The following is a 57,671-nucleotide window of genomic DNA, read 5'->3' as shown; positions in this document are numbered from 1 at the left end:
CGCATGTGCGGACAGCTTCGCGTCGGCAAGCGCGTCGCGCCATTGCGCGTGCCACGCATCGTAGGCGGTCTGGGCCTGGTCGGCGCGCGAACGAGCCGTCGCGCATCCGCGTTCGGCTTCGCGCGCGCGGTCCTCCAGGCTGTCCTTTTGCGCGAGCGTCTTCTCCGCCGACTGCACGAACGTCCCGGCGATCGCGATGAGTACCGTCAGGCCGTCGGCGTCGCCGCCGCGCGATACCATGCGCAGCGCCGAACGCAACGCGGCTTCCGCGCCGGCGCGTGCATCGCGGATCGTCGCCAATTCGCGGCGCAGGCGGTCGAGCTCGAGCTGCGCGGCAAACACCGTGTCGCGCTTCGCGAGCCAGTCGCCCATCGCCGCCAGCGGCATGCCGGGCACGCCGGCCGTCGTCGCCAGTTCGGCCCACGCGTCGCGATGTGCCGCCAGCTCGCGTTCGCGCTCGTCCACGGTCGCCTGCCGGCGCGTCAACACGACGTGCGCGGATTCGACCTGCTGACGCAGCGATTGCAGTGTCGCCGCCGCTTGCGTGGCGCCGAGCTGCGCATCGACGAGTTCGTCGGCAAGGCGAATCGCATCGTCGACGGCCGGCGCGCCGGTTGCGAGATCCACCGCGCCGCTGCGAACGTCGCCCCAGGCGCCATCGCGGCGAGAGCGCGCCGCCAGCACCTCGGCGGTCGTGACGACCTTGTGGGTCTGAGCGAAATGCTTCTCCTGCAGTTCGAGCCGCTCGTGTTCTTCCTGCGCGCCGTCCCGTGCATCGCGTGCGGCGGCGGCCGCGCTCGCGCGCTCGCTCGCTTCGGTCAGCAGCACACCGAGCCGCGCCGCCGACGGCACGTCGAGCGCACGCAGCGCGTCGACCGGCTTGCGCCACTGGCCGAGCGCATCGAGCGCGTCGGACAGCGTGCGCTCGGCAGCCGCGATGTCGCGTTCGAGTGCCTGTTCACGCTGCGCGCTATTGCGAAAGCCCTGCGCATCGGCGAGCGCCGCACGAAGCGCTTCAGGCACATCGACGGTCGACAGGCGCGCCAGTTGTTCCCGTGCCTGCGCGAGTTCCTGCGTGCGCTCGTCGAGCGACTCGCGCGCGCCGGCCAGCGCCTGATGCAGCGCGCCGTGGTCGCGCAGCAGGTTCGCGACCGTCTTCAGCGACAGCGCGGTCGGCAGGGCCGCGCGCAGCGACGTCTCGTCGGTCGGCCAGCCGAGCTGCGCGGCGGCCGAACCCGCGGCGGACAGATGCCGCTCGACGTCCGCGCCGAGCAACAGCAGATCCTGTGCATGATTCATGCATGCGCCGCGCAGCCGGTCGAGCGCTTCGATATCGGCTTCGAGCGCCAGCGCGTCGGCATCCGGATCGATTGCATCACGTGCCTGCCGTTTCGCGAGCAGGTCCGCACGCCGTTCCTCGAGCACCTTCTGTTCGGCCGCGAGATCGCCTTGCGCTTTCAGCAAGTCGGCATACGCGGTCGGCGGCAGCTCGACGACGGCCCCCAGTTCGGCCAGCGCCGCTTCCTTGATCGTCAGTTCCTTCAGGTACGGCGCTAGCCGCCGCACGCGCTCGAGCTTCGAGCGCAGCGCTTCGAGGCGACGCTGTTCCACGCGCGCCTGCTCGATCTCCTGCTCGACCGCGTCGCGCGCCTCCTTGCGATCGACCCAGTCGCGCGTGCGCACCTGGACCGCCTTCAGTTCGCCAACCGCTTCGTTGTACGAAGTCTCGGCCTGCGCGAATGCGCTGCCGCTGCGCCGCGGTGCCCACAGCTCGGCCGCGCGCGCGTCGAGTTCCTCGCGCACAGGGCCGAGCGTGCCGACACCCGCCGCCGATTCGAACAGCACCTGGCCGAGCTTGTCGGACGCATCGAGAATGCTCCGGCCGCCGTCGACGAGCCGCCCGTGGTCGAGCCCGAACATCTGCTCGAAGAACTCGCGCGTCGCGCCGTCGAGGATGGCGTCGAGATAGTCGTCCGGCAGCTTGTCGTCGGCGGGCGTGCGCAACGGACTGCGCCCGCGGGCGCGATGAAAGGCGAGCGCGCCGGCGCCGCCCTCCAGCACGCCGCCGATCCGCAGTTCCGGCGTCGCATGCAGGAAGTCGAGCGGCGTCTGCAGTTTCATCCCGAACAGCAGTTCCGACACGGCCGTCCGGATCGTCGACTTGCCGGCCTCGTTCGGCCCCACGATCACGTGGAAATCCTGGCCGGCCGACGGAAAGCGCAGCGTCTCGTCGGTGAACTTGCCGTACTTGATCAGGTCGAGCTGGCTGATGCGCATCGCTTATTCCCCCCTCGCCAGCCGCGCGAGCAACGCGGGACCGACCTGCTCGACCAGCGCCGTGAGTTCGCCGGCGCGCGCCATCGTCAGCAGCGGCACCTCTTCCTTCACGTCGCTGCGCACCTTGCCGACGAACGGCTTCAGGTCGCGTTCGAGCAGCGCGAGAAAATCCGGATCGTGTGCGGCGTCGGCCAGGATCTGTTTCAGATCCTCCAGCGCCTCGAGTTGCTCGCTCTCGCCGTGCGGCTGCTCGGGCGCGGACGTCGCGAGCCGGACCTTCTCCAGCCACAGCCGTTCGTTGCCGATGATGCCGATCTGGTTCAGCACCTCCGCACGCAATTGCGGCGCACGGCCGAAGAAGAGACCGTGCGCGGGCGTGCGGCCCGTGACCGTCACGCGCACCGCGCGCGGCACGTGGCCATCGACGCTCAACAGCGTCTCCAGCGACTGGCCGATCTTTCTCGACAGGTCGGCGACCGTCAGGCAATCGGACGCGTCGACCGACAACGCTTCCCAGCGCAGCACGTCGAGGTACAAGCGCTCGACGTGCGTGCGTCCCTGCTCGACCGTCACCACCACCGCGCCGCGGCGGCCCGTCTCGCGGATATGGCGCCCCTGCAGGTTGCCGGGAAATACGACGGTCGACGGCCCCGGCCAATGCTGGAATTCGTGCACGTGGCCGAGCGCCCAGTAGTCGTAGCCTTTCGCATGCAATTCCGCCAGCGAGCACGGCGCATAGTTCGCATGCGCCGCATAGCCTTCGAGCGCGGTGTGCAGCACGCCGATGTTGTAATGGCCCGGCACGGGATCCGGATAGCCGATCGCGAGATTGTCGACGACGGCCTTGTCCTTGAAGCTCTGCCCGTGCAGCGCCACGTCGAATTCCGGCAGCTTGAAGGTTTCCGGCTTGCGGTGGCCGAACACGGTGACGTTATCGGGCAAGGTCAGCTTCTTCGTCATCTCGCTTTCGGCATCGTGATTGCCGCCGAGCACGAATGCGCGAATGCCGGCCTTGCGCAGGCGGCCCATTTGCTGGCCGAAGAAAATGCCGGTGTTGTGGTCCTTCCAGTCGCCGTCGTACAGGTCGCCGGCGATCACGAGGAACGCGACTTCCTCTTCGATCGCACGATCCACGAGCTGCCGCAGCGCTTCGCGCGACGCGTTGCGCAACTGCGCGGCCGGCGCATCCGGATACGCGCTCAGGCCGTGCAGCGGGCTGTCAAGGTGAATGTCTGCGGCGTGGATGAACTTCACGAAGATTCCTCTGGTTCATGACGAAAGGGCGATGTCGACCGGCATTGTGCGCCGTCGAACGGCGCGCGGCCGCTGGTCGCAAGCCGGACCGCCGCCGGGTGCGCCGTCGCGAGTGGCGGCGCTCGTTCGCACCGATCGTGCCGCCCGTCGCCAGCGGGTCGGGATGGTACCTGAAAGCGGGCGCCGCGAATTCGTCCGGCCTCGCGCCCACCGTGCTCATCCCGCACGCGTCACTCGCAGCGCGGCATGGGTGGTGACGCGCAAGCCGCGAGCCGCGGCACGCAAGCAAGCGCGAGAAGACGGAACGGGATGGTCATGGCCGTGATGCCTCGGAATGTTATCGGACCACGCCGGGCGGGCCGGGGCGGCGCTTTGGAGTCGTCTGTCGTCACGCTGCCGATCGGACATGCTTGCCTGCATCGACCGGTGCCGCGCAAGCGCGACCGGCGACCGGGAGCCCCGCTATTTAAGCATGGCGGGCAGGCAATGGGCAGAGGGTGCGCGGCACGCCGGTTCCGGTTCGCGGCACACGGACGCAGCCACGATGCGCGGCTCGCGCCAACAAAAAAAGCCCGGCCCGCATCGAAGCGGGCCGGGCCTTGGCTGAAAGCGTATCGCTTACAGCGCGCCGCCTTGTGCCGACGCCGAACCCTTCACGCCGACCGATGCGCCGCCCTGCACCGAGTTCGCCGCACCCTCGAGCGCTTCGCCGGCCTTCGCCTTCGCGCCGCCTGCGACATCACCCGCCGTCGACACCGCGCCTTGCGCGTGGCTCTTTGCCGAGGATGCAACGTGCTTCACGTGCGACTTCGTCGTGTGCACGGCCGATGCCGCGGCATCCTTCGCCGCGCCTGCAGCCGAACCGACCGCCTGCGTCGCACCGCCAACCGCGTTGCCCGCTGCCGAGCCGACGCCGCCGACCGTCTTGCCCACGCCGTTCAGCGCACCGCCGACCAGGTTGCCTGCGCCCGAACCCGAGCCCGCGGCATTCGCGCCTGCACCCGCCTGCACGCCCACGCCGCCGCCGAGCAGCGGCGTCTGGACTTGTGCACCGACGCCGGCGGAGCCTTCTGCGCCCGTCTGGGCCGTTTGTGCGAAAGCGGCCGATGCGATTGCCGTCAGCGCGGCGCCAAGCAGAATCGTGCGAATCTTGTTCATGGTCATTCTCCCCAAAGACGTTGTTGCTGCGGGCCGCCTTCGTGCGGCTTGTCGCATGCCTCACCGCGACGTGCGGCAGGTGGAGCCAATGTAGCCGCACCCACGCCCGAAACCATCGAATTGCGGGGACTGTTACTTCCGTTGCAAATGCTGACGATTGACTCACACTGTTTGACAATCATTTCGGCAGGCACGTGATTGGCATCGTCCGATCGCATGCATCGGCGCATCCGGTACGCCGCATCGGCTAGCAGGGAAACCGGCCGTTCCTGTAGGCATCCCAAAGAACGCGTGACGGCCAGCCGTCGGTGCGGCCCGACAACCGGCTTCGCGCGATCAGCTCGATGTCGTCCGACACGCACGCCGCGATGTCGGCATTCCCCGATGCCCGGAACGCGAGCCTGAACGCCTTTTCCCTCAGGGCATCCACGGCCGGCTTGTCCAGCACGGCGCCCGGATTGCCGTCGATTGCGTCGAATGCCGCCATCCAGCCGGCGTCGAACGGCTCCGCCTCGCGGCTGGCCAGCGCGCGATCGCAATCGACGTTGCCGAGAAAATCGAAAAAACCCGGGCCCGACAGGATGGCGTCCATTTCGAGCAGATGCGCGTTCGTCACGGCGCCCCCTTGCCACGATGCGTGGCCGTTCTGTTCATCGATCGTTGCTGCCGTGTGCCGCGTTCATGTTCCGCATCGGTGACGTGCAGCGCCCTGCCCGCCGCGACCGGCAGACCGGAGCCGCAGGCGAGCGCTGATCGGCGCGGTGCCGCGCGACAATGCGCAATCAGCCCTAGTCGCTCTTGTGCGACTGGATCAGCCGCAGAATCCGGCTGTCGTACGGCGACTGCATGACTTCGGCGATGCGGATCCCGGATGCGGCAGGGTGCAGCGGATTCAACAGGAAGTTGTGCGCGTGCGGCACGACGACGCTCGGTACGCGCAACAAGGCGCTCGGCTGCGTGTGCAGCCACTCGGTGCCGGCGCTGCGGGTCCAGTCGACGTCCTCTCGCCAGTCGGCCGGCGCATCGCCCTCCGCGATCTCGGCAACATCCACCGATTCAGGCACCTCGACCCGAAGCAGCTGGTAGCCGCTCGGCAATTGCGCAACGGTGGCGATTTCGAAGTGAACGAGCGTCTCGAGCAGCGCGAGCGCCGGATGCTCGGCGAGATAGACGACAGGCTGCCCGGCAAAATGCCAGCGCCCGCCGGCCCGCAATCCGCCGATGCCTTTCAGGTCCGCGTAATTGCTGATGCGCCACAGCGTCGTCAAGCGAAGTACCCCTCGTCGATCTGCGTGAGGGCTTCCTCGACGAGCCGCGCGCCATGCTCGGTACTCGCCATGTCGAGCGACGTGCGTCCGCCGAAGCGCTGGAGCCCGTTGCGCAGCCACGCCATCGCCTTGTCCTGGTCGCCGAACGTGGCCGTCGCCTGCGCGACGATGCGCGCCAGCCGGATCGCCTTGTCGGACTCCTCCTGCGACAGCCGCTCGTGCGCCTGGCGGCGATGGCTCAGCGTGCGCCGCGGGATGATGAAGGCGAGTTCGTCCGACTTCAGGCCGCGCTCCGACAGCCGGTCGATCACCGCGACGTCGACGCGCGCGCTCGCCAGCTCCGCGAGATCGGCGCCCGAGCGCACGCGAATCGCGAGCAGTTGCTCGAGGATCGTGAACTCGGCCTGGCGCGGGTGCGCGACGCCCGAAGGGTGAAACGCGATCGTGCTCATGACTCTTCTCCGGCAATTTGCCCAACCATTATAGGCGTTTTGCCGAAGACGGGCGGATTCGGTCGTCAGGCGGTCGACGACCGGTCGACGGCGGGCAGTTGCGGGTGTCGGCGAAACGGGGCTTCCCGCTCGCCGCCCCGGCACGCGCGGCCGGAGATGCGCGTCTGGAGCGGGATCGTGAAATTCACGTATATGAAGTCGCTGACTGACGTCATGAAGTTGTCACGTAACAACTTTTCTAATGAATATTCCATCGACGAAACGGAGCCCGCCACGTCCGGCCACCGAATTCGACATGCGTCGCACCGGTTGCCTTCCCCCCGCCCCGCCCGCCACCGACACCGATCAACCGGCCCACGCCGACGCTCGGATCACACGGCAGAAATTGCCTGCATGGAAATGCGGATCCTTGTCGGCCAGCACATCGGCCTTCACGTTGCCGAACGTCGTGTCCGGCTTGTGCCGGATGCCGTCGTAGAATGCCTGGATGATGTCTTCCTTGAAACGCGGCGTGCGCGGATGCGCGCGGACGACGGCTTCTCGCTCGACGTCGCTGTACTCCGGATACGTGAGGCCCAGCACGTCCATCTCGACACCGGCTGTGACGAGCGCGACGACCGGATGCATGTGCTGCGGAATGCCGGGGGTGGTGTGCAGTGCAATCGCGGTCCACACGAGGTCGATGTCCTGCTGCGAAATGCCCCTGCTCTTCAGGAAATCGCGGGCGGCATTGGCGCCGTCCACTTCGAATCGCTCACACGCGCTGCTGTGTCGATGCGTGAGCCCCATGTCATGGAACATGCAGCCGCAATAGAGCAGTTCGGGATCGTAGCTCAGCCCGCGGCGCTGGCCCGCGAGCGCACCGAAGTAGTACACGCGGCTGGAGTGATGAAACAGCAGCTCGGACTCGGTATCCCGTACGAGTTCGGTGATCTCGCGCCCGAGTTGGCTATCGGGAAGGGTGATGCCGGCGACGTTCACAGTCATGATCGATCTCCTTGGAAGACAGCATTCATTCTGCGGAGACCGTCGTTTGGCATCAATCGGCGTATTACGCCAAATCCTGCCATTTTGCTCGATCGACGGCCGCCACTGCCGGAACCATCGAATCGCACCTGCGTAATGCGCCGATGCCCCGCCCGTCGCATCGCACCGCGCGTCTATACTGCTACGCGTCACATTCGACACATCGACACATCACGCAACCGAACATGCCGAAGGTCGTGGGTATTTTCGCGGTACCAGGCGTACAACTGCTCGACGTCTCCGCGCCGCTCGACGTATTCGCACAGGCAAACGCCGAAAGCGGCAAACCGTTCTATACGCTGCGGATCATTGCGAGCGAGTCCGGCCCGATCCGCACGTCATCGGGCGCGCAATTGCTGGCCGACTGGATCGCTCCCGACATTCCCGATCGCATCGATACGCTGCTCGTTGCCGGTGCACCAGGTGCCGGCCGGATCGCGCTGCGCACCGACGTGCTCGCGTGGCTTCGATCGGCCGCCGTGCAAAGCAAACGGTATGGCTCGATCTGCACCGGCGCATTCATCCTCGCGGCGACCGGCCTGCTGAAAGGACGACGCCTGACGACGCACTGGGCCGCGGCCGATGCGCTCGCCGCCGCCTATCCGTCGCTCACCGTCGAAGCGGACGCGCTGTACGTACACGACGGCAAGCTGCGCACCGGTGCCGGCGTCACGGCCGGCCTCGATCTCGCGCTCGCGCTGGTCGAGGAGGATCTCGGCCGGGAAATCGCGCGGCGCGTCGCCGCGCAACTCGTCATGTTCTTCAAGCGCCCGGGCGGGCAGCTCCAGTTCAGCCGCAGCGGCGCGGCGCGCCCGGCGGGGCGTTCGGTGCTGCAGGAAGTCCAGCGCTGGATCGCCAGCCATCCGGAACTCGAGCACTCGGTGGCGGAACTCGCGAAGCATGCGGGCATGAGCCCGCGCCACTTCGCACGGCTCTTTCGCGCGGAGGTCGGCATGACGCCGGCCGCGTGGGTCGAAGCGACCCGCGTCGCGGCGGCTCGCCAGTTGCTCGAAAACGGACACGACACGCCGAAGCAGGTCGCCGCGAAATGCGGCTTCGCGAATGTCGATACGCTCAGACGGTCGTTCGCGCGGCATGTCGGGATCACGCCTGCCGAATACCGGAAACGGCAGGCGATCGTGGACGCGTGATGTGGTACGCGCGACGAGACGGCACGGGCATTCCCCGTCGATGCGCGAAGGAAGGCTGGTCTCGATTTCAACGCGATGGGGCGTGCGGCTTTCCGTGTCCACCATCAATACTTCGTTATCCGATTCAATTGAGTTTTCTATCGGCCAAGGTCGGCGTTCGGTCGCCATACGCTCCTGTCCTGTAGCGCGCCGGCCCGTCGTTCTTGCGTCGACATGCCATGCTCGACTCACCGCCGCCGCGACGATCATGCCCCACCGCAACCCGTGACCGCCGTCAGGCACGCCAACAATCGTCCAACAAAACCCGTTTTTCCCGCGAATCGTTTACCCAGTTGCAATAATTATTCGCTGGAACGCCTATTTCCGACCGGTATCGCGATCGCTACGATGCAAATCAACCGCTCAACGCAACAAGCGAAGCGCGAAATCTACGAAAACCGGAGGTCATCATGAAGTCGTTCATCTACGCAGTCGCCGCGGCCAGCGCCCTGTCCGCATCGTTTGGCGCATTCGCTCAGTCGAACCCGTCGGACCAACTGACGCGTGCCCAGGTCCGCGCAGAGCTCGTCCAGCTCGAACAGGCCGGATACAAGCCGGAAGTCTCCGATGTCCACTACCCGAATGCGCTGCAGACCGCGCAGGCGCGCGTGACGAACGGCGACACGACGGGTTACGGCGCACAGGCCGCCGCCGGCGTGCGTGCCGGCCGCGCGATTGCGGTCAAGCAGAACGCTCGCGACTCGGTCTATTTCGGTCAGTAAGACTGCCGCACGCGACGCATTCCGCGATACGCCCGCTGCCGACGCAACACCCCGCTCCCGTCCATCGGGGCGGGGTGTTGTGTTTTCGGCGCACGCGACATGCGCGCCGCACGACGCCCGATCGATGCGCGAGCGCGGATCGGCCGCCGCATCGCGCCGTTCACGCAGACCGCCGGCGTTTGCGCATAGAATGGCCGCGTGGTCGGCGCCGGCCGAAGCGAACGCGAGCGGGGCCTCGACTCACCGGGCATACCGCACTCGCTGGCCGACCCGATGCCGCACTCATCGCATTTTTCGAAAAGGAGCGGTTTCATGTCTCAAACATCCGGTTCCATGATCACGTTTCGCCGTCCGGACGGCCAGGAACTGCAGGGCTACCTCGCCACGCCGGAAAAGACCGAAGGCGCACCCGCGGTCGTCGTCATCCAGGAGTGGTGGGGCCTGAATGACCAGATCCGCGGCGTCGCCGATCGCCTCGCGCGTTGCGGCTACTTCGCGCTCGTGCCCGACCTGTATCGCGGCAAGTCGACGGTCGAGGAGGAAGAAGCGCACCACCTGATGACGGGCCTCGATTTCGGCGACGCCGCGTCGCAGGACATTCCCGGCGCGGTGCAATACCTGAAGACGCACGCGTCGCGCGTGGCGGTCACCGGCTTCTGCATGGGTGGCGCGCTCACGCTGCTGTCGCTGCAGTTCGCCGAGGCGGACGCCGGCGTCACGTGGTACGGCTTCCCTCCGCTCGACTACCTCGACCCGTCGAAGATCAAGGTGCCGCTGATGGGTCACTGGAGTACGCAGGATGCGTTCTTCGCGATCGACCAGGTCGATGCGCTGGAGAAGAAGCTGACCGATGCAAAGGTCGACATCGAATTCCACCGCTATCTCGCGCATCACGCGTTCGCGAACGAAACGGCCGTCGGCCCCGGCCGCATCGGCGGCACGCAGTTCGATCCGGTGTGGTCGCAGATCGCGTGGGATCGCACGCTCACGTTCTTCGGGCGCACGCTCTGGGACAAGCAGCAGTAATACCGCAGCAGGCACCCGCCGCTGCCGTGCAGCGATGCACGTCAAGCAAAACGCCACGGACTTGCATCCGTGGCGTTGTCGTATGCGGCAAGGATTGCGTTACGCGAGCGGCGGTGGCGCCTGCCGCGATCACCAGACCGGCCTCGATCAGCTGGCGACGGGGTGTGGATAGTCGGTCAGCCATGGAAGCCTGTGCTCGACGGGGCGGAAACGGAGGAGCGGGTTGCGAGTCGCCGGTGCGCGACATGCAAACGGTCGCGTGAACGCGCGGGCACGGGTCGCATCGATGCCAGGCGGTCGACGCTTCACACCGAACCGACGATCTCCGATATCGAAAGCAGGGTTTCCATAACGGCGCGCATCGAGCGATGCAGCCGGTCGGTGAAGTCGTGCTGCGTCTTTCTCATCATCAATTTAGGTATGCAAAGTATCTTGCGCAGCCGAACCTGGATTCAAGGACGATGCGTGTGCCGCATCATGCGATCCGGCACACGTCGTCCGCCTTCGCTCAGGACTCGCAGGAACCGCGCAGCGCAGCCTCGTCGGCGGACAGCATTTCAGGCACGCATTCGCGCAGGAAATCGACGAAGGTACGGATCTTCGCGTCGAGGTACTGGCGCGACGCGTACAGCGCGTAGACCGTCAGTTTCTGCAGTCGGTACTCGGGCAACACGCGAACCAGCGCACCGCTCGCCAGTGCGGGCACCGCGGTCGACATCGGCAACGAACCGATCCCGAGGCCGGCGCGCAACGCGGCGCCGAGCGCGTCGGCAATGTTGACCTGGAAATCCGCCAGCGGCAGTTCGAACGTCTCGCGACCGTCGGGGCCATCGAGATGCCAGCGGTCGCGCGGAAAGATCGGCGTGACGATCTGCAGGCACGCATGCGCTTCGAGATCGCGCACGGTGCGCGGCGTCCCGCGTTCCTTCAGGTACGCCGGCGACGCGCACAGCACGCTGTGCACATCGCCAAGCCGCTGCGACACCAGCCCCGAGTCGGGCAACTCCGTCGCGCTCAGTTGCAGCGACACGTCGTAGCCTTCGTCGATGATGTCGGGCACGTGCTGCGACAGCGTGAGCTCGACGGCCACCGACGGATAGCGCTGCCGGTATCGCACCACTGCGGGCACCAGGTAGGCCTGGCCGAAACTGGTCGTCGCGTGCACATGCAGGCGCCCCGACGGCTTCGCCTGCGCATCGGCCGCCTCGGCTTCCGCTTCGTCGATATAGCCGAGGATGCGCTGGCATCGGTCGAGATAGCGCTGTCCGGCATCGGTCAACGCGATGCGGCGCGTGCTCCGGTTGAGCAGACGGGTGCGCAGGTGCGTTTCGAGTTGCGCGACCGAACGCGATGCGTAGGCGGTGGTGATGTCCAGGCGCTGGGCCGCACTCGTGAAGCTGCCCTCCTCCGCCACCCGGACGAAAATGCGCATCATCTGTAACGTGTCCATCGACATGTCCCCGGGATTGAAATCGCTTCGCTGCGGCGCCCGCCCCGGCACGGGCCGGTCTGGCGCGAATCGTGCGGAACAGTACCGCAGCGGTGCGGGCGTGTCCAGTTTGCCGCGCGCCGCGGCGGCAGGCCGTCGTTCACGCGACAACCCACGCCGCAGGACGACCGGCACCGGAGCGATGCAGGCCGCATGGCGGCGGCCTGCCGGGCACGCATTGCGCGTGCCGCGTCGCGCTCAGGCCGGGTCGAAAGGATTGCTCAGCACGATCGTGTCGTCGCGCTCGGCGCCGGTCGTGATCATCGATACAGGCGCGCCCGCGACCGCCTCGACGCGTGCGATGAAATCATGTGCGGCACGCGGCAGCGCCGCACGCTCGCGCACGCCCTTCACGGTTCCGTCCCACCCGGCGAACGTTTCATAGACGGGCGTTGCGCGCGCCTGCGCATCGAGGCTCGCGGGCAGATGGTCGACGCGTGCGCCGTCGAGTTCGTAGCCGACACACAGCTCGATCGACGCAAAGCCGTCGAGCACGTCGAGCTTGGTGAGCGCGAGCGAATCGATACCCGAGATCCGGACGGCCTGCCGCAACTGCGCGGCATCGAGCCATCCGCAGCGGCGCGGCCGGCCCGTGTTGACGCCGAATTCCTGTCCGCGTGCGCGCAGCGTTTCGCCGGTGGCGTCGTTCAGTTCGGTGAGGAAAGGGCCGCCGCCGACGCGCGTCGCGTACGCCTTGGTCACGCCCAGCACGTGACCGAGTTTCGACGCGCCGAGGCCGGTGCCGGCCGCCGCGGCCGATGCAACGGTGCCCGACGACGTCACGAACGGATACGTGCCCCAGTCGATGTCGAGCATCACGGCCTGCGAGCCCTCGAACAGGATGCGCTCGCCGCGCTCGTTCGCGTCGTTGAGGTCGGCCCACACGGGACGCACGAACGGCAGGATCTTCGGTGCGATGTCGACCAGCATTGCAACCATCGCGTCGCGCGAGCACGGCTCGAGCCCCAGGCCGCGGAACCATGCATTGTGGTGATCGACCAGCACGTCGAGCTTGCCGGCAAGCCGGTCCGGCTCCGCCAGATCGGCAACCCGCAGCCCGCGGCGCCCCACCTTGTCCTCGTAGGCCGGCCCGATCCCGCGCAGCGTGGTGCCGATGGGCTCGCGACGCAGACGCTCCTGCGCCTGGTCGATCGCACGGTGAATCGGCAGGACCAGCGTGGCGTTCTCCGCGATCGACAGATTGTCCGGCGTCACCGACAGCCCGAGCTCGGCCATCCGCCCGATCTCCGCCAGCAGCGCCTCCGGATCGAGCGCCACGCCGTTGCCGATCACGCCGCGCTTGCCGCGCACGATGCCGCTCGGCAACAGCGCGAGCTTGTACGTCTTGTCGCCGACGACCAGCGTATGGCCCGCGTTGTGGCCGCCGTTGTACCGTGCGACGAGATCGGCCTGCGCCGCCAGCCAGTCCACGACGCGCCCCTTGCCTTCGTCACCCCATTGGGCGCCCACCACCACCACGTTCGGCATGCTCCGCACTCCATGTGAGAAATTCAGACACATATTCCGGCCGCATCGGCCGTTTGTGTGCCATATTGGCGAAGCATGATCGCCCGATCAAACGATTAAATCTGAGCATTCGCGTGAGTAAAACTCATGCGAAACGATGAATGGCCCGACGACTCCCTCCGTTGAATTCGCTGCGCGCGTTCGAAGCCGCGGCCCGGCACGGCAGTTTCACGCTCGCCGCCGACGAGCTGTGCGTGACGCATGGCGCGATCAGCCGGCATGTCCAGCAACTGGAGGCATGGCTTGGCCGGCCGCTGTTCGAGCGGCACAACCGGCGGGTCGACCTGACCGATGCCGGTCGCGCGTACCTCGCCGAGGTCGGTGCATCGTTCGACCGGATTGCGCTGGCCACCGCGCAGCATTTCGGCCAGGGGCAGCAGCGCGTGCTGCGCGTCAGCGCGCCCGCGACGTTTTCGCTGCGCTGGCTCGTGCCGAAGCTGTCGTCATTCCAGGTCGCCCATCCGGCCGTCGAAGTGCGGCTGTCGACATCGAACGAGCCGATCGAGAAGTTGCGCGACAAGGTCGACCTGATCGTCCGCGGCGGCCCGCAGGCAATCGACGGCTATGTCGCCGAGGAATTCCTGTCCGAAGTCAGGCTGCCCGTATGCGCGCCGAAGCTGCTCGAGGGCAGGCCGTTGCGTACGCCGGCCGATCTCTCGGGCTTCACGCTGCTGCATGCGGCGACCTATCCCGGCATGTGGCCCGAGTGGCTCGCGGCAGCGGGGCACGCGAATCTGGTGCCGCGGCATTCGCTCACGCTCGAGCATTTCTATCTGACGCTGCAAGGCGCGCTCGACGGTCTCGGCGTCGCGATGGGGCCGATCGCGCTCGTCGCGGACGACATCGCCGAAGGCCGGCTGGTGCAGCCGTTCAGCGAACCGGCACTGCCGCCGTGGCGCTACTTCACTTATGTGGCGGCCGCGCGCGCGGAGGACGAAGCCGTGCGGGCGTTCAAGGACTGGCTGAAAGTGACGGGGAATGCGGCGGCAGCGAACGCGCGGCGCTGACCAGGTCCTGACGGCGACGATCGCTCGGTCGGTGCGGGTTTCGGGCGCCATTGCGACGCCGCGTATTGCTCGTGCATGAACGTCTTTCGCCTCGTCGTTCATCCAACGGTTTTTGCATTCCGTAGGATTACTACTAGTCTGAACAGGACGGACAGAGCAGGAAGAGTCACCGCATCGAGGTGGTTTCCACCTCATCGAAAAACAAAGGATACCGAATTATTTGATGCGGAGGTGATACCCGCATGGGTGCCCGGACGCGCATCGCGTTTCCACAGCACAAACGACAAACCCCGGCTCGAGCCGGGGCTTTTCTCGCGAGGGACGCTTATTGGCTGGCGCCCGCGGCTTCGCCCGCCTTCTTCTCAGCGTTCTGCAGGTTCTGCGGGTAGTTCGGATCGTTGGCCGCCGGTTTGTAACCCGCGTCTTCGAGCTTCTTCAGTTCGGCGTTGTTCTTCGCGCGCGCTGCCTTGTGTTCGGCTTTGCGTTTTGCCCGTGCTGCCTTGCGTGCTTCACGCTTCGCAGCTTTCGCATCCGAAGCGGCGGATGCGGCCGGTGCGCTGGCGTCGGTCTGCGCGAACACCGGAGCAGCCGAGCCGAAGAGGAACGCCGCTGCCGTAGCAGCCAGCGTCAGTTTTTTGATCTGGATTCGCATCGCTGAACTCTCTTTTCTGATTGGTCACGGAGTGAAAGTACATCGAGATACCGCCCCTGCCCCTGGCCGGTCTTCATCTCGCGATCAGGGCCTTTGCATCATAACCGCGTTGCAAAAAATGTGGCGCTATCGTGCGCACATTCTTGGGGATACACGTATGGGAAACGTCGCATCGTCACGTCTCCCGCGTTCCCGCCGGATCCTCGTTTCGCGGGGATCACGGCCATGCCTCGCGCTCGCGGATCACGCGACGTGCGCGACCGCTGCAAACATGTGACGAAGCGGATTGTTCCGTCGATACGATGCAAGTTGCCGATGAGGATGAGATCCGTTTCGGCGCATCGCGCACGCATACGACGCCGCCTGTTTCATCCGTGGAATTTGCTGCTCCCGCAACGCGATCGTCGCCTCATGAGCGGAACATGCGACGGAATCGCGGACCTGTGCGCCATGCTGCGATTTGCGGCCGCGCGAACGACGGCTCCTCCCATAAATGACCACGATTCATTCCGGGCCGAGTCTGGCCCGTTCCGCTACACGTCGGCCCGATACGGTGCGAACGATCGGGTAACCGGTGGCCGCTTGCATGGTTACCTGTTCGGCACGGTTGGTCGCCACTTCTGGGAGATGACATTTGCGGGCAGAGACGACATCTGCAGCACAAGGTGAGCACTTCGATCGGCATTCGTTCACGATCGCGCATCAGCATCATGCGATGCGGTCGCATGAGCGCATGGGCTGCGCGCGTCATCGTATCTGCGTCACGAAGAGTTTTGCACCTGTGCGACAGGCACGCCGGCGCGTCTGGTGCTGCGCTCATACGTCACAGCTTTTCCATCGGGTGCCCGTATCTCGTGCGGACGCGTCGCACGGACGGGTCCCATCAACCCAAGGGGCACCTCGTAGATGAGCTTTTACAGGACCCGACAATTTCCGACGGTGAGTATTTTCGGGATTCGGGTGTGTATCCGGCAAGGGTGAGCCTGGTTGACTGCGCTCGCCTCACGTTTCGGAACCATGCCGGATCGCCGCGACCGAGACGCGCTTGATTGTCGTCACGACCGGCACAGGGATGCAGTTCTTGTCCGGCCTGTCGAGATACTGTACCGATTTCGATACGGGCCCAAAGGTAGAAAACCATGAGGTCAAATGAACTGAGCGAGGCCTGGGGGTTTCGTCCGCGCACTAGTCGCTGACTGAAAAGTGTCGGACGAGCAGCCGCGCGATAGCCGAAGACTTATCCATGGAAGCGCGGGCACAGTCGCCAAAAAAACCGCTTGCGGATGAATTCCGGTCATTTCTCACTTCCCTGATGCGTACCCGCAATATTCCTGTGCGGGTGCGATGGCCCTCGCCTACGGGTAATCACGGACGGAGAAACTTCCCGCCGTGGGCATTTTCCGATCCCATAGATGGGAACCTATGTCCTGGAAACGCGGATTCCTTCCCATAAGTTTCTACGTTTGAGCGTTAGTTAGTGGGTACTCACCCCCGTGCGAAGCCTTGTCGGGCCTAGGAGGCTTGCAGAATGGGGCCAAATATCGCGGATCCACAGGCTGGGAGACCCGGATTGCTGTGCCCGTCGAGCCCGTTGGAGTCCCTTTGGTAGCGGTTTATGGGGGTTGCTTTTCTGCACAGGCACACGTGTGTTTACATCTTTGGTAAACAACGTTTACTTCTTTAACTACTTTTAGACGGCTCACAGCCTTGTCTGGTAAGGGTTTGACAGGTGTTCGGTACCCATTTATGGGAGCACAGGCGGAAGAGTATGGGGTTTCAGGTCTGTGGATTTGGGGAATCGGGTACCGGGTTGTGGGAAATCGGGGTTGTGGATATGGGGCACGCGTAGCCTGTTATGGGAATTCGGCCCAAAAACACTTCAGGTAGCCCTCTATGGGGGAATCCATTGGTAGCCATTTATGGTGCGTTTCAACTGATCCGTCCGTGCCTCCGGGCACAGCGTTTCGTGTAGGGTTGCCGGTTATGGGACGGACTTCAGGTAGTCGTTTATGGGTGCTTGTATTGACCGCGTGATCTCGTTTGGGTCGTCCCTTTGGTTGTGGCGTCCCATAAACAGGATCAGGCCGGTAGAAAGGTTACCTTCTGTGGGGGAATCTGAAGGTAGTCATCCATGGGGAGCATTTTCGCCTGTCGGGCACAGTTGAAGACAAAACGCCACGCCGTTGGATTTCGACAGGTACCCATTCATGGGGCGTGTTGAAGGTAGCGCGTTATGGGAGGAACGCAGATCGTGTTGCAGGGCACCACGAATCGGGTTCGCCAATCCAGTTGGAGCCGATTGTTTCCCATGAATGGGTACCTTTGATAGGGCAAGTCCCATGCCGGATCCTGGCGACAGACCACACAGGTAGAAGGTTTTGGGAGCTGTTTTTGACCGAAAGGTATATGGATATGGGGCTCCGAACAAATAGGAAAACCTGGGTTTTTCCTTTTGTGACGGGATGTTAGCATCGATAGTGAAAGTGATACTGTAGAAAGAGGCGTTGCTCGGTGGCTGGAAAAGGTATAAAGTCCGCCATCAACACGGTCACCTTCTCCGGACATTACGATGCCGCGCAAGCCCGCAATCAAAGGCTCCGACAAGCAGGTTTCGCTATTTCAGACGCCCGAGCCTCCCGATCTGCTGCGCAAGGCGGTCCAGGCCATTCATATCGCTCCGAAGTCCGGAAAGATCGGGCTGCAGCAGCGCAAGATGTTCAGCTCGTTGATCAAGAATGCCCTTCGCCAGGAAGCGTTCGAGCCCGGCCGGACGAGCTTCTCGATCTCGATCGCCGCGCTCTCGCACGAAAGCGGGTTGAACAGCAACAACACGAAATACGTGAAGGACACGGTCAACTCGCTGATCAGTACCGTCGTCAACTGGGACTACCTTGCGGCCGACCGGTCGACGGTGTGGAAGGCGTCGGGCCTGCTCGCCGGCGCCGAGCTCGAGCAATCGGTGCTGAAGTACAGCTTCTCCGACCAGATTCGCAGCGAGCTGCTCAATCCGGAGATCTATGCGCTCATCGATATGCGGATCGCGCGCGAGTTTCGGCGCTCGCACTCGCTTGCGCTGTGGGAAAACACGGTGCGCTACGAAGGGATCGGCATCACGGCGAAGATTCCGCTGCCAAAATTCCGCGATCTCATCCTCGGTCAGGACAAGGCATCGCAATCGTACAAGGAGTACAAGCTCTTCAAGAGCAAGGTCCTGGTGCCGTGCATTCAGGAGGTGAACGAAGTTTCCGACCATACGCTCGAGCTGATCGAACACAAGTCAGGTCGCAGCGTGGAGGCCGTCCAGTTCAAGGTGACACGCAAGCAGAGCGCGGATATGGTCGAGGAAGGCGACGTCAAGAACGAAGCACTCGTCGACGAAGTCGCCAAGTTCGGCATCCCGCGTTCGGAAGCGCGCCGGCTGATCACGCAGTACGGTGTGCAGCGCATCAAGGCGGCAATCGCCTATACGCTCAATCGGACTACGAAGAAGAATGCAGCCCCTGTCGACAACGTGGCCGCGTATTTCCGCAAGGCGCTGACACACGGCTATACGCTGGCCGACGGTCAGGGGACCGAAACGGCCGCGCCGGCAAAGGAATCCGCGCAGAGCAAGCAGGAACAGATTCGCGACAAATACCTGGCGGCGAAGGTCGACGAAGCCGGTGCGTATTTCCGCGAACTGGAGATCGACGACCAGACCAAGCTGATCGAGCGCTACAACGAGACGGTGGCCGGTTCGAAGGATCTCACGCTGTCGCCGAAGAAGAAGGCGAGCAAGCTGGCGCAAACCAGTTTCTTCCGCTGGCTGGCGATCGACACCTGGGGCGAACCGACCTCGGACGACCTGCTGGAATTCCTGCTGAAAAGCAGTCTCGCGACCAACTGATCAAGGCCTCGCAGCCTGGCATGCGCCGCGCGCCGGACTTCATCCGGTTGGGCGGTGGCGTGCAGGCGCGAGGCCTTTGTCTTGGCGCGGCTACTTTTGCGCGGCTTCTGCCAGTTCGGCGACGTACGCGTCGATTACGGTCTTGAGCCGGTCGGCGAGTGCTTCCTGGTGAGACGCATCGACCCCCTTCAGTTGCAGATCCAGACGCCCGTCCGGATAGGTCTTCAGCTGACCGATCGCGCGTGATTCGAGCGCGAAATCGTGACGGACGCTGTAGCGCGTGCGCCCCGCCTTCTTGTTGCCGTCGCTCTGCGCGCGCAGGAAATTCTCGAGGTCGCGCACCGACTTTTTCCGGTCGATCACCGCGGTGAGCAGCCGGTCGGCAGCCGGTTCGCCCAGGCGCTCGAAAATCAGCTTCAGGAAGTACGCCGCCTGCAGGCCGACCACATCGTTCGCGCTGGCCATCCGTTCGAGCAGCGTGTTGGGCAGAGCGTTCAGCGACAGCGTCTTGCTGATCGATGCCTTGTCCTTGCCGATCTTTTCCGCGAGCGTGTTCTGGTCGGGGAAGACCTTTTCGTCGAGAAGACGCTTCCACGCGACCGCATCGTCGAAGATCGTCTGGCGCTCGTGGTCGTGGTTGGCGCGATACGCGATCGTGTAGAGCTGCTCGGGCGTGTGGTCCGTGCGAAACGTCGCGTTGATCGTCTCGTCGCCGTTGATGCTCGTCGCGCGCAGGCGGCGTTGCCCGTCGATCACGACGAGCTTGCCGGGAAACTCCGGGAGCCGCGTGACCTTGATCGGCTCGATCTGCCCTTCCCGCTTCAATGTCAGTGCGAGCTCGTGCAGGCTCGATTCCGAATAGAACACGCGCGGGTTGAACGGGTTCGGGATGCAGTCCTTGACCGCGACTTTCTGCGGCGCGCCGAGGTCGATCGCGTCGGCGGACGTGGTCGAGGCGGGGGCGACGGGGGAAGCGGCTTCGGCGGCGGGATTCGACGCGGGAACCGGCTCCGGCAGGCGCGTTTCGAGCGCCGCGTTTTCCTGCGCGAGCCCGCGCAGCAGGCCGGCCGCGAGATGCAGGTTGCCGGTCGGCTTCTTCTCTTTTGAGGTGTCCTTAGCCATGAGCGGCTCCGGTAGCGCGCGTCGACGCGATGTATTGGGCCATTTCGGTGACCAACCGCTCGATTTCCGCGCGGGCTTCTTTCAGCCCCTTCAGGTATCGATTGTGATGATGGATCGTGGTGCCGAGGGCGAACGTCTGCCGGTAGACCTCTCGCTGCGCGATCTGGCTGTCGAGCAGATGCTCCCCTATTTCTTCAGCCCTTAGAATTTTTAAAATTTCTTCACGCATTTTAGTTTTTCCATTGACGCTATTCAGCATCAGCGCGGAAGACAAATTCGGGTTCCGAACGGCGCGCATCGACTCGATCATCCGAATCATCGCGACGGTGCTGTACAGGTCGGCCGGCGACGGGGACAGCGGTACGAGGCAGAAATCGGCGACTTCCAGCACGGACGCAATACGAGGGTCTTCGAGGTTGCCCGGGCAGTCCACGACGATCACATCGAAATTTGCATCCTGCTTCTTGATCTCGCCGCCGATGCCGCGACCGGCGGGGGCCAATGACAGAACCGTCATCGGGAGCGTATTTTCCCCGCTCGTGACCCATCTGACCGACGTGCCTTGAGGGTCGGCATCGATCAAGGCGACTTTGTTGCCGCCAGCCTCGAAGGCCGCCGCGATATTGACGGAGATGGTCGTCTTTCCAGTACCACCTTTTTGATTACTAACGGCGATCTTGAAAGCCATTAAATTCCTCCAAGGAGTTTTGCGTAATATATGCAGTTGTTGTTGAAAAGTCCAGAAAAGTGTTAGATGGGCCAAGAAATTTTCTGATCGATGGGGTTGTCACGTGACAAGCAGGCCAAATGGCTAGCAGATTGTTTCTTGAATCGAAATCGGCTGAAAAATAAAAACGGACAACACTTCATGCGAGATGGAACGTGCTAATGGAGTGCTGAGGAATTCAGCGGCGGAAGCGACAACAATTGCGGTGCGGGTTCCAAAGGTGATTTCGTTATCGTCTTGGAAATGCCGGGGCAGGTTTTCCAACTACTTGCGAGCTTGAACGGCGTCGGAATCTGCAGTTGTCACGTGACAAGTCGATGCGGATGGCTAGGACCGCAAATGCACGTCGACGGGGAATATGCAGATTCGACGTGCAGTGGACTCGTTGGGAATTCTTTCTTTCTCTTTCCTCATTGCAGCGGTTGCACTCAGATATGCTGGTGCTGGTGCTGGTGCTGGTGCTGGTGCTGGTGCTGGTGCTGGTGCTGGTGCTGGTGCTGGTGCTGCGACTGCGACTGCGACTGCGACTGCGACGGATGTGGTTGTTACGTGACAACCCGGCTCAGTAGCGATTTCGGACGGATTCGCTTGCCGCAATGCAGCCACTACAGAAGTCGCTAGCGTGAAGAAACCCGCGCGATATACGAAACGGACGTGGTCGACTGGGCCAGGTTACGGAATCGGCGAGCCGTTCGAGTCGGACGGTTGTCACGTGACAACCGCTGAGGTCTCGTGTCGGAATGACCTGCCTGATACCGCTGCAGCGTCTTCATTGGTGAGCCAAACGAACATGTTGTGAGAGCTGGAATGTGCGAGTGAGCGGTACTGGCCGGGCGGCTGGGTGCACTAGCATTTTTGAACTGCGCGGCTCTCAATATCTGCCCGACATGTCAGGCGGGGGTGTTGGGGGCTTTGATATGGCCCTAATAAATCCGACCGATCCGCATTCGCCATGATCACGATGCCGCGGCAAGGGAGGGTGAGGGTTGATATTCGGAGCTTTGTTGTGTCACCGAGTGATTCAATGGTGGCCGGCATCGGCATCGGCATCGGCATCGGCATCGGCATCGGCATCGGCATCGGCATCGTTTCACGCATCTTTATCGCGCGACGGCTGTAAGGGCGAATTCATGCATGTCGGCGAGGGGGATGACGCGAAATCGGCAGGGTCGTGAAACATTTCTCCAAAAAGGTCCGTCTCCGTAAACCCTTGTCTAGCAACCAGTTGCGCCACTTTCTTCATGTTGTTTCACGCAAGCCGAACGTGATTGATGGGTAAAATGGGGGGCGCATGGATCTTGAGCATACTATCGGGATCAAGCGACGGAAAACGAGGAAAAATCGTATCAATAGAAACGTGTTTTGTAGTGGGCAATACGTTCCGCTTTAAGGAGGCGATTGGCATGCCGCCGACCTGCGACGCCCCGCCGAACAAACCGACGGGGATTCAAGAAATGCGACTCCTCTCTTCATCGCCAGTTGTCACGTGACAACGCGCTGCCCCGGCGGTGCCGAATTGCGAATCTGCGGGTGGTGGGAGAAATCGAAGCGGGCGCCTTGGCCGATGTTGAATTTACGGAGCGCCCAAGACTGCGTCGAGCTAATACTGATTCTTAGACGACCTCGGATGACCGTCTCCAATGGACTCGGCCAACGTCTATCGCAGCGGATACGAAAACGGGATCTGCAGAATCTGCATCAAGAAGGTAAAGCACATTGGCACCATCGGGCCGGCCGTCTCTACCGCATCTATCTCGAATGGCGCCGGAGGTCAGATTTCCGGCCTCACCGATCATCGTCACCGACCATCAACAACGCGTTCGCTACCAAGCCCCGTATCGCGACGAAAATTCACCGCCGCGACGTTTCCGCCCAGAAACCGTCGCGGCCATCGAATCTACTTCGTCGCTTGCGATGCGCACGGTTGCCACCGGCGTGTCTTCGTTGCGGGAGTCTTTGCCGGCTCATCGACCGATCGCCACCAGCGCTCGCCGCGATGCGGCTCATTCAGATCGAGTCGCTCGCCCATCCTGGGCGTTGACAGCTCGACGCCATGCACCATTGCCAGCGCGGTGACGCGTTCGAACGGCTCTTGCCAACGATGCATCGCGAGATCGAACGTGCCATTGTGAATCGGCATCAGCGTGCGACCGCGCAGGTCGATGTGCGCCTGCACGGTTTCTTCCGGCTGCATGTGCACGTACGGCCATTGCGGGTCGTATGCGCCGGTCTCGATCAGCGTCACGTCGAAGGGCCCAAGACGCTCGCCGATTGTCCGGAAACCGTCGAAATAGCCGGTGTCGCCGCTGAAGAACACGCGCAGATCGTCGTCGATGACGACCCACGACGCCCACAGCGTGCTGTTGCCGTCAAACAGGCTACGCCCGGAGAAGTGCTGTGCCGGTGTCGCGATCAGCGTCAGGCCGTCGACGTCGATGCTCTGCCACCAGTCGAGCTGGCGTACCTTCTGCGAGTCGATACCCCATTCGATCAAGCGGTCGCCGACGCCCAACGTCGTGACGAACACGCCAGTGGTGGCCGCAAGCGCGAGCACCGTGTCACGGTCGAGGTGATCGTAGTGATCGTGAGACAGGATCACGCCGCGCAACGGCGGGAGGTCCTCGAGCGCAATCGGCGGCGCATGGAAGCGCTTGGGGCCGACGCGCCGGAACGGCGATGCACGTTCGGCAAATACGGGATCGGTCAGCCAGAACTCACCGCGTAGTTTCAACAGTAGCGTGGAATGCCCCAGCCGATACAGGCTGCGGTCGGGGGCCGCGTCGAGTTGTTCGCGAGTCAGTGAATCGATGGGCAATGCGCCTGTCGGAACCGTGTTGCGCGGCTTGTTGACCAGCATGTTCCATGCGATACCGAGCGTCTTGCCGAAGCCTTCGACCGGTCGCGGTGCGACGTTGCTGAAGCGTTCGCCATTGTGCTGCGGCGACTCGCCGGACAGCGTGCGGCCACGCCTGGCGGCGGCGAAACCCAGTACGCGATGAAGAAAAACGAGAGGCGAAGCCATGTCGATTCGTCCAGAAATAAAAGTACACCGAGCAGTGTAGTTAATCCCTGGGAAAAGTAAACTCAGCGGTGTAAAATTTTTTGTATGGATACGAGCACTTCTCCCCAGCGCCTGACCGACCGAAAGCGTGCGGCAATACTCGCCGCGGCGATCGAGGAATTTCTCGCGGCCGGCTATGACGCAACCAGCATGGATCGCATTGCCGCGCGCGCCGACGTGTCGAAGCGCACCGTCTACAACCATTTCCCGGGCAAGGAGGCATTGTTCGCGGCGATCCTGCATCAGCTGTGGGACGCGACGCTTACCGCCGGCGCGCCGGCTTACTGCGCCGACGTGCCGTTGCGCGATCAACTGCTCGCGCTGCTGGGCCGCAAATTGCGCTTGCTGAACGACGAAGCGTTTCTCGCACTCGCACGCGTCGCAATCGGTGCGGCCATCCACTCGCCGGAACGCGCGCGCGACATGGTCGAACGCATGGGCGAGCGCGAAGAAGACGTGACGGTCTGGATTCGCGCGGCCGCAGCGGCCGGCCGGCTTACGGTGACCGATCCGGTATTCGCTGCGCATCAGTTGCACGGAATCGTGAAAGCGTTCGCGTTCTGGCCGCAGGTGACGATGGGTCAGCCACCGCTCGGTGTGCGGGAGCAGGAGAAGGTCGCGGAAACTGCCGCCGACATGTTTCTTGCGTACTACGCGCGTGCGGACCGCGCTGGTGCGAGTGCCGGGCAGGACTGACCGCACATCGTGTGAAGCGCGGAGTGGAACAGGCGCGTCGATATACTCGATGTGCGCTGCTTCTGCCGCCTCGAAGAATGTGCCATTCGACAACGGAAGAACGCAGGCCCGGGCACACACGTCGACCTAGCCCGTTTGAGCCGTACCGATGTGTGCGGCGGGCGCATTTGAAACCGAACGCGAGCGAACCCCGATGAAGACGCTGTTGATCGTCTATCACACGATGACCGGAGGCACGCAGCAGATGGCCGAGGCGGCCGCAGATGCCGCGCGCCAGCAACCCGGCGTCGACGTCAGGTTGCAGCGTGCGGATGCGACGAGCGCGGATGACGTGCTCGCCGCCGACGCCTACCTCTTCGCGACGCCGGAAAATCTCGCCGCGATGTCCGGGCTGATGAAGGATTTCTTCGATCGCTGTTACTACCCGGCACTCGATCGGGTGAACGGCCGTCCGTATGCGGCGATGATCTGCGCAGGCAGCGACGGACAGAACGCGCTGCGCCAGATCGACCGGATCGCGACCGGATGGCGGCTCAGGAATGTGGCGCCGGGCCTGATCGTCTGCACCCATGCGCAGACACCGGAGCGCATCCTCGCGCGGAAGACGATCGGCAGCGACGATCTCGCGCGCTGCGCGGAGATCGGCGCGGGTCTTGCCGCAGGGCTTGCTCTCGGCGTGTTCTGATTGGCGACGATCGAGCCGGCCGCCGCGGAGCCGCAACTGCGCGCAACGACCGGAGCGCGACGCCTCGTGTACCGCGTTCGATGGCCGCGAGGACTGGCGATGCGCACGATTCGCGGGACACCGCTCCTGCGAACCACATTGCCGCCGTTCGCGGCAGCGACACCCAGCGACACCAACAGCTTGTCGATACCCCGGTCAGCCTTTGCCGATACTGGCGGCCGATGATGTTCGGTCGCGGGCTTTTCACGTGAAGCGCACTGAAGCGAGACAGTGCAGAAAGCGACACTACGTAACGCGTGTGTCGATACCTGTCGAAAACACCGCCATAATGCGCGTCACGACTGCGCGGACGCCTTGCCTGCCGCCCGGATCCGTCAAATCCGAACCGGTGAGTCAACCGACTGCCGCGCGTACCGGTATACTTCCACTCCTGCCTTTGTCCGGCATCGTGGCCGGGTGCCTGAAACAGTGGTGGTGGCGATGCGGCCCCGCAATGATCCGCATCGGTGCAGACGAGCCGCAGGCGATGCGGCGAACGCCGATGTGCGGAATGGCCGCACGAACCACACCTTATATTCCTGGTGGATTGAATTTATGGGTTTTGAACAACTTGCCGAATTGCGGGCGCAGCTCGCAGCCAAGGCCAAGCAGGAGCGCAACGCGAAGCGACCGGCTACGCAACCGGACGCAGGCGCGAAGCCGAAGTCCGGCGACCGGCCCGCTCGTGGGGCCAAATCGGGTGCCGGGGCCAAAGCGCCGTCCGGCGCGAAGCCCGCTTCGGCGAAGCCGTCGACGCCGGTCGATCCGGTCATCGTCGCGATCGGCAAACTGCAGCGCCGGTTCCCGCGCGCGTTCCCGAAGAATCCGGCTCCCAAGGTGCCGCTGAAGGTCGGTATCTGGGACGATCTCGCCCGCGAGGCGCAAGCCGTCGGCCTGAGCGAGGCCGAGCTGCGCGAGGCAATGTCCACGTGGTGCCGCGGCAATCGTTACTGGTCGTGTCTCGTCGAAGACGCGGTGCGGGTCGATCTGCAAGGTAACGAAGCCGGGCGCGTGACGCATGACGACGCGGCGCGTGCGCGCCGGCTGAAGTCGCGTCGTCCGGGCAACAAGGGCGGCGCACAAGCAGCGAAGGGTGCACCGCAGCAGCCGAAGGCGGAGGCACAGGCCGACGCCGCCGCGCCGCAGCCGGCAGCCGTGGAAGCACCGGCCGACGCAGCACCGCAGGCCGAGCAGCAAACGGCCGCGAGCGAGTAGCACGCGATGCGTCGCCGCGCGATATGCGCGGTGACGGCCGGCCTTCACCGCGTATATCGCGCATCACAGACGGACCGACCTGTCCTTGTCCGGGCGGGTCGGGACTGCCTCCGCTGGCCGCACGGCCAGTCAGTCTCACCGATCAGCATCGAACTGCCAATCGAACCGACGACGAAAGCGCGTCGGCGGACGCTGCTTGCGCAACGTGTCGCTCGCGTCGAGCGCGCGCGGCGACCAGGCATCGGGGGATGCGTCGGCGCGCATCATGAATGCACGGTGCCGTCCCATCCGGAGAACGCCCGCGAAGGCGGGCCCTGCGTGACTGTGTATCCACGCTTGCGCGCAGATGGTCGACGCGTGCGCGATCGAGCGAGTGACCAACGCAGATCCGCTTGCGTTCAATCACGATAATTCGTTTTCCTAATGTAATCGGATCGGAGATGAAACCCGGATTCGCACCCACGCGAATGTGTCCCACGTGAACTGTTGTCAGGCGTGAAGTGCGGCCGTATTCGAGAGACGGACGTTGAGATGTCCGGATGCGCCGCTATGGCCGCCCGCTCGTCAGTTGGCGACCCGTAACACAAACGCGATAATCTCCCCGGCACGAATCGTCGGGCCGGCCTGCATTGCCGACTGCGCATGACGCGACAGCTACCTGAAAGCCTGCGCAATTCGTCCGACATTCCCCGACATTGAAAGGCACCGGCAAACCGCAAGCGCCACCGCATCGCACGCAACCTGCCGATTCCGTACGCCCAACGCCCAACGCCAAGACCGCATCATGAACCCGAGACATTCCGCGATTCTCGTCGCGCTCACCGCCGCCGCGCTGTTCGGCGCCGCGACGCCGCTCGCCAAGGCACTGATCGGCGCGATGTCGCCGTTCATGGTCGCGGGCCTGTTCTATCTCGGCAGCGGGATCGGCCTGGGCGTCGGGATCCTGCTGCGCGGGTTGCGCCGCCGCCGCGCGCCGGCCGAGGACGCAGCGCCGCTGCAGCGCGCGGACCTGCCGTGGCTCGCCGGCGCGATCGCGGCCGGCGGCGTCGCGGGTCCGGCGCTGCTGATGCTCGGGCTGTCGAGCACGCCGGCCGCAACGAGTGCGCTGCTGCTCAATCTCGAAGGCGTGCTGACGGCGGTCATCGCGTGGGTCGTGTTTCGCGAGAACGTGGATCTCCAGGTGTTTCTCGGCATGGTTGCGATCGTCGCGGGGGGCACGCTGCTGTCGTGGGTGCCGGGGCGCGCGGGCGTGCCGGTCGGCGCGCTGCTGATTGCCGGCGCATGCCTGTGCTGGGCGATCGACAACAACCTGACCCGCAAGGTCGCCGCGAACGATGCGATGGTCATCGCGTGCGTGAAAGGCCTGGTCGCCGGGCCCGTGAACATCGGCATCGCGCTCGCGACGGGTGCGTCGCTGCCCGCCGTTCCGGCCGCGGCCGCCGCGATGCTGACCGGCCTCGGCGGCTACGGGATCAGCCTCGTGTTGTTCGTCGTCGCGCTGCGCCATCTCGGCAGTGCACGCACGGGCGCGTATTTTTCGGTGGCGCCGCTGTTCGGCGTCGTGCTGTCGTTGCTGATCTGGCCGGCGCTGCCGTCGGTCACGTTCTGGATCGCGGCCGCGCTGATGGCGCTCGGCATCTGGCTGCACGTGCGCGAACGGCACGAACACGAGCATGCGCATGAGCGGCTCGAGCATACGCACCGGCATCGGCACGACGAACATCATCAGCACGCGCACGACTTTCCGTACGACGGCAATGAGCCGCACACGCATCCGCACGTGCATCTGCCGATCACGCACAGTCACGCGCATTTCCCGGACATTCACCACCGCCATCGACACTGATCGCGCGGCACGGGCGCACGACCCGCGCTGTGTGTCACGCGCATCGCAAGGTAACCGTTTATGGGGCCGTCGCTCGTGTCCGCTGCACGGCTTCGGCGTCGATCGACGGGGCGAACCGTGGCGAGTCAGTCGTTCGTCTGAATCAACCGGATCAACGACCCGTCCGGGTCGATCAGCGCGCCGACGGTGCCGCCCCATGCCTCGCGTTTCGGCCGATGCACGCGCGGCCAGCCGGTCGTTTGCTCGGGAATGCCGGCGGCGAGCACTGCGTCGAAAAACGCACCGACGTCGGCGAGCCGGAAGCAGCGGCTGAACCAGCTCGTGGCCGGATCGAGACCGGGATGCAAAAAGAATTCCAGCAGCAGGTCGCCGCGCCGCAGGATCATCCAGCCGTCGTCGCGCCAGGTTTCGACGAAGCCGAGCTTCGCGTAGAACAGCGACGTAACTTCGAAATCGCGCGACGGCAGATTGGGACTCGCAAAGTCGGTCAAGGCGGTTCCTCCAGTGGGCGCAGCGATCGAACGAACGCGCGGGAAAACGTGCGGACGGATGTCGCGCATGAACGGTCGAACGATGCGCACCGGCAAGCCGCGGGCCGCCGCCGCGACTATCGTCCCGCGGGAAAGCAGAATCCGAAATCCTCGCAGCCCGGGCATCCGGGGGCGGCCCCGGGCGGAAGGCCGAGCGATGCGGCCGCTTCCTGCGCGAGGAATTTCTTCCAGCGCAGGTTCGCGACATTGCGTGCGGCGAGCGCGGGGAAATAGCGGTCGAGCAGCGCGGACACCGCGGCGCGTCCGTCGAGGCCGAGATCGCGCCACAGGTGATCGGGGCGCAGGCACGCGTGCGCGATGATGGTCGCGACGCAGTCGGCATCGTCGCGTGCGACGGCGCAATGCGCATCCTGCATCAACCGCGCGTGCAGTGTCGCGACGAACTGCGCGTGCGCGGTCGGCAGCGGCGCGATGGCGGCCGCCGACACGAGCGCGGCGGCATCGTCCGAACCCAGGTGCGGAAACTGGCGGGCAAGCAGGCCGCTCAACCGCGCGGGAGACAGACCGAGCAGCGCGAGCTCGTTGCGGCATGCGCGTGCCGCAACGAGGGTGCCGAACAGACGTGCATCCGGAGAATCGGCGTTGCCCGCCCCGGCCAGCAGCGATTGCAATACGCGCTCATGCGCGTGCTCGGGCATGGACGTCATCGTGTGCGCCCGCGCGCCGGTCGAGCGTCGCACGCCGCTTGCGGGCGCGGCGCACGACGGATCGTCGGTGCGGTAGACCGGGCGTTCACTCGACCCCGACGATCACGCTCGACGCCTTGAAGATGGCGGACGCGGCCTTGCCGCTCGCGAGGCCGAGACGATCGACGCTGTCGTTGGTGACGATCGCGACGATCTCGGCGCCGCCCGCCGCCTTGATCACGACTTCCGAATTGACCGCGCCTTTCGCGATCGACGACACGGTGCCCGAGACGCAGTTGCGGGCCGACACCTTGCTGCTGTCGACGTCGACCATCACGATCACCGACGATGCCTTGACGAGCGCAAACGCCTTCGTGCCGGCCGCGAGGCCCAGCGATGCGACGCTGCCATGCGTGATCACCGCGACGATGTCGAGGCCGTCCTGGGTACGCAGCGTGATTTCGTCGTTGACCGCACCGGGCTTGACGGCGCCGATCTGGCCGGCGAATTGATTACGGGCGCTGGTTCGCATGATGACTCTCCGGGAAATGGGTGGCCCGACGGGCGGCCGGCGAATGACGGAAACTGCGGACGAGTTTACCGGCAATGCAGGCGACGCGCGACGTCGGCATCGACATACCGGACATGCGAAACCGCGCACGATGGCGCGGGACGGCAGACGTGTCGTGCACGCCGGCTGCGGCCCCGCGCGCGCTTACTTTGCGGCGACCGGCGCAGCAGCCGGCGTACCGGCCGCCGAAGTTTGCTGCGCCGCAGCGGGCGCAGCATCGCCTTCCCATCCGCCGCCGAGCGCGAGGAACAGCTTGACCTGGTCGGCGGCGACCTGGCCCTCGGCCGCGGCGACCTGCGCGCGCACGCTCGTCAGCGTGCGCGTCGCATCGAGGTCGGAGATGAACGACTCGCGGCCGGCCGTATAAAGCCGGTGCGTTTCGTCAGCGGAACTGCGCGCCGATTCGTAGGCCGTGCGCAGCGCATCGGTGCGCTGCACGTCGGCAGCATAGGTCGCGAGGCTCGACTGCGTTTCGCGCAGCGCGTTCAGCACGACGCCGTCGAAATGCGCGAGCGCGCCACCGGTCGCGGCTTCAGCCTCGCGCACGCGCGCGCGCTGGCCGTTGACCGGGAACGACCAGCTGATCAGTGGTCCGAACGACCAGCGATTGGTGGTGGACGAGAACAGGTCGGCAGCGACGCCGACCGAGCCGGCCGACGCGCCGATGCTGACCGACGGATACAGCGCGGCCGTCGCGACGCCGATCCGCGCGGTCGCGGCGGCCAGCTGACGCTCGGCTTCGCGCACGTCGGGGCGGCGGCGCAGCAGCGCGGCGCCGTCGCCGATCGGAATCGGCTGGCGCAGCTTCGGCAGCCGCTCGCATTCGGCGACCGCCTTCGGCAGGTCAGCGGGCGAACGCGCGAGCAGCGCGGCGAGCTGGTACTGCGCGATCTTGCGGCGGCCTTCGAAACGCGGGATGTCGGCCGCGAGCGTGCGCACCTGCGTGACGCCGCGCGTGACGTCGGTCTGGTTGCCGCGCCCCGCGTCGCGCAGCCGCTGCGACAGCTTCACGCGCTGCTGCTGCAGCGCGAGCGACTGCTTCGCGATCGCGAGCTCGTCGCCGGCGGAGCACGACTCGGCGTATGCACGCACGACGTCCGCGACGACCGTGATGCGCGCGAGGTCGGCGGCCGCCTGCACGGCTTCGCTGTCCGCGCGCGCGGCCTCGACGCCGCGCCGCAGCTTGCCGAACAGGTCGAGCTCGTACGACACGCTGATGCCGACCGCGCCCTCGTTCACGACCGGCAGCTTGTTTTCGAGCAGATACTGTTCGGCCGATTCCTGCGCGCGCTGCACGGCGGCTTCCGCTCGGCCGGAGAAGCCGCCCTGTTCGTTCGCGACTTCCAGCGCCGCGCGCGAACGCGCAAGGTTGGCCGCGGCGACGCGCAGGTCGGTGTTCGATTTCAGCGCGCTGCGCACGAGTTCGTCGAGCACGCGGTCGTCGTACAGCTGCCACCAGTTGCCGGGCACCGCGTCGCGCGACACGAGCGTGCCGTTCGCGTCGTCGAGCGCATGGTTCGCGAGCGGCGCATTCACGTACGCCTGCTGCGGCAGCTTGTAGTCGGGGCCGACGGATTTGCACGCGCCGAGTGCGAGCGCGAGCGGCGCGAGTGCCGCCGCGAGGCGCAGGCCGTGCCGCTTCATTGCGAGGCTCCCGTCGCGCTGACGGCCGCGGGTGCGGATGCCGCGGAGGCGCCGGCGGTCGGCCTGGCGCTAGCGTCGCGGCGCGTGTCGGTGCGCATCGCGACGGTCGCCGTGCGCCCTGCGATCATCCGGAAGTCGTCGGGCACCTCGTCGAGCACGACGCGCACCGGCACGCGCTGCGCGAGCCGCACCCAGCTGAATGCCGGGTTCACGTTCGGCAGCAGGTTCGCGCCCTGCGTGCGGTCGCGATCCTCGATCGCGGCGACGATGCTCTGCACGTGGCCGCGCAGCGGCCGCGGCTCGCCCATCACGACGATGTCGACCGGCTGGCCGATGTGGATGCCGCGCAGCTTGGTTTCCTCGAAGTAGCCGTCGACGCGGAACGAATTGCGGTCGACGACCGACAGCACCGCGCGGCCGGCCGGCACGTATTCGCCGACGCGCGGCGCACGATCGTTCAGGTAGCCGTCGACGGGACTCACGATCGTCGTGCGCTGCAGGTTCAGCTTCGCGGTGTCGAGCGACACCTGCGCGTCGGCGACGGCGGCTTCGCCCTGCTCGACGCGCGTGCGGCTTTCCTCGACCTGTTCGCCGGCGACCAGGTTGCCGAGCTGCTGGTTGCGCGCATATTCGCGCTTCGCCTGGGCGAGGGTCGCGCGGCGCTGCGCGAGCGTCGCTTCGGCCAGCCGTTGCGCGAGCGCGTAGCGGGCCTGGTCGATCACGAACAGCATCTGGCCGCGTTTCACCTCCTGGTTGTCGGCGACCTGCACCGCGGTGATGAGCCCCGCCACGTCGGGTGCGACCTGGATCACGTCGGCGCGCACGTGGCCGTCGCGTGTCCACGGCGAGAACATGTAGTAGTTGATGATCCGCCACAGCACGAGGGCGGCCACGACGACGACGATCAGGGTGAGCAGGATCTGCCCTGCCGAGAGCCAGGTTTTTTTCACGGTTAGCTAGCCACGAGATGGTGAGACACGATGACGACCGCGGCAAGCACGAACACGTAGATGCCGAGGTCGAAGATCGAACGGTGCCAGACGAGGCGGTAAAAGCCGACGCGTTCGAGCAGCGCGCGCACGACGATGTTGATCAGGTAGGCGATCAGCATCAGCACGAGCGGAGCCGGCACGAATACGCCGAAGATGTCGATTTCGCCGATCATGGTCGCGGTCGGAAAGACAGGTTGGAAAGCGGGATCATGCGCGTGCTCCGTCCGGTGCGGCTTGGGGCGGCTGCGCGGATGCGGCCGGGTACAGCGACAGGCGCAGGCCGACGAGCGCGTGCAGCGTATCGCGCAACCGGCGGTGCGTCGCGGGCGTGACCGGCGCCGCGGGCGCGCCGGGCGTCGTGCCGCCGTCCGCCGGCGCGGCGGAAGTGCCGGGCAAGTTGCGCCCGGCCACGCGCTGCAGCGCGTCGTCGATCGATGCGAGCAGCGCGGGCGGTGCCGGCTGGCGCGCATTCGCGGCCGCGCAGCGCGTGTAGTGATCGTTGACGCCGGCGAGCACGCGGTCGATCGCATCGGGCACGTCCCCCGTCAGTTTGCGGCGCGAGCGGCGCAGGTCGAGCGCGTTCAGCGCGATGCGCAGGTCGCGGAAGCTCTCGATCGACGGATGGCGGTGGTCGTCCGACGCGCCGAGGCGCGGTAGCAACTGCGTGACGCGATCGAGCATGCGCGACGCATGGTTGCGCTGGTCGTCGAGCGGCTGCGTCGACGCGGAGCGCGCGACGTCCTCCCAGCCCGAGCGCAGCAGGCGCCGCACCGCGAGCTCCGCGCCGAACGGCCGCGTCGCGCGCGTCCATACGTACGCGAACAGCAGCCCGGCGACACCCGCGAGATTACTGTTCAGGAATACGAAGAAGTCGGCGTCGTATGCGCTCTGGATGCTGATGAAGGTGGCGGTGTTCACCGCGACGAGCATCGTCACCATGTTGAATTGCGGGCGCGGCAGCAGCGTTCCGATCAGGATGAACGGCCCCGCGAACATCAGCACGAGCATCGGGAAGTCGTGCACGTGCGGCAGCACGACGAACAGGTACAGCCCGGCGAACACGACGCTCGCGGCCGTCGACAGGAAGAACTTGAACACCAGCGGCGCCGGTTCGTCGAGCGCGGCGAAGAAGCTGCACGACACGGCCACGAGCGTGACGGCCGCGGCACCGTCGTGCCAGCCGGACGAGATCCACAGTGAGCACGCGAACACGATCGCGAGCACGACGGTCAGCGTCGAGAACAGCATCATCCCGCGATCGAAGAAGCGTTCGGTGCCGCCGAGCCGCCAGTGCCGGTAGCGCGGCTGCCAGACGCCCGACTCGTTCGCGATCAGCGCGCGCAGCGAACGGCAGTCCTGCCAGATGTCGATGACCTGGCGCAGCCGCCACAGCGCGTTCGACAGCAGCGCGCCGTCCCAGCTCGTCAGCGCACCGTCGGCCGGCTGCAGCGCGGCGATGCGCTCGCGCAGGTCGTCCGCGACCGGGTCGTGGGCCATGTCGCCGTCGTTGCCGGCCTTCACGGCCGGCAACGGCGCGTCGAACCACTTCGCTGCGTCGGCGAGCAGCGCGTCGAGCGCCGGCGGGCGCACGTGCAGGTCGCGCATCAGCGCGATCAGCGGATCGGCGAGCGACGACATCAGCGGCAGGAACAGCTGCATCCGGCCGGCGAGCGCCTGCGCGCGGGCGAGCACGCGCGGGTGCGCATGGTCGTAGCTCAGCTGGCTCAGCAGGAATTCGAGGCCGGTGATGGTCGCGGCGAGGCGTTGCCGGCACGCGGACAGCGCCTTGCCCGCGATATGCCCGGACAACGTCTCGCGGCCGTAGAACGCGGCGTCCTTGAACCATGCGTCGGTGCGCTCGATCAGCGTCGGCGCGAGCCGGTTCGGGAACACGGCGCTGCCGACCACGCTCGCGCACACGATGCCGAGCACGATTTCCTCGGTCCGCGCGATCGCGACGTCGAAGATCGTCGACGGATCGGTCACCGTCGGCAGCGCGACCAGCGGCATAGTGTAGCCGGCGAGCATGAACACGTAGCTGCGCGCGGTGCGGTCGGAGATCGCGAGATAGAGCAGCGTGCCGCACCATGTCGCGACGATGATGCTGAACAGGAACGGTGTCTCGACGAACGGCGGCACGAACAGGATCGCGGCGGCCGCGCCGAGCGCGGTGCCGAGCGCGCGGTACAGCGCCTTCGAGCGCGTCGCGCCGACGAACGGGTTCGACACGATGTAGACGCTCGCCATCGCCCAGTAAGGGCGCGGCAGCTGGAAATACAGGCCGAGGTACAGCGCCAGCATCGACGCGGCGAACGTCTTGCCCGAGAACAGCCAGTCGCGAAGGCTCGGATAGGTCATGACGCGGAATCGGCGGGGTGGGACGGACGCGACGCCGGATGCTGCGCATCGGCCGCGTTGAACGCGTTCAGCACGCGCAGCGTGGCTTCGAGATCGGCGCGCGTGACGCCCTTGAGCACCTGGGCGCGCAACACGCGCAGGTCTTCTTCCATCTTCGCGGTGACCGCGCGGCCGGCGGCCGTCAGCGAGATCGTCTTCGCGCGGCGGTCGTGCGGATCCTCGTCGCGGCGTGCGAGGCCGGCCGCGCACAGCTGGTCGAGCAGGCGCACGAGCGACGGCCCCTCGATGCCGACGTGTTCGGCGAGCGCACCCTGGCGCACGCCTTCGCCGAGGCGGCCGGCGATCAGCAGCGGCGCCGCGCAGGCTTCGGATACGTTGTACGCGGTCAGCACGGCGTCGCTCGTGCGGCGCCACTTGCGCGCGGTGAGCACCAGCAGGCTGCTGACGGCGAGGCGGAGGTCGTGCAGATTGGTCATGGGCGAGATGATAGGAGCAAAAACATTCGATAGCAAACTATCGGTTTTGTCACCCGGGTGTCATGCCGCATGCCGGGGGCGCCGACCTGCAACGCGCAAATCCCGCCTACCGCACGTACGGCAGCAACGCGCGCAGCCAGTACGCGACCGCCACCGCGCCGCCGTCCGGCGTGCCGATCGCGCGTTCGCCGAGATAGCTCGCCCGTCCCGCACGCGGTGTCATGCCGGCCGTCTGCTGCGCGCCGCGTTCCGCGGCGTCCACGGCGGCCGCCCATGCGCTCGCGGGGTCGCGGTCATGGTCGAGTGCGTGGTCGAACGCATCGGCGGCGGGCAGCAGCGCGTCGAGCATCGTCCGGTCGCCGGCGCGTGCGCCGCCCAGTTCGGCGATGGCATCGGCTGCGCTGCGCAATGCCGCGGCCCAGTCGCGCGCCGACGGCTCGGCGGTATCGGCCGCCGCGGCGAGGCGCCGCGACGCGCGCAGCAGCGCGGTCGCGTAGAACGGTCCCGAACTGCCGGCGATCGCGCGGCGCAATGCGGCGCCGAGCGCCGCGAGCGTGCCGGCCGGCGTGCCGTGCGCGGCGTCCGGCAACGCGAGGATCGCCTGAGCGGCGCGCTGCATGCTCGCGCCGAGATCGCCGTCGCCGGCGGCCGTGTCGAGTTCCGTCAGGGTCGCCTCGTGATCGATCAACGCCTGCGCGACCGCACGCAGCGCCGGCTGCAGCCGGGCGGCCCACGCGCGACCGGCTGCATCGAGCGGCGGCAGCGGCTCGTCGTGCGCGGCGGCCGCTGCCACGTGAATCTGCGCGTTGACGGCGCCGCCGCCGGGCCATGCGCGCGCCTGCGTCGGCGCATCGAGCAGGGCGACCCGCTCGTCGTTCAAGCGCAGCAGCGAGATCGAGCAGCCGGGCATGTCGAGCGCGGACAGGAACGTGCCGGCCCATGCGCGCGCGACGGTGATACCGCGCCGGCTCAGGTTGTCGTACGCGGCGCGCAGCACGATCGCCAGTTCCATGTCCGGCGTCGCGCCCAGACCGTTGACGAACAGTGCGACGCGTTCGCCGCGATCGAGCACGAGGTCGGTGACGATGCTCGACAGCAGCGTCTCGACGAGCGCATCGGCCGGCATCGGCGCGGTGCGTTCGACGCCTTTCTCGCCATGGATGCCGAGGCCGAGCTCGATCTCGTGATCGGCGAGGCTGAAGCCCGACTTGTCGGCGCCGGGGATCGTGCAGCCGTCGAGCGCGACGCCCATCGTGCCGAGGTCGGCGGCCGCGTCGCGTGCGATCGCCGCGACGCGGACAAGCGGCAGCCCGCGCGCGGCGGCCGCGCCGGCCAGCTTGTGGATCAGCACGGTGCCGGCGATCCCGCGCCGCCGCCCGTGCTCGACGCGGCCGCGCAGCGACACGTCGTCGGCGACGATCACCGTCTCCACTGGAATGCCCTCGGCGCGCGCGAGTTCGGCGGCCAGCCCGAAATTGAGGCGGTCGCCGGTGTAGTTCTTCACGACGAGCAGCGCGCCGTTCGGGCCGGCGCTCGCGCGGATCGCGGCGAGCACGGCATCGGTCGGCGGCGACGTGAACACTTCGCCGCAAACGGCCGCGCTCAGCATCCCTTCGCCGACGTAGCCGCCGTGCGCGGGCTCGTGACCGCTGCCGCCGCCGGACAGGATCGCGACGGGGCGCCGCGACGGCTCGGGAAGCGGCTGGCGGATGAGCACCTGCTCGTCGCCGAGGATCGCGACATGCGGCGACTGCCGCGCGATGCCTTCGAGCATTTCACGCACGACGTCGGACGGGTGGTTCACGAGCTTTTTCATGGCGACGGTTTCCTGAAGATGGGACCGAGCCCGGCGGCACGCGGGCGGTGCCGCCGGGCTGCGTATTGTGGATGGTAGGCGGTGGATGGCAGGCGCGCGCTCGGAAAGCGTAGAGCAAATTGATTCTGTCACTCCAGAGTCCCCGCGGTTCAAGGCATCCGACACCCATCGATCCAACTTTGCTTTGGTCTACGGCAGGTCAGCGCAATTTCGGAGAGGAGGTCATTCCTTCGCGACGATAAAGAAGCGCGAGCGGCCGGCGCAGTAGATTTGTTGTATATCTTTCGTGAGGTCATTATGGGCTGCTTCTCGTCGAAGATCGACTCGCCCCCACAACACTACGGGCTCGACACCATAGATTCCTCGCCGAGCGCACCCAGTCAGGACCGCCCACCCCAGCTGGCGCAACGACATAGCGCAGTCAGTCCTGAGTTGGCGAATTTGACCGCGCGAGGACCGGGCACTTCCACCAGGAAACATCCGGACAGCACGGCCAGTTTCGCATCATCTTCGTTACCGTTGGCAAATGCGCCCGTGAAGACAGGCGGCCAAACGCATCCTGGCCAGCCCGACGCTGTCGACGGAGCACGCCTCGATAAACTGCGGGAACTCACCAGATCGGGGCGTGAGCCTGGGCATGCCGCTGCTCGGCAAGAAGGCGATTCCGTGCATATTCATGGCATGTGGTATCAGTCCTCCCCGCACCCTCGCGTCGGTTCGCGCGATTCGAACTTTCGCCAGCATCTGGCGAGTGCGTTCATTACCGAGGTCGCCGGCACGTCCAACCTGCCGCCCAATGTCGACGCCCATCTTTGGACGGACAGGAGAAATCTGAAAGCACTGTATACGCCGATCGTACGATCGAATCTGTCCGAGCTTGAAATTCCCCACTCGATGATTTCAAGAACGCATCTGAAAATTCACCTCGAAGGGGAAATCGAAGCGCTGATTTCAAATTTTCCGGACCCGGAGCATCGGAAAATGTTTTCCGAGCTATTTAACCACCCGGCTACGATAAACATCGGATTTCGCAGTGACATCGTCCGCTTGCTGTACGGAATCCTGTATACCAAAGCATCGGTCAAAAGCGGAGGGGGCAAGGAATCCGAGTTCAACGTTCACGTCGATATCGACACCCTCGACGCCGGGATGGCGAAAAAAGCAACGAAACAGGGGTTCGCAGCGTATAAATCGGGCTTCGTAGACCAGGACTTCGAGAACGCCAAGCTCAACCTGAAGGCGGCACACGTGTCATTGTCACAAAGGACAGTTGGCGCAGGGGTCTCTCCGCCACCTTCCAAGAACGAATTTGACAAGTTGATCACGCAGCCTCAAAAATCGTGGTCCAGATCTATTCCCGTCGACAATTCATCCGGAAAACCCGTAAAAATATCGGAGTCATTGCGCAGCGAGGGCTATGGCACTCTCAACAAGGCAAACGACGTAATAGGAATGTCCCCTCACCATCACGAAGCTGTGCAAGTAGCGAAAAATACACTCAAGCTGTTGAAAACCGGGATGTATGACAATCTCGACGAGTCAGCCGATTTTTCTGCGCTTGAGCACTTTGAAAGAAAAATACAGTACTTCGGAGGAATGCTGCACATGATGAATGCCAATGGAGTACCCGATGAAATGAATGCGCCAAGTCAGGCGGAATTGCTCGATTATTTTCGTCTTTCAGAGAAAATCAGGAAATTGAAGCCCGAGCTTCAAGCTGAAGTGAATAAGCGTTCCGATATCATCAAGAGCAATGGAAGCAGCGACGCGGAGATCGAGGCGGCGAGAACTCAAATCAAGGCAATAAGAAATGTTTACAAGTTGAGCGGTAGTTTCATCGAGGCGTTCGTCAACAAGCATTCCTATTTTTCACAGATTGCCAATGTCCCGGATAGCGGCAATCCGGAGTTCAAGCGACTGTTTGAATCGATGCTCGGTTTCGACGAAGTTTCTGCATCGAGCGGAGGTTGGAAAGCAGATCGCCTCGATATCGACGAAATTGAATTGGGTATCGATAATGAAGGCATTGATTTCGAGGATGGTGTGGATGCCCTTGCGAACATGAGGAAAATGATCAAGCCGAGCACCACCGACGACCTCGATGTCATGTGACCGCTTGTCGCGACAGCCCGGCGCCGCAGGCGGCCGCGCGGCGATCAACCGATGCCGCTTGTGTCGAGCCGCTCGGCCAGGCTGAACGGCACGCTCTGAGCGAACAATTCGCGGTCGCCGATCGCGCTCGTCTGCGTGGCGAGCTGCAATGCGAAATTCAGGCCCGGACGCTGGGTCGACGCCGTGCGTTCCTTCACCTTCAGTTCAAGCGGCATCCACGACGCCGCATCGCTCAGAATGCGCGCGGTCTTTTCGTCGAGCGCCGCGCGTTCGACCGCCGCGTCGCGCGGCAAGCCCTGGTTGAGGGCGCTCAGCACATCGAGCCGAGCCGCCGCGCTGCGCCGCAACCGATAGCGATGAAAATACGTCTGATTCGGCCGGCGGTTGGCCTTGATGTCACCCAGATGCGCGTCGATGCGTTCGCCCGCCAGTATGCGCGGATCCGCTTGCGGTGGCGCCGGCAGTCCATTCTTCGCGGCCTGCTGGCGCTCGGCTTGCTGTTTGTCGGCGATCTCGCGCGCGAACAGCGAAACCCATTCTTCGCGGCCGGCGTCGAGCGCGCTGGTATACGCCTGGGCGCTCGAATACTCGGTGTCGAGCAGACATGCGCGATGCATCAGCGCGCCATCTTCGCGGACCAACTGCACTTTCGAGACACTGCTGTCGTCGGCAAACGTCATCGTCGCGGCCGGCGCCTCGAGCGACAGGAAGCCGAGGCCGACGGTCGACGGCGCGTTGCCGACCGGCATGGTCACGCCGAATGCACCACTCACCCGGCCCAGCAGGCGAGAGCCGCCGCCTACCCGATGCTGCTCGATCTGCAGGCGGCCGCTATGCTCGGTTGAATCGAGCGTCTGCCGCGCGGTGCGTTCATAGCCGATGCCGATGTTGGCGCCGGCGCGTAGCGGCGAGCCCACCTTGGGCACGAGGGCCGACACGCCGGCGTCGACGGAGCCGCCGCGCTTCACCGTATCACCGACCGTATCGGTCCAGCTGACCGAGACGTCGGGGTCGTCGAAATAGCGCTCCGCGAGCCGGTTCCATGTGTCGCGGGCGCGGCCTGTCCGTGCGGCGGTGGCCTCGTCGAACACGTGGTCGACGATCGTCTCGAGCTTGCGGTGCATGGACTTGTCGTCGTAGCCGCTACCGTCCGCCTTGACTCGCCGCGCGACCCGCAGCGACACGCCGCTCGCCTTCGTCAGCTCCTGCGCGTGCAGCGTCGCCTGGGTGACAACGCCCGCGCGCAATTGCGTCAGGCTGACGTCGACGTCATAGCCGACCAGCACGCCGACGCCGGCGCGGCGGGCCTGCGTCTGCGCGGTACCGATGAACATCTCGGCGCCATGCGTGCCGCGGCTCAGCTCGACCACCGCTTCGCGGGACTTCGACGCACGCAGATCGACGCGCGGCGCGACCGGTACGCTCGTCAGCTGCAGCAGTTTGCCGATATTCGCCGACGCCCCGCGGGTGCTGCCTCCCACTCGGCCGCCGTCGCTCAGCCGCAAGCGCGCGCTCGACTGCAATTCGCCCGAGATCTGTTTCAGGGTCTCCCGCACCGACGCGATATTCCGGGACGGCGGCGTGTCCGACGGGCGCGCCGCCGCCCGAATCGCGGCCACGCTTGCCCAGAACGGCGCATCGCGCGGGACGTTGGCTACCTTGCCCCAGGCCTCCAGCCGGTCGGCGTTGAAGGACTGCGCGACGATCGACTTGAAAGGCTGGCTTCGCGCAAGCGCCTGCGGATCGGCGTCGGCCCAGCTGTCCGTCTGAGCACGCAGCGCATCCGGCGTCGCCGGCCGGTCGGACCGTTCGGACTGTTCGGACTGCTCAGATCGTTCGGCCCCGAGGCCCATGCACATCTGGCGCGCGCGGTCGGCGATCGCGCGTACATGGGTGGCGTCAGCTCGATCGTTCGGAAACCCGCCGGATTCGAGCCATACCTGCAGCGCTGCCAGCTCCACGATCGATTGCAGCGGGCGGGCGTGCGACACCGCGGCGCCCGGACTCATTTCCGGACGCTCGACCAATGCCGGCAAGGCGGCTTTCAGCGCGTCGGCGAGCTTCGCGCGCTCCTTGTCGACGGCTTTGCGCGGCAGCCCCTGGGTGCCGAAGCTCAGCGCCGACAGCGGCGACTTCTGTTGGCCGAATACCCGTGGCACGAAGTTCGTCATTCGGTTATCGCCGACCCGGTCGATGGTTTTCGCCGAAAACTTGTTCAGACGTTCCTGCGCTCGAGACAAGTCGCTGCCGCGGCCGTCTTCGCGGAAATTCTGCCGCCATGCGAAGAACGCCCCTTTCTGATCGGCCGTCAGCGCATTGCGGCCGTAGGAGAGCAGCGCGGCTGAAGCGTGATAGGCGCGCCACGCGAGCGGCGCGGCTTCGGTCGGCGTATCGGGCGGTGGCGCCGCCGCCGCGGCGACTGCGCCGGGCGACGGGTCGTGGTGAGGCGTTCCGTCGGCTGTGGTCGTGTAGGTTGGCGGCACGGGGTCGAGCGCGTCGGCGGTTTGCAACATGATCCGCTGCGCGAGCCGCTTCGATGCATCGGCAGGGGTTGGATCGCTGCCGCCGCGCAAATGCTCGAGCGCTTCGAAGCCGCCGTGCGTGCGCGAGAGTGCGCGCGCCACCCACCACGCTTTCGCATCGGCCATGGTGGTCGAGCGGGCGGTGGCGGCCTTGGCGAAGTCGAGTCCGCGAATGGCCGCCAGCACCTGGCCCGCGTCGGCGGCATCGGCGACATTCGCGCCGCGCAGCGCCTGCGCGACCAATGCGCCGCGCGTCGTCGGCGGCGCGCCCTCGGGGGCGCCGAGCGCAGCGAGCGAATTCGACAGTTGCACCGCGGCTTGACGGTTGGCGGGCGCGGCAGGCATTGCGCGCGCCACGTAGCTCAATAGCCCGTCGTGGCCATCCATCGCGTTGTGGAGCGCGCGGGCCTCGTCCAGCGTCGCGAGCGGGACGTCGTCGCCATTCGACGCACGGTTGCCGGTGGCGCGCCCCTCGAGAGGCGGCGGCGCTTCGGCACGAAGCGAGCCGACTTCGGCCCGCGCATTCATGCGGGCGGTTTTCGACAGGGCCTGGCGGTTCTGTTTCTCGGTTTTCGCCAATGCGTTGCCGGCCGCCGTGGAACCGGCAACCGCCTTGACCGGATAGCGCTTGCCGCCGGCAGTGAAATCGGCCGGCGCGAACGGTTTGCCATGCGTACTGCCCTGGAACACCGCGGTGCTGACGTCGATCTTGCCCGCGCGCAGCCGCGCGCCGGTGCGCGACAGCTGGTTCTTCATGCGCCCCAGCGCTGTTTCGTCCGTCCGTGCGGCGGTCTGCTGAGTCGGCACGGACGCATTGCCCGCCGGCGTCCGCGTCGTCGCCGGATGCGTCGCGGCGGTGTGCGTCGCAGGCGTGGCAGTGGATTCCGCCAGGTCGGTGTGGGCCGGGCGGCTGGACGAAGTGGCATTGACGGCGGACATGGCGCGCGGGGTTCCTCGATCGATTCTCGGGGAAACGATATTCAGTCGGGATGACTCGGCTGGACATGACGCGAAGCGTGGCCGCAAGAAGCGAAGCCTGCCTCGCGGCGAGGCTGCGGCGGCAGGGCGGATCCCGTGTTCTTGCCCGGGGCGATTCGCGTCCCGTTCCAGTCGTTCGCACCCGGGAACGGCGGCGCGCGAGTGCGGGCCTATGATCGGCACACCACGCTTCTGACGGATTCCCCTATGGTCATTCGAGCGATCGCGCTGCTGACGATGACGCTGTGCGTGATGCACAGCGCCCGCGCCGACTGCTTTTCCGATGCAGCCTCCTATCAGCACGTGAACGAAACGATCTTGCGTGCGCTGGCATGGCAGGAGTCGCGCGACAACGTCAACGCGAAGCGCGTCAACACCAACGGGTCGATCGATTATGGCCTGATGCAGATCAACTCGATCCACTTGTCCGAGCTCTCGACCTACCACATTGATTCGCACACGTTGATGGACCCGTGCGCGAGCGTCTACATCGCCGCGTGGCACCTGCGGAAGATGATGCTCAAATACGGCAATACGTGGCGGGCGGTCGGCGCCTACCATTCGCAGACCCCCGCCGAGCGCGACCGTTACGCCGCGCAGGTACGGGCGATCGTGCAGCGGATGCAGCCTCGCTGAGGTGCGCGCGCGGAGCCTCCGGTGCCCAAGGGGTGCCGCGTGCTTCAGCGATCACTGTCGGTGCAGGGCCGTCAGACGGAGATCCCGGCGGCCGTCAATGCAGCGGCGCCGGCTGCCATCTGCTCGGCGGTGGCCGCGATCCGGCCGGCGAACATCGATGCGTGCTGTTGACGTGCCTCGCGAGCCGCGCGATCAAGCAAGGTCATCGTGTCGGCGGACGGCCGCCCGGCGTGCCACGACAGTATCGCGTTCACCCGCAGCGCCTCCGGCCGCAGCCATTGCAGCCCCAAGTCTTCGAGGTTCGCGATCATCTGTTCAAATCGTTGCATCAGCTTCGACGTGCCGGTTCGCGCCAGCGCGAGGTCCGCAAACTTTTCCAGCACGAGGAGGTCGATGATCGTCGCGTGTCCACGCTCGAGGTTGCACAACGCCTGATCGATCAGTTGATTCGCTTCGTCGCGGGTATCGTCGGCGGCGTGGATCCACGACAGGAAGCTGCGGCCCGCATGCCACCAGCCCTGGAGTCCGGCGCGTTGTGCGGTCGCGCATAACTGGCGCGCCCGATGCGCGGCGCGCGGGGCGTCGCCTTCAAGCAGCAATACGATGCACGCGAGGGCCTTGGTCCCGCAACGCGGCAGCGGGTCGGACGGCCGTTGCGTGTCTTGCAGCATGCGGTGCAACCACGGATGCGAGCGCTCGTTCGCGCCGGTGTGCCACAGCGAGAACGCGAGTGCGCCATGCGAGATCGTCTCGACGTAGTGCGGCTGGTGCGCGTCCGGCGGGGCGGTGTCGGCCGTGCTGGCGTCCGTGTCCGGTGCGTCGTCTTCCGGCGGAGTGAGCAGGGCGATCGCGTCGTCATGGCGGCCGTTCAGCGTCAGCAATGCGCCGCGCAGAAGAGCGAATCCGTCATGCGTCGATGAACCATCGCATTCCTGAGCAATTCGCGAACGAACGCGCGCCAGGAGATCGGGAGGATCGCCGTTGAAGCCGGCTTCGAGTGTGCGCAACAACAGGACCGACAACGCACGCAACCGGTTATCGTCATCGGCACAGGAGGTGGCCAGATCGTAGACGCGCCACCACGCGGCGATCGGATCGCCCGGCGGCCTCGATGGCGCCCCGTGCAGCAGCGCCTGCGCCAGCACGAGATTCAACTCCATCTGGTCGCGGACCTTGAGGACGGCGCACTGTCCATTGCGGTCGAGCGTGCGCCGGATCCAGTGCAGCCGTTCGTCGACGAGCCGGGCGGCGATCCAGATTTGCGCCGAATGCTGCAGGAGCCGCGCGGCGATTTCGCACCGTCCGGATTCGATCGACCACCCGACCGCCCGCCGCACGTCAACGAGCGCAGTCGCGCGTGGCGGGCGCGCGTCGCCGGCGCCGTCATCGTCGCCGTCATCGTCGCCGGAGCGGCATACCCATTCGGCCACGCGCTGCGCGTGCCGTTCAGAGGCCAATGCGGCATCGGGTCGATCGGCGAGTCTGGCGAGCGCGAACTGGCGTACCGCCGGAGGCACGCTCAGCTTGCGATCGTGCTCCATCGACGGGTAGGGCGGAGCGCCCCATGGGCATTCGATCAGCAGGCCGGCCTCGACCAGTCTTGACGCGTGCGCGCGCATTGCGTCGTCGCCGGCCGCCTGGCCGCTCGCATCGCCCGCGTCGCTCGTCGTGGCGACCGCGGATGCGTCGGCGAGGTCGAACGGGCTGGCGAACAGGCTGATGCAGCACAACGTATGCCGGGCGTCCGAATCGAGTGCGTAGTACGCGTGCGCGATCACCGACTGGACCAGTTCCGCGCGGCGCGGCACGACGTCGCCACTGCCATGGCGTTTCAACATCTTGCGGCGCCACGTCGCGTCCCAGTCCGCGAGTGCGTCGGCAGGCGTTGCGCCTCGCTTCAGCGCGCCAGCGATCTGATCGGCGGCCAGTTCGAGCGCGAGCGGCATGCCGCCCAGCGCACGGCAGATCGACTCCATGATGCCGAGCGCGGGAACGGACGATGCCGCATCGTTGGGGGCGCCACCTGCCTCGCGCATCGCAACGCCGTCGGATATGCCCGCCGGCAATGCGCCGCGCGCCTGCAACTGCAGGGAGAACAGCCGGCAGGCATCTGACGGCGCCGCATCCGGCGCGTCCCGCGCGGCGCAACGCAGCGGTGCGAGCGGCAGCAGATACTCGTCCGGGGTAAACAACGGGGCTTCGGCGCACACGATCATATGGGCCTGCGTGGCGGTGCGCAGCGCATCGAGGACGGTCGCGACTTCCGGCGCGAGATGATCGAAATTCTCGATGATGAGCACCGCTTGCCTGCCGCTCAGCCGCGCGATCAGACCGTCCAGCCCCGGCGCCTGATGCTGCGGCAGCCGGGTGAGTCGTGCCGCGATCGCATCGGCAACGCACTCGTGCAGCGTCAGATCGGCGAGGTCGACGACGATGACGCATTCGCGGAACAGCGCCGCGATGCGCAGCGCGGCTTCGTGGGCAAGCCTGCTCTTGCCGGTTCCGCGCGCGCCCATCAGCGTGACGAGCCGATGCTGCGGAATCCGCATCAACAGTTCGGAGAGTTCGGCGTCGCGTCCGATCAGCGGCATGCGCCATGCCGCATTGAAGTCGATCTCCGGGCCCTGGCACGTCGCATGGCGGTCGGCTTGCAGCCTTGAGCCTGTAGCCGGGGGCGCGTCCGACCTGCCGTCGGGGGCGACATGATCGTCGCCGGCCTCGTACCAATCGACGACGAGTCGATAGCCGCGGCGCGGCACCGTCTCGATCAGGTCGCGGTCGTCGCCGAGCGCGCGCCGGACTTGCGACACCACCGCCCGTACGCTATCGGCGTCGATCTGCGACGACGGCCACAGCTGCTGCTGCAGATGTTCGATCGACAGGATCTTGCCGCGCGCATCGAGCAGCGCGATCAGCAAGTCCATCGCGCGATCGTTGAGGGGCACGGCGCGCCCGTTCGCATACAGCGTACGCGACTCGCGCGCAAGCGCAGAGCGGCCGAACACCATGACTTGCTCCGCAGTGACGGAAGGCGCATTGATTTCGTTCATGTCATGTGGGTGGTGTCAGGTAAAAGCGGAGGCCGTCCGCGGTCCGCGTCACGCAAAGCGTCTCGTTGATCCGCGGGTATCGCCTGTCGGTGCAACCGCGCACGTGTCGGGGCAAGAGATCCTTGCGCATCATGAACTCGCTATCGAATGACGGAAGCAGTCTGGTCAGGCACGCGGTGCTGGCCTGCAGCGCGGGAATTCACGATCAGATCGTAGCGGCGGCGCTCGCCGAGATCATGGCTTAATGCTGAATTGGTCTGAAAAAACATGTGGGACGCATGGGGGCGCAGCCGGTTGGACATCGCGCCCGCGCCTGCGGGCACGGTCCGCCGTGCTTCGCGGCGCGACGGATTCCGCGCAGGGAAACCGGTTCACTGATCAGGTGGCCCCGAGCCGGCGCGAGAAGGGCCGGCCACGACGCTCGTCGCGCTTCAGGTCTTTCAGGCGCGCAGCCAGATGAATTCTCCTGCCGCGATGCCTTCGAACATCTCGTCGCTCGACTCGATGATGTTGCTTTGCCAGTAACGTCCGTGTTCGGCGTAGTGCGACAACAGGTCGGCCACGGCCTGGCCGTCGAGGTCATCGCCGAACGGCACCCGTACGATCAGCACGATGCCGCCCGTATCGGTGTCCAGGCCGAGCTGGGCCTGGTCCTGCGCGTAGATCAGCAGGTTGGCTTCCAGCATCAGCCGGAAGACGATCAGCGTCCGGCCGGCGGTGACGGTGCCGAACTGGAAATTGACGTAAAGCGCGCCGGGATCGGTTTCAAAATGATCGAGCCGCACGTCGAAACCTTCGACCTGGACAGAGCGGGTCTCCAGCACCTGATCGACATCGGGCAGGCCGACCGCGGCGCAGAGGTCGCTGATTAACGACGTATACAGGCCTGAGTTCATCGATATCGGCAGATTGTGGAGGGGCGCGGTCGTGCCAACGCGTGGCCCAAGCTGCGACAACGCGGAGCTGGCCGGCGCGCGAACGCCGGCCGTTCCGCATTGGTTACGAGGGCTTGGCCGCGTCCTTGATCTCGTTCGCGCCGCTCTTCAGCGCCGCGCCGATAGCGTCCATGAGGCTGGCCTCCGATTGCGCTTTCGCGATTTGGAGGCCTTCTTGCGCGTTTGCTGCGATCTGGGCGGTAATAGCGCCCGTGGTGGCGGCACCGTTCACCGCTGCACCAGCACTTTGAGCTGCGCCACCCATAATGCTGGTAGCGGTCATGCCATGACTGAGGCCTGTAGAGACATTCATCATCAACTCCTTTTGAAGTGTAGAAGGGACCATTCGAGAGATGCCGCTGTCGCGGCCTGCTACCTCTCCAAACGGCGCACTGCATACCATGACAGTCCGGAGTTCGGGTGTCATGGGGTTCCCGCAAATCGCGGAAATCGATGTTGCGCTACCTTGCCTGCGCCTGTTCGCGCAATTGAGCGATGACCCGGCTCGCGGCCATCATCCCCTGATAGATCTTCGAGCGGTTGCTGCGGTCGAGGTCGTTGCCGGCCGCGCCTTCGGCGACCGCTTGCGCGCTCTGTTGCAACGCTTGTTCGATGGCGATCAGGCGCTGACTGCCTGACGGATCGGCGAGCAAGTTCTGCAGATTGTTGAAATCCGCGGCATGGCGTTCGATTGCTTCGTACATGACACTTTCTCCTTGGGTTCAGTGCGGCCGTCGCGCCGCCACGCCGTCGTCCGAAGGCAATGGCACGGGGCTGGCCGCGACGGCGATCGACGATGCCGCGGTCGTCGTTGCAGGCGTCGCCGAGGCCGCAGCCGCTTCGGATGCTGGCGCCACTGCGTCCGGCGCGGCATAAATGTGCTTCACGCCGTCGGGCGTTTCCGCGTACTGCACGTCGCCTGACGACACCAGCGCGGTGAACGTGCCTTGCTGAGGCAGCGAGCCGGATGGGCTGGCGTCCGTCAGCGCGACGCGAATCTGCTGGACGTTCTTGTCGAAGTCGCCTCGCACCCGGTTGAGCGCGTTTTCGACCCGCTGCTTGTCCGCGACCGCTCCGGAGACGGTAAACACGCCCTGGCCGTCATAAGTCACCTGCACGCCATCCACGCCGATTGCATCGCGAATGCCGCGCGCGGTGTCGTCGGCCACCTGGTAGCGCCGTTCGATGACGCCGGGTTTCATGCGCTCGAACAGTTGCCGCGCGATGTAGTCTTCGCCCGACGAGCGCACCATCCCGGTTACCACCGCGCGGCCGGCACCGTTGCGGCCGGTGGTGCCGTTCCGCACCGCGTGCAGCTCGGTCAGATGCGCGTCGCTCAGCGCGCGATTGACCTGCTGTGCCAGCAGCAGATCCGGCGGCGTCTGTGCGGCGCGGCTGGTGCCGGTGGTCAGCGCGACGCTGATCGCGATCACCCCGACCGTGACCGCCGCACAGGCGGCGGTAATCCACGCGTAGCGCTGGCGTTTGATGCGTGCGGCGTCGCGCTCGGCGTCATCGGCGTCGCGCTTTGCGTCGGCCGGGCCGGTCAGCAGCGTCGACAGCAACGCGATATCGCTCGGCCATGCGCCGTCCACCCAGCCGACGCAGATCACCGTGTCGTCGAACTGCATCGGCACGAAATCGACCATCCATACCTTGCCGGGGTCCGCGGTTGCGTCCTGCGTGTCCTGCAGGCCTGGCTCGGCGGCGCCATCGCCATCGCCGGCCGGCGACGCACCGGCTGCGGGTTCATCAACGCTGTCGGCCGGCGCTGCACCGGTCGCGGCTTCGTTGCCGCTGTCGGCCGGCGGCGTGGGCTGGTCGACGGAACTCGCGATATCCGCGGCATCCACCACGCCCGCAGTCGAGCCGTCCAGCCGCTCGCAGCTGACCGTGCCGTTGGGCTCGACGACCAGCAGCACGTCCGCGCCCTGCCAGTCGGTGAGCTGGACGTCAGCGTCATCGTCGGCGCCGATCCGATAGGCCCCGGCGTCCAGGTGGACTTGCGCGCCGGCGTGATGACCCGTGAGGATGCGTAGCAGTTTCATGGCTGGGCAGTGGTTCTACGGTGCGGTTTCTCGCACCTGAAGGGGCACGAGGCACCCGCTTGCTGTCGATGTGCCCACTGTAGCGACCGCAACCGGGCAAGCATGGTCGGGATGCGAAGCGCGCGGCAGGCAGGCGAAGCGTTCAGCGCTGCGCCGATGCTGTGCCGCCCGCTCCATCCGTCGGTGTGTCGGGCATGTCGCCGGCAGGGCTCGCGCCGGCTGCGAGCGATGCCAGCGTGCCGCGTGTGCGTCCCATACGCGACGCGAGCAGCGGCCGTTCGAGCATGAGCAGCTGCAGGCCGAGCAACAGGTTGAAATGCCTCGTGCGGGTCGACTCCGCCGGCGGGGGGGCGCCCGTGGCGTCGCGTTGTGCAGCCCGCTCGACCAGACGCGCGCGAAGGGTCTCGAAATCAGGCGCGGCGGGCGCGTCCAGCCCTGCACGCGCGAGCGTGACGTCGTGAGCGAGCTGGTAGAGCTGCGCGTCGAAGCCAGCGAAGCGCCGTCCGGCAGGCGTTGCGGCGAGTTTGTCGCGCAACGCGAGCAACGCGTCGCATGCCGCTTCGCCGATCGCGTGCCAGCGCGCCGCACCGGCTTCGTGAGCGACCGCGCCGGCGAGCCAGTCGGGCCACACCGTGTCGGCTGCCGCACTGTTGCCCGACAGCGGGAACACGCTTGCCGTGCCTGCCACGATGCGCCGGTCACCCTTGTCGCGCAGAGGGTCGCGCTCGCGACGCTGCTGTTGCTGACCTTGCTGCTGCTTTTGCCCGTCCTGCTGCGAGGATTGCTGGCCCCCGCCGCGATTGCCGCCGCGTCCACCGTCACGGCTGACGCGCAGCCCGGCGAGGCGGCCCGCGCCGGCGCGCTGTGCGGCCGCTTGCGAGCCGGCTTGCCGCAGCGACTGCGCGACCGCTTTACGTGGCGCTGCAAAACGTGCCTGTTCGCCGGCCCGCGCCGGTCGTTTCTGCGCGAGCCGGGCGTGGAGGCTGCTCGCATGCTGCTTGTCCGCGAGTTTTTTCGCGGACGTCTGGCGCGAATAGGTGAAGGTCGTGCGCCCTCGATACAGCGAGGCCTGAGGGTTCGCACGACGTTCGTCGCGCACTTGCGAAGCGTGACTGCGCTCGACCTGCGCGAGCGAAGCGGGCTGCGCGGACGGCAGATTTCGCGTGACGGCGCTCATCGGCGCGCCGGCCGATGCCGGCCCGTGGCGAGGACGATCGCGCGAACGCTCATAGCGGCAGCGCGGTGCGCATCATCTGGTTGGCGAAGTGAAGCACGGCCGATGCCGCCAGCGGGGCCGCGATCGCGATCGCGATCACCACCGCCGTCAGCTTGACGCCGTGCGACAGCGTCTGGTCCTGCATCGACGTGATCGCCTGCAGGAACGACACCGCGAGCCCGACCACGGCAGCCACGATGACCACCGGCAATGAGCAGTAGAGGCACAGCAGCATGCCTTGTGCGGCAGCGCCGACCAGTGAATCGATATCCATGTGAAATCCGCATGCGTGTGCGGTCCGTGGCGGTTGCGGGTCACTGCCTGTATGTCATCACCAGGCCGTGAATCAGTGTCGACCAGCCGTCCATCGCGACGAACAGAAGCAGCTTGAACGGGATCGCGACGTTGGTCGGCTGCACCTGGTTCAGGCCCATCGCCAGCAGCACGTTCGCGATGATCAGGTCGACCACGATGAACGCGATGTACAGCAGGAAGCCGATCTTGAACGCATCGGTGAGTTCGCTCAGCGTAAACGACGGCGCCAGCACGAACAGATCGGTTTCCTTCAGCTGGCTCGCTTCCTCTTTCGGCCAGACGAGCGATGCGGAGCGCAGGAAGAAGCGCTTTTCGCGCTCGTGCGCATGGCTTTCCAGGAACTTGCGAAACGGCTCGCGCGCCGCGCCGAATGCTTGCATGACCGATTGCGATGTCGATTCGCCGGCGCCGGGCGAGGACTGCATGTTGTGCGTGGCGGCGATCGCGATCGGTGCGAGCACGTAGGCGGACACCAGGATCGCAATGCCGTTGAGCACCATGTTCGGCGGCACTTGCTGGACACCGAGCGCATTGCGCAACAGGCCGAGCACGACCACGATCTTCATGTAGCAGGTCACGACCATCGCGACGAAGGGCACGATGCTGATCGCCAGAACGACGAGCAGCACGCCAGTGAGGTCACTGAACTGAACCATCGCCGTGCGCCATTTTGACGATGCGGATGCCCAGATGCTCGGCCACACTGATCAGTTCGCCGTAGCCGATGGTCTGGCCGTGCGCGACGAGCCTGATCTGCGCGTCGGCGACCGGCGTTTCCAGTTCGATCACGTAGCCCGCGCGCAGCGACGACAGTTGTGCGAGCGGCAGCGCGACGCTGTCGAGTTCGAACTGCACCGGCAGGTCCAGTTCGCCGATCTCGATCGCGTCGCCCTGGAGATCGCCCGCAAAAGGTGAGGTGCCGTCTTCCGGATACTGTAGTTCGTCGGTCATGATGGGAGTCTCGATGATGGTAAGCCGAGTGCCGTCGATCTCAGCGGCGACGGCGAGCCGGGTCAGTCCGGGCGTGCCCCATGCGGCAGCCACCCGGAACGGGTTGCCGAGACTCAGTGCGGTCTCGGTGCGGGATGGCATCGTGCGCAGCAGCACGTCGCCGGGCCTCAGCGCTTCCAGCTTGGCAATGGCGATGCCGCGCGCACCGATCGTGATGCGGCCCGGGATGCGCCACGGCGGATGGCGCTCCGCCGATTGCGCGTGAAACGCGTTTTCGTCGTGCGCGGCATGCGGCTGCGCGGGCGCCGTCGAGCCGGCCTGCAGCGATGCGATGCGTCGTTCGAGCAGCGTGAGGATGGCCGGACTGGCATGCGCGCGCGCATCGTGACGGGATCCGCCGACCTCGACGGACAAGTTCACCATGAGCCGGTCGGCTGCGACGTCGGTGCTCGTGCCGGTCAGCCGGTGCACGTCGGCGACGCGCCACGTGCCGATTCCGGCCTCCAGCATGGTTTCGGTCACCGGCGCGAGCAGCGCCGTGGCGACCGACTGCCGCAACGAATGCGCGGCGCCCGCGTTCGCCGCGCCGGCCGAGGCGAGAATCTGCAGTGCCGGATAGCGCCGCAGATCGACATCGATCGAAAGGGTGCCCGCGACGTGCGTCAGTACGATCCGGCCCGGCTCGTCGAACGGCGCCGTCGCGTCGTCGGCGGCATCGGCGGCATCGGCGACGGGCCGCAACCGCCACGCGTCGATGCCGGCGAGACGGGCGGCAAGTGCGTCGACGCGCGCATCGAACAGCACCCGGCTGGCGTGCGCGGCGTCCTTCGTGATGCGCGGCAGGCGTGACGCGAGCGTTTCAACGGGCGGCGACGCCGGCTGTGCGCGGCCGGCCAGGCCGTCCGGGCCGGTGATGTCGCAATTGAGCGGTGCGGTTTCGTCCAGCGCGATGGCCATTGGAAGTCAGTCGAAGTCGGCGTTGAGGCGGCTGCCGCCGGCCAGCGAAAACCAGCGCTGCCCGGCGTCCCGTCACCAGATCGTGATCTCCACCTGCCGCGATTCGCCCCAGGCGTCTAGCAGCATCGTGAGCTCGCGATCGAGCAGGTGACTATGCTGCAAGAGTAGCTGCTTGCTCGACGGATCCTGCGTGTCGAACCGAAGCTGCAGACAAAGAGGCGAAAGCATCAGGTACAGCGTGGTGTCGGGCAGCACCTTCTGGTCGAGCGGCAGGCGGACATCCCAGTTGCCCGACCGGGTGATCGCGCGGTTCGAGCAGAATGCGGCGATTTCGCGCGCGATGCGTGCCGTCAGTTCAACGAACCGATGCTGCTGCCGGTACACGGCGTCCACGATCGGCGTGCTGACCGAGCCGATCCGATCGGCGAGCGAATCGGCGGACGTGGTCGACCTGCGCGGGTCAGCCGGCAGGTCGTGTCCGGCCGTGTCGGACGGCGTGTCGGCATTCGAATCTTCCGTACCGTGTCCGTCGGGCAGCGTGCCGAAACCGGCCGGATTGGCGGCGTGCGGCGCCCGGCGGCGCAGCAGCGCCGCGTAGTCGAAGCGCCGGGCTCGCTGCGACCCGGCTTCGTCGGCCGTGCCGGGCGCGGGGGCGATGATGCGGGCGGGACGGTGGATTCTGGTCATCGCGGGCTTACAGCGTGACCCGGCCGACGGGTTCCAGATCGACGTGCGCGCCCAGCTCCTGATACGAATAGACCGCCAGCCAGCCGAGTCGCGATTCGATCATGCGTCGCACGTAGCGGCGGATATCCATCGACGTCACCAGCGCGATGCCCGTGCGTGGCGCCGGGCCGACGAACGACTCGATACTGTCGATCAGGAACTGCGTCTGGTCGGGCGGCAACGCCAGATAGTTGCCGGTCGGGGTTTGCTTGATGGCCTGGCGGATATGCTGCTCGACGGGCATGTCGAACAGCACGACCGGGAGCTGCTTCGCGCCGTTGGCGGCGCGGTGCGCCAGGAAGCGCGACAGGTCGCCGCGCACGTACTCCGTGAGCATCAGCATGTCCTTTTCCTTCGGCCCCCAGTTGATCAGGCTTTCCATGATGTTGCGGGCATTCCGGATCGGCACCTGTTCCTCGAGCAGCCGCCGCAGCACGTCGGCGATCCGTTGCGGCGGCATCACCTTCTGCACTTCGGCGACGAGCCCCGGGTAGTCGGCGCCGAGTTGCTCGAGGATGTACTGGACTTCCTGCACGCCGACGAAGAGCATCGCATGCTGCCGCAGCAACGCGATGGATGCGTGCGCGATCAGTTGTTCGGCTCGCCAGACGCGGCTCTTCGGCGGCACGGCCTTTTCGTCGATCCAGTAGGTTTGCGGACCGTCGGCGGTGATCGGCGTGCCGACGTCGCATTGCGCGATGATCGCGGTAGTGGACTCGCCGCCGGCGGCTGGCGCGGCATCCGGTTCCGGCGTGCGAGCGGCCGCCGAACCCAGATCGGGCAGTACGACCTTGCCGGGCGGCAGTTCGAGCAACAATTGCGGCACGTCGTGCATCAGGAATTCGCACGTCGACGGCGCCATCCGCTCCGAGACCCACATCGTGATGCCGGGGAATGGCAGGCCGAGCTCTTCCTGCAGCAGCGAGCGCTCGGTCTCGAATGCCTTGTCGAGCGCCAGCGGATTGATGCGCGCGACCAGGTCGGCCGAGATGCGCACCCCGAGCGGCGCCGCGAAGGCGGGCGCCTGCGGCAGGATCGCCGGAGAGCCGGACTTCGAGCCCGCACGCTGCATCGACTCGAGCGACCCGACATCGGGCCCGCTCTCCTGCGGGTTGCGCCGGCCAAGCTTGTAGGCGGCGAAGCCGAGTATGCCCGACAGCAGCAGGAACAGCGGCCACGGGAAGCCCGGCACGGCCGCGAATGCGAGCAGCAACAGCGAAGCGAAGGCGAGCGCGCGGGTGCTGCCGACGAGCTGCTTGCCGATTTCGGCGCCGAGCGACAGAGGCTTTTCGTTGCGCTCGTCGGCGACCCGCGTGATCATGACGCCGGCCGCCACCGACAGCAGGAGCGACGGGATCTGCGACACCATCGCATCGCCGATCGAAAGGATCGAGAAGCGGTTGGCTGCTTCGCCGGCTGCCATGCCGTGATAGGCGACGCCCACCGCGAGGCCGGCCACGATATTGACGACGGTGATGATCAGGCCGGCTACCGCGTCTCCCTTGACGAACTTCATCGCGCCGTCCATGCCGCCGTGGAGCGCGCTTTCGAGCGCGAGCGTCGCGCGCTTGCGGCGCGCTTCCTCAGGCGTGAGGATGTTCGCGCGCAGGTCGGCGTCGATACTCATCTGCTTGCCGGGCAGCGCATCGAGCGTGAAGCGCGCGCCGACTTCAGCGACCCGCTCGGAACCTTTCGCGATCACGACGAACTGCACCACCGTGATGATCATGAACACGACGATGCCGACGACCAGGTTTCCCCCGACCACCAGCTTGCCGAAGCTGTCGATGATGTCGCCTGCTTCCGCATGAAGCAGGATCGACTTGGTCGACGCAATGTTCAGCGACAGGCGGTACAGCGTCGTGAACAGCAGCAGCGTCGGAAACGCGGACAGCGACACGATGCTCGGAACGTACAGCGTAATCATCAGCAGCGTGACGCTGATCGCGAGGTTGAAGCTCACCAGGATGTCGATCAGCAGCGTCGGCAGCGGCAGGATCATCAGCGAAATCATCGCGATGATCAGCATGAGCAATGCGATTTCGCCGGCCGCCGGCAGCTTGAATGTCTTCAGCATCATGATCCTCGGTAAGGTGCCTGGCGCACGTCAGTGCGTATTGGGCGACGCACTGGCATCGCGTGCGCCGGTGCCGAGCGAATCGACCCAACGCAGGATTGCCGCAATCGTTTCGAACAGCTCCTCGGGAATCGGTGCGCCGAGTTCCACCTTGTAGAGCGCGCGCGCAACCGGCGGATTCCCGACGATCGGTACGTTGGCCGCCTGAGCCTCGCGGCGCAGGCGTGCGGCCTCTTCGTCGTAGCCTTTTGCGATGATCACGGGGAGCGGGTTTTCGTCGGGCGCGTAGCGCACCGCGACCGCGTAGTGCGTGGGGTTGACCAGCATCACGTTCGCCGCGCTGACTTTCGGACGGGGCGCGCTGGTCGCGAGCTCGCGCGCGATCCGGCGGCGCTCGCCCTTGATCACGGGATCGCCCTCGTCCTGCTTGTGTTCGCGCTTGATTTCGTCCTTGCTCATCTTCTTGCCGCGAATGAACAGCCACTTCTGCAGCTGCACGTCCGCGGCGCCCAGCACGATGAACGCCAGCGCGGCGATGCCGAACAGCTTCAGCGCGATGTCCGCGAACAGCCGCGACAATTGCGGGAGCTGCTGGTACAGCGAGCCGACCACCATCGGCATCAGGTTCCTGATGGTCAACCACATCACGGTCGAAACGATCAGGCCTTTCACGAGCATCTTTCCAAGATCGATCAGCGCGCGCAATGAGAAGATCTTCTTGATGCCTGCCATCGGGCTGACCGCGCTCAACTTGAACGCGACGGGCTTCATCGACACCTGGAAGCCGATCTGCGGCACCAGCGCCACGATCGCGGCGATGATCGCGGCGGCGACGGGAACGATCACGGCACCGGCGAGCCGCGTGCCGATCTGCTGCAGCGCGAGCGCCAGTGCGACCATGTCGTGTTCGGCCGAAACGAAGTGCAACGCGGTATTCAACGAGGCACGCGTTGCGTCGACGATCATGTCGCCGCATGCCAGCAGCACGATGACGCCCGCCGCGAGCAGCACGCCGTCCACCAGGTCGGTGCTCTTCGAAACCTCGCCGTTCCGGCGCGCTTCGCGTAGTTTTTTGTCGGTGGGCTGTTCGGTCTTTTCGTCGCTCATTGCCGGGTCGAATCAATTGGGCGGGCGCCTCGTCGGTTAGGGGCCGCTTGGGGTCCCCATGCGACCGCGAGGCAATGGGTAGGGTCCAGGACGCACCGCTTCGCGCCGACGTAGCCCTGTTCGATCATAGGTGCGCCGCATGCCACTGTCCGCGCCGGTCCGAAGTGCGGACAGCGGGAGCGAAGCGAGCCGGTGCCGAACCGCGCCGGCCGGAGGAGGGGCAGCGATGTCGGCGCCGCATGATCTGATCGGGACCGACAGGGCCGAATCGGCCCGACGGGCGGCGCTTCCGGGTAGCGCTTCGTTTGCACGCGGAAGACTTCGCACCGGGCGGGTGCCGCGCCGATGCGGGTTGTTAAGGTTGCATCCGTCGTCAGTGGCGGCATGCATGGCCGGGTGCGCAGGGACTCCCGTCGGGACCCGCGGCGCGGCCGGCGTGCGGCGTGCACCCCACATCCACGGAGATCCAACGTCATGCTCCCGAGTCAATCCACGCAGTCTTCAACCAGCGCGCATCCGGACTACCTGCAATGCAGTCATGAAGTCGTGTGCGGCATGATCGAGGCGGCATCCGCGGCCTTGTTCGCCCATTTCCCGCAGGCGGCCGGCGATACGCTGGACGTCGAACTGCTGCTGGATGCGCTGCGCGTGCTCCGTCCGAAAGTGGCGGAGATCGGCATGC

General features: G+C 65.8%; 51 protein-coding genes (2 of these 51 only partly in view). 14 read left to right on the top strand and 37 right to left on the bottom strand.

Translation table 11 applies throughout. The annotated features are described in order from the left end of the window. The 7 genes from NQV17_RS19110 to NQV17_RS19080 all read right to left on the bottom strand — a co-directional run. A protein-coding gene (locus NQV17_RS19110) for a YhaN family protein (protein ID WP_257773458.1) crosses the window boundary here: on the bottom strand, positions 1-2,277 show its 5' portion. The gene continues 1,194 nt to the left of window position 1, outside the view; only the first 2,277 of its 3,471 coding nucleotides appear in the window; the start codon lies at positions 2,275-2,277; the stop codon falls past the left edge of the window. A gap of 3 nt (positions 2,278-2,280) precedes the next feature. Further along, the gene (locus tag NQV17_RS19105; protein WP_257773457.1) at positions 2,281-3,531 is read right to left on the bottom strand and encodes a DNA repair exonuclease; all 1,251 of its coding nucleotides are present in this window, start codon (positions 3,529-3,531) and stop codon (positions 2,281-2,283) included. Positions 3,532-4,149: 618 nt separating this feature from the next. Then, complete coding sequence (locus NQV17_RS19100) at positions 4,150-4,689, bottom strand: hypothetical protein (protein WP_257773456.1); 540 nt, start codon at positions 4,687-4,689, stop codon at positions 4,150-4,152. Between the two features lie 247 nt (positions 4,690-4,936). After that, complete coding sequence (locus tag NQV17_RS19095; protein WP_257773455.1) at positions 4,937-5,305, bottom strand: hypothetical protein; 369 nt, start codon at positions 5,303-5,305, stop codon at positions 4,937-4,939. A gap of 172 nt (positions 5,306-5,477) precedes the next feature. Continuing rightward, entirely contained in the window at positions 5,478-5,957 is a 480-nt protein-coding gene (locus tag NQV17_RS19090) for an RES family NAD+ phosphorylase (protein ID WP_257773454.1), read from the bottom strand. After that, positions 5,954-6,409 carry an antitoxin Xre/MbcA/ParS toxin-binding domain-containing protein gene (locus NQV17_RS19085; RefSeq protein WP_044848829.1) on the bottom strand — a complete coding sequence of 152 codons (456 nt, stop codon included), beginning with the start codon at positions 6,407-6,409 and terminating at the stop codon, positions 5,954-5,956. Before NQV17_RS19085 ends, NQV17_RS19090 begins: the two co-directional genes overlap by 4 nt. A gap of 345 nt (positions 6,410-6,754) precedes the next feature. Beyond that, a complete protein-coding gene (locus NQV17_RS19080; protein WP_257773453.1) occupies positions 6,755-7,396 on the bottom strand; it encodes an HD domain-containing protein in 642 nt (213 codons plus the stop codon). 224 nt (positions 7,397-7,620) lie between these two features. Here NQV17_RS19080 and NQV17_RS19075 point away from each other — a divergent pair, with 224 nt between their 5' ends. The 3 genes from NQV17_RS19075 (at position 7,621) to NQV17_RS19065 (ending at position 10,373) form a co-directional block, all read left to right on the top strand. Next, entirely contained in the window at positions 7,621-8,586 is a 966-nt protein-coding gene (locus NQV17_RS19075; RefSeq protein WP_257773452.1) for a GlxA family transcriptional regulator, read from the top strand. Between the two features lie 449 nt (positions 8,587-9,035). Then, positions 9,036-9,347, top strand: a complete 312-nt coding sequence (locus NQV17_RS19070) for a DUF4148 domain-containing protein (protein ID WP_124646588.1) — start codon at positions 9,036-9,038, stop codon at positions 9,345-9,347. 312 nt (positions 9,348-9,659) lie between these two features. Further along, on the top strand, positions 9,660-10,373 hold the full coding sequence (locus NQV17_RS19065) for a dienelactone hydrolase family protein (RefSeq protein ID WP_257773451.1): 714 nt from the start codon (positions 9,660-9,662) through the stop codon (positions 10,371-10,373). A gap of 508 nt (positions 10,374-10,881) precedes the next feature. Here NQV17_RS19065 and NQV17_RS19060 read toward each other — a convergent pair. Together NQV17_RS19060 and NQV17_RS19055 are read right to left on the bottom strand one after the other, a co-directional pair. Next, a complete protein-coding gene (locus NQV17_RS19060; RefSeq protein WP_044848839.1) occupies positions 10,882-11,823 on the bottom strand; it encodes a LysR family transcriptional regulator in 942 nt (313 codons plus the stop codon). A 237-nt stretch (positions 11,824-12,060) separates the two neighbouring features. Further along, the gene (locus NQV17_RS19055; RefSeq protein ID WP_257773450.1) at positions 12,061-13,350 is read right to left on the bottom strand and encodes an adenylosuccinate synthase; all 1,290 of its coding nucleotides are present in this window, start codon (positions 13,348-13,350) and stop codon (positions 12,061-12,063) included. 140 nt (positions 13,351-13,490) lie between these two features. On the opposite strand from NQV17_RS19055, the gene gcvA reads away from it, so the two are divergent. Continuing rightward, a complete protein-coding gene (gene gcvA, locus NQV17_RS19050; protein WP_257773449.1) occupies positions 13,491-14,396 on the top strand; it encodes a transcriptional regulator GcvA in 906 nt (301 codons plus the stop codon). Between the two features lie 325 nt (positions 14,397-14,721). Here the strand turns inward: gcvA and NQV17_RS19045 are convergent, their stop codons facing one another. Beyond that, positions 14,722-15,048 carry a hypothetical protein gene (locus NQV17_RS19045; RefSeq protein ID WP_044848822.1) on the bottom strand — a complete coding sequence of 109 codons (327 nt, stop codon included), beginning with the start codon at positions 15,046-15,048 and terminating at the stop codon, positions 14,722-14,724. A gap of 2,569 nt (positions 15,049-17,617) precedes the next feature. Here NQV17_RS19045 and NQV17_RS19040 point away from each other — a divergent pair. Next, entirely contained in the window at positions 17,618-18,934 is a 1,317-nt protein-coding gene (locus NQV17_RS19040; RefSeq protein WP_044848821.1) for a replication initiation protein, read from the top strand. 90 nt (positions 18,935-19,024) lie between these two features. Here the strand turns inward: NQV17_RS19040 and NQV17_RS19035 are convergent, their stop codons facing one another. Both NQV17_RS19035 and NQV17_RS19030 read right to left on the bottom strand, forming a co-directional pair. After that, positions 19,025-20,056, bottom strand: a complete 1,032-nt coding sequence (locus tag NQV17_RS19035; protein ID WP_124893800.1) for a ParB/RepB/Spo0J family partition protein — start codon at positions 20,054-20,056, stop codon at positions 19,025-19,027. Next, entirely contained in the window at positions 20,049-20,744 is a 696-nt protein-coding gene (locus NQV17_RS19030) for a ParA family protein (protein ID WP_006759638.1), read from the bottom strand. The genes NQV17_RS19035 and NQV17_RS19030 overlap by 8 nt, the downstream gene beginning before the upstream one ends. A 410-nt stretch (positions 20,745-21,154) precedes the next feature. Here NQV17_RS19030 and NQV17_RS19025 point away from each other — a divergent pair, with 410 nt between their 5' ends. Continuing rightward, a complete protein-coding gene (locus tag NQV17_RS19025) occupies positions 21,155-21,352 on the top strand; it encodes a hypothetical protein (RefSeq protein ID WP_257773448.1) in 198 nt (65 codons plus the stop codon). Positions 21,353-22,680: 1,328 nt separating this feature from the next. Here NQV17_RS19025 and NQV17_RS19020 read toward each other — a convergent pair. After that, complete coding sequence (locus NQV17_RS19020; protein WP_257773447.1) at positions 22,681-23,805, bottom strand: MBL fold metallo-hydrolase; 1,125 nt, start codon at positions 23,803-23,805, stop codon at positions 22,681-22,683. A gap of 84 nt (positions 23,806-23,889) precedes the next feature. On the opposite strand from NQV17_RS19020, the gene NQV17_RS19015 reads away from it, so the two are divergent. The 3 genes from NQV17_RS19015 to NQV17_RS19005 all read left to right on the top strand — a co-directional run bounded on the left by NQV17_RS19015 (position 23,890) and on the right by NQV17_RS19005 (position 26,479). After that, entirely contained in the window at positions 23,890-24,540 is a 651-nt protein-coding gene (locus tag NQV17_RS19015) for a TetR/AcrR family transcriptional regulator (RefSeq protein ID WP_044849163.1), read from the top strand. Between the two features lie 193 nt (positions 24,541-24,733). Next, entirely contained in the window at positions 24,734-25,225 is a 492-nt protein-coding gene (locus NQV17_RS19010; RefSeq protein ID WP_257773446.1) for a flavodoxin family protein, read from the top strand. Between the two features lie 594 nt (positions 25,226-25,819). Continuing rightward, the gene (locus NQV17_RS19005; RefSeq protein WP_257773470.1) at positions 25,820-26,479 is read left to right on the top strand and encodes a ProQ/FinO family protein; all 660 of its coding nucleotides are present in this window, start codon (positions 25,820-25,822) and stop codon (positions 26,477-26,479) included. 135 nt (positions 26,480-26,614) lie between these two features. On the opposite strand, the gene NQV17_RS19000 is transcribed toward NQV17_RS19005, so the two are convergent. Further along, on the bottom strand, positions 26,615-26,746 hold the full coding sequence (locus NQV17_RS19000; RefSeq protein WP_257773445.1) for a hypothetical protein: 132 nt from the start codon (positions 26,744-26,746) through the stop codon (positions 26,615-26,617). A gap of 517 nt (positions 26,747-27,263) precedes the next feature. Between NQV17_RS19000 and NQV17_RS18995 the strand changes: the two genes are divergently transcribed. Further along, positions 27,264-28,325, top strand: coding sequence for a DMT family transporter (locus NQV17_RS18995; RefSeq protein WP_257773444.1), 1,062 nt, complete (start codon positions 27,264-27,266; stop codon positions 28,323-28,325). Positions 28,326-28,450: 125 nt separating this feature from the next. Here the strand turns inward: NQV17_RS18995 and NQV17_RS18990 are convergent, their stop codons facing one another. The 9 genes from NQV17_RS18990 to NQV17_RS18950 all read right to left on the bottom strand — a co-directional run bounded on the left by NQV17_RS18990 (position 28,451) and on the right by NQV17_RS18950 (position 37,359). Beyond that, entirely contained in the window at positions 28,451-28,816 is a 366-nt protein-coding gene (locus tag NQV17_RS18990; RefSeq protein WP_257773443.1) for a bleomycin resistance protein, read from the bottom strand. Between the two features lie 116 nt (positions 28,817-28,932). Continuing rightward, positions 28,933-29,523, bottom strand: coding sequence for a nitrogen fixation protein NifQ (locus tag NQV17_RS18985; protein WP_257773442.1), 591 nt, complete (start codon positions 29,521-29,523; stop codon positions 28,933-28,935). Positions 29,524-29,608: 85 nt separating this feature from the next. After that, on the bottom strand, positions 29,609-30,034 hold the full coding sequence (locus NQV17_RS18980; RefSeq protein WP_124489331.1) for a molybdopterin-binding protein: 426 nt from the start codon (positions 30,032-30,034) through the stop codon (positions 29,609-29,611). Between the two features lie 183 nt (positions 30,035-30,217). Beyond that, positions 30,218-31,717 carry an efflux transporter outer membrane subunit gene (locus NQV17_RS18975; RefSeq protein WP_257773441.1) on the bottom strand — a complete coding sequence of 500 codons (1,500 nt, stop codon included), beginning with the start codon at positions 31,715-31,717 and terminating at the stop codon, positions 30,218-30,220. Continuing rightward, positions 31,714-32,667 carry an HlyD family secretion protein gene (locus tag NQV17_RS18970; protein ID WP_257773440.1) on the bottom strand — a complete coding sequence of 318 codons (954 nt, stop codon included), beginning with the start codon at positions 32,665-32,667 and terminating at the stop codon, positions 31,714-31,716. Before NQV17_RS18970 ends, NQV17_RS18975 begins: the two co-directional genes overlap by 4 nt. Positions 32,668-32,669: 2 nt before the next feature. Then, positions 32,670-32,882 carry a DUF1656 domain-containing protein gene (locus NQV17_RS18965; protein ID WP_044849171.1) on the bottom strand — a complete coding sequence of 71 codons (213 nt, stop codon included), beginning with the start codon at positions 32,880-32,882 and terminating at the stop codon, positions 32,670-32,672. A gap of 34 nt (positions 32,883-32,916) precedes the next feature. After that, positions 32,917-35,067, bottom strand: a complete 2,151-nt coding sequence (locus NQV17_RS18960) for an FUSC family protein (RefSeq protein WP_257773439.1) — start codon at positions 35,065-35,067, stop codon at positions 32,917-32,919. Next, the gene (locus NQV17_RS18955) at positions 35,064-35,543 is read right to left on the bottom strand and encodes a MarR family winged helix-turn-helix transcriptional regulator (RefSeq protein WP_257773438.1); all 480 of its coding nucleotides are present in this window, start codon (positions 35,541-35,543) and stop codon (positions 35,064-35,066) included. Before NQV17_RS18955 ends, NQV17_RS18960 begins: the two co-directional genes overlap by 4 nt. A 106-nt stretch (positions 35,544-35,649) precedes the next feature. Further along, entirely contained in the window at positions 35,650-37,359 is a 1,710-nt protein-coding gene (locus NQV17_RS18950) for a dihydroxyacetone kinase family protein (protein ID WP_257773437.1), read from the bottom strand. Between the two features lie 534 nt (positions 37,360-37,893). On the opposite strand from NQV17_RS18950, the gene NQV17_RS18945 reads away from it, so the two are divergent. Continuing rightward, positions 37,894-39,471 carry a hypothetical protein gene (locus NQV17_RS18945; protein WP_257773436.1) on the top strand — a complete coding sequence of 526 codons (1,578 nt, stop codon included), beginning with the start codon at positions 37,894-37,896 and terminating at the stop codon, positions 39,469-39,471. Positions 39,472-39,515: 44 nt separating this feature from the next. Here NQV17_RS18945 and NQV17_RS18940 read toward each other — a convergent pair whose 3' ends face one another. Continuing rightward, positions 39,516-42,932, bottom strand: a complete 3,417-nt coding sequence (locus NQV17_RS18940) for an autotransporter (RefSeq protein WP_257773435.1) — start codon at positions 42,930-42,932, stop codon at positions 39,516-39,518. Between the two features lie 246 nt (positions 42,933-43,178). Here NQV17_RS18940 and NQV17_RS18935 point away from each other — a divergent pair, with 246 nt between their 5' ends. After that, positions 43,179-43,607: a lytic transglycosylase domain-containing protein gene (locus NQV17_RS18935; protein WP_257773469.1), complete on the top strand. Its 429-nt coding sequence runs from the start codon at positions 43,179-43,181 to the stop codon at positions 43,605-43,607. 71 nt (positions 43,608-43,678) lie between these two features. Here the strand turns inward: NQV17_RS18935 and NQV17_RS18930 are convergent, their stop codons facing one another. The 10 genes from NQV17_RS18930 to sctQ form a co-directional block, all read right to left on the bottom strand. Further along, entirely contained in the window at positions 43,679-46,615 is a 2,937-nt protein-coding gene (locus NQV17_RS18930; protein ID WP_257773434.1) for a winged helix-turn-helix domain-containing protein, read from the bottom strand. A 182-nt stretch (positions 46,616-46,797) separates the two neighbouring features. After that, entirely contained in the window at positions 46,798-46,959 is a 162-nt protein-coding gene (locus NQV17_RS18925; protein WP_257773433.1) for a hypothetical protein, read from the bottom strand. Positions 46,960-47,097: 138 nt separating this feature from the next. After that, the gene (locus tag NQV17_RS18920) at positions 47,098-47,553 is read right to left on the bottom strand and encodes a CesT family type III secretion system chaperone (RefSeq protein ID WP_257773432.1); all 456 of its coding nucleotides are present in this window, start codon (positions 47,551-47,553) and stop codon (positions 47,098-47,100) included. A 103-nt stretch (positions 47,554-47,656) separates the two neighbouring features. Further along, entirely contained in the window at positions 47,657-48,019 is a 363-nt protein-coding gene (locus NQV17_RS18915; protein WP_257773431.1) for a hypothetical protein, read from the bottom strand. A gap of 34 nt (positions 48,020-48,053) precedes the next feature. Further along, entirely contained in the window at positions 48,054-48,296 is a 243-nt protein-coding gene (locus NQV17_RS18910; protein WP_257773430.1) for a type III secretion protein, read from the bottom strand. A gap of 18 nt (positions 48,297-48,314) precedes the next feature. Beyond that, positions 48,315-49,514: a secretion protein gene (locus NQV17_RS18905; protein WP_374692730.1), complete on the bottom strand. Its 1,200-nt coding sequence runs from the start codon at positions 49,512-49,514 to the stop codon at positions 48,315-48,317. Between the two features lie 268 nt (positions 49,515-49,782). Beyond that, positions 49,783-50,817 carry a hypothetical protein gene (locus NQV17_RS18900; RefSeq protein WP_257773428.1) on the bottom strand — a complete coding sequence of 345 codons (1,035 nt, stop codon included), beginning with the start codon at positions 50,815-50,817 and terminating at the stop codon, positions 49,783-49,785. A gap of 49 nt (positions 50,818-50,866) precedes the next feature. Next, positions 50,867-51,130 (bottom strand): type III secretion system export apparatus subunit SctS, encoded by a 264-nt coding sequence (gene sctS / locus NQV17_RS18895; protein WP_257773427.1) that lies wholly within the window; start codon positions 51,128-51,130, stop codon positions 50,867-50,869. Positions 51,131-51,170: 40 nt separating this feature from the next. Further along, on the bottom strand, positions 51,171-51,827 hold the full coding sequence (sctR, locus tag NQV17_RS18890; protein WP_257773426.1) for a type III secretion system export apparatus subunit SctR: 657 nt from the start codon (positions 51,825-51,827) through the stop codon (positions 51,171-51,173). Beyond that, positions 51,811-52,680 (bottom strand): type III secretion system cytoplasmic ring protein SctQ, encoded by an 870-nt coding sequence (gene sctQ / locus NQV17_RS18885; RefSeq protein WP_257773425.1) that lies wholly within the window; start codon positions 52,678-52,680, stop codon positions 51,811-51,813. The genes sctR and sctQ overlap by 17 nt, the downstream gene beginning before the upstream one ends. A gap of 3 nt (positions 52,681-52,683) precedes the next feature. On the opposite strand from sctQ, the gene NQV17_RS18880 reads away from it, so the two are divergent. After that, positions 52,684-52,971, top strand: coding sequence for a hypothetical protein (locus NQV17_RS18880; protein WP_257773424.1), 288 nt, complete (start codon positions 52,684-52,686; stop codon positions 52,969-52,971). A gap of 180 nt (positions 52,972-53,151) precedes the next feature. On the opposite strand, the gene sctP is transcribed toward NQV17_RS18880, so the two are convergent. The 3 genes from sctP to sctU are packed head-to-tail and all read right to left on the bottom strand — an operon-like array spanning position 53,152 to position 56,989. After that, entirely contained in the window at positions 53,152-53,766 is a 615-nt protein-coding gene (sctP, locus tag NQV17_RS18875; protein WP_257773423.1) for a type III secretion system protein SctP, read from the bottom strand. A gap of 7 nt (positions 53,767-53,773) precedes the next feature. Then, positions 53,774-55,885 carry a type III secretion system export apparatus subunit SctV gene (sctV, locus tag NQV17_RS18870; protein WP_257773422.1) on the bottom strand — a complete coding sequence of 704 codons (2,112 nt, stop codon included), beginning with the start codon at positions 55,883-55,885 and terminating at the stop codon, positions 53,774-53,776. Between the two features lie 27 nt (positions 55,886-55,912). Continuing rightward, positions 55,913-56,989: a type III secretion system export apparatus subunit SctU gene (gene sctU, locus NQV17_RS18865; RefSeq protein WP_257773421.1), complete on the bottom strand. Its 1,077-nt coding sequence runs from the start codon at positions 56,987-56,989 to the stop codon at positions 55,913-55,915. A gap of 474 nt (positions 56,990-57,463) precedes the next feature. Between sctU and NQV17_RS18860 the strand changes: the two genes are divergently transcribed. Then, a protein-coding gene (locus tag NQV17_RS18860) for an HrpB1 family type III secretion system apparatus protein (protein WP_257773420.1) crosses the window boundary here: on the top strand, positions 57,464-57,671 show its beginning. It continues 386 nt past the right edge of the window; only the first 208 of its 594 coding nucleotides appear in the window; it begins with the start codon at positions 57,464-57,466; the stop codon falls past the right edge of the window.

Origin of the sequence: Burkholderia sp. SCN-KJ, assembly GCF_024656005.1 — a bacterium.
GTDB lineage: Bacteria > Pseudomonadota > Gammaproteobacteria > Burkholderiales > Burkholderiaceae > Burkholderia.
The sequence above is the reverse complement of the archived record's forward strand: the minus strand, read 5'-3'. Positions and strand labels throughout refer to the sequence as shown.

Excerpts from the sequence above, each read along its gene's own strand:
- NQV17_RS19080 (WP_257773453.1), bottom strand. The coding sequence starts at position 7,396 with ATGACTGTGAACGTCGCCGGCATCACCCTTCCCGATAGCCAACTCGGG.
- NQV17_RS18910 (WP_257773430.1), bottom strand. The coding sequence starts at position 48,296 with ATGTACGAAGCAATCGAACGCCATGCCGCGGATTTCAACAATCTGCAG.
- NQV17_RS19010 (WP_257773446.1), top strand. The coding sequence starts at position 24,734 with ATGAAGACGCTGTTGATCGTCTATCACACGATGACCGGAGGCACGCAG.
- NQV17_RS19040 (WP_044848821.1), top strand. The coding sequence starts at position 17,618 with ATGCCGCGCAAGCCCGCAATCAAAGGCTCCGACAAGCAGGTTTCGCTA.
- sctV (WP_257773422.1), bottom strand. The coding sequence starts at position 55,885 with ATGATGCTGAAGACATTCAAGCTGCCGGCGGCCGGCGAAATCGCATTG.
- NQV17_RS19000 (WP_257773445.1), bottom strand. The coding sequence starts at position 26,746 with ATGATGCGCGCCGACGCATCCCCCGATGCCTGGTCGCCGCGCGCGCTC.
- NQV17_RS18930 (WP_257773434.1), bottom strand. The coding sequence starts at position 46,615 with ATGGTGTTCGGCCGCTCTGCGCTTGCGCGCGAGTCGCGTACGCTGTAT.
- NQV17_RS19085 (WP_044848829.1), bottom strand. The coding sequence starts at position 6,409 with ATGAGCACGATCGCGTTTCACCCTTCGGGCGTCGCGCACCCGCGCCAG.
- NQV17_RS18915 (WP_257773431.1), bottom strand. The coding sequence starts at position 48,019 with ATGACACCCGAACTCCGGACTGTCATGGTATGCAGTGCGCCGTTTGGA.
- NQV17_RS18965 (WP_044849171.1), bottom strand. The coding sequence starts at position 32,882 with ATGATCGGCGAAATCGACATCTTCGGCGTATTCGTGCCGGCTCCGCTC.
- NQV17_RS18940 (WP_257773435.1), bottom strand. The coding sequence starts at position 42,932 with ATGTCCGCCGTCAATGCCACTTCGTCCAGCCGCCCGGCCCACACCGAC.
- NQV17_RS18995 (WP_257773444.1), top strand. The coding sequence starts at position 27,264 with ATGAACCCGAGACATTCCGCGATTCTCGTCGCGCTCACCGCCGCCGCG.
- NQV17_RS19060 (WP_044848839.1), bottom strand. The coding sequence starts at position 11,823 with ATGGACACGTTACAGATGATGCGCATTTTCGTCCGGGTGGCGGAGGAG.
- NQV17_RS18880 (WP_257773424.1), top strand. The coding sequence starts at position 52,684 with ATGCGCGGCGCCCGCGTTCGCCGCGCCGGCCGAGGCGAGAATCTGCAG.
- NQV17_RS18980 (WP_124489331.1), bottom strand. The coding sequence starts at position 30,034 with ATGCGAACCAGCGCCCGTAATCAATTCGCCGGCCAGATCGGCGCCGTC.
- sctU (WP_257773421.1), bottom strand. The coding sequence starts at position 56,989 with ATGAGCGACGAAAAGACCGAACAGCCCACCGACAAAAAACTACGCGAA.
- NQV17_RS18925 (WP_257773433.1), bottom strand. The coding sequence starts at position 46,959 with ATGTCCAACCGGCTGCGCCCCCATGCGTCCCACATGTTTTTTCAGACC.
- NQV17_RS18985 (WP_257773442.1), bottom strand. The coding sequence starts at position 29,523 with ATGACGTCCATGCCCGAGCACGCGCATGAGCGCGTATTGCAATCGCTG.
- NQV17_RS18920 (WP_257773432.1), bottom strand. The coding sequence starts at position 47,553 with ATGAACTCAGGCCTGTATACGTCGTTAATCAGCGACCTCTGCGCCGCG.
- NQV17_RS18960 (WP_257773439.1), bottom strand. The coding sequence starts at position 35,067 with ATGACCTATCCGAGCCTTCGCGACTGGCTGTTCTCGGGCAAGACGTTC.
- NQV17_RS19045 (WP_044848822.1), bottom strand. The coding sequence starts at position 15,048 with ATGCGAATCCAGATCAAAAAACTGACGCTGGCTGCTACGGCAGCGGCG.
- NQV17_RS19030 (WP_006759638.1), bottom strand. The coding sequence starts at position 20,744 with ATGGCTTTCAAGATCGCCGTTAGTAATCAAAAAGGTGGTACTGGAAAG.
- NQV17_RS18975 (WP_257773441.1), bottom strand. The coding sequence starts at position 31,717 with ATGAAGCGGCACGGCCTGCGCCTCGCGGCGGCACTCGCGCCGCTCGCG.
- NQV17_RS19055 (WP_257773450.1), bottom strand. The coding sequence starts at position 13,350 with ATGCCGAACGTGGTGGTGGTGGGCGCCCAATGGGGTGACGAAGGCAAG.
- NQV17_RS19065 (WP_257773451.1), top strand. The coding sequence starts at position 9,660 with ATGTCTCAAACATCCGGTTCCATGATCACGTTTCGCCGTCCGGACGGC.
- NQV17_RS18900 (WP_257773428.1), bottom strand. The coding sequence starts at position 50,817 with ATGAGCGCCGTCACGCGAAATCTGCCGTCCGCGCAGCCCGCTTCGCTC.
- NQV17_RS19015 (WP_044849163.1), top strand. The coding sequence starts at position 23,890 with ATGGATACGAGCACTTCTCCCCAGCGCCTGACCGACCGAAAGCGTGCG.
- sctR (WP_257773426.1), bottom strand. The coding sequence starts at position 51,827 with ATGGTTCAGTTCAGTGACCTCACTGGCGTGCTGCTCGTCGTTCTGGCG.
- NQV17_RS18935 (WP_257773469.1), top strand. The coding sequence starts at position 43,179 with ATGGTCATTCGAGCGATCGCGCTGCTGACGATGACGCTGTGCGTGATG.
- NQV17_RS19035 (WP_124893800.1), bottom strand. The coding sequence starts at position 20,056 with ATGGCTAAGGACACCTCAAAAGAGAAGAAGCCGACCGGCAACCTGCAT.
- NQV17_RS19100 (WP_257773456.1), bottom strand. The coding sequence starts at position 4,689 with ATGAACAAGATTCGCACGATTCTGCTTGGCGCCGCGCTGACGGCAATC.
- sctS (WP_257773427.1), bottom strand. The coding sequence starts at position 51,130 with ATGGATATCGATTCACTGGTCGGCGCTGCCGCACAAGGCATGCTGCTG.
- sctP (WP_257773423.1), bottom strand. The coding sequence starts at position 53,766 with ATGACCAGAATCCACCGTCCCGCCCGCATCATCGCCCCCGCGCCCGGC.
- gcvA (WP_257773449.1), top strand. The coding sequence starts at position 13,491 with ATGGCCCGACGACTCCCTCCGTTGAATTCGCTGCGCGCGTTCGAAGCC.
- NQV17_RS19020 (WP_257773447.1), bottom strand. The coding sequence starts at position 23,805 with ATGGCTTCGCCTCTCGTTTTTCTTCATCGCGTACTGGGTTTCGCCGCC.
- NQV17_RS19075 (WP_257773452.1), top strand. The coding sequence starts at position 7,621 with ATGCCGAAGGTCGTGGGTATTTTCGCGGTACCAGGCGTACAACTGCTC.
- NQV17_RS19070 (WP_124646588.1), top strand. The coding sequence starts at position 9,036 with ATGAAGTCGTTCATCTACGCAGTCGCCGCGGCCAGCGCCCTGTCCGCA.
- NQV17_RS19005 (WP_257773470.1), top strand. The coding sequence starts at position 25,820 with ATGGGTTTTGAACAACTTGCCGAATTGCGGGCGCAGCTCGCAGCCAAG.
- NQV17_RS18950 (WP_257773437.1), bottom strand. The coding sequence starts at position 37,359 with ATGAAAAAGCTCGTGAACCACCCGTCCGACGTCGTGCGTGAAATGCTC.
- NQV17_RS18955 (WP_257773438.1), bottom strand. The coding sequence starts at position 35,543 with ATGACCAATCTGCACGACCTCCGCCTCGCCGTCAGCAGCCTGCTGGTG.